The organism is Streptomyces hilarionis (assembly GCF_024539675.1).
In the GTDB taxonomy this organism is placed as follows: Bacteria; Actinomycetota; Actinomycetes; order Streptomycetales; family Streptomycetaceae; genus Streptomyces; species Streptomyces hilarionis.
In genome coordinates, this window is the sequence record NZ_JAHHIT010000079.1 from 1 (window position 1) to 47741 (window position 47741).

29 protein-coding genes and 2 pseudogenes are annotated in these 47741 nt (G+C 73.1%); 23 read left to right on the forward strand and 8 right to left on the reverse strand.

The window, feature by feature from the left end; translation table 11 throughout:
* From KMS84_RS20370 to KMS84_RS20385, 4 genes and pseudogenes are all read left to right on the forward strand, one after another.
* Positions 1–1293 (forward strand): annotated as a pseudogene (locus tag KMS84_RS20370) (AfsR family transcriptional regulator); the annotation flags it as partial.
* A gap of 93 nt (positions 1294–1386) precedes the next feature.
* The gene (locus tag KMS84_RS20375) at positions 1387–2325 is read left to right on the forward strand and encodes a helix-turn-helix domain-containing protein (RefSeq protein WP_256917780.1); all 939 of its coding nucleotides are present in this window, start codon (positions 1387–1389) and stop codon (positions 2323–2325) included.
* A gap of 226 nt (positions 2326–2551) precedes the next feature.
* Positions 2552–3520 carry an alpha/beta hydrolase gene (locus KMS84_RS20380; RefSeq protein WP_256917781.1) on the forward strand — a complete coding sequence of 323 codons (969 nt, stop codon included), beginning with the start codon at positions 2552–2554 and terminating at the stop codon, positions 3518–3520.
* Between the two features lie 46 nt (positions 3521–3566).
* Positions 3567–4099: pseudogene (locus KMS84_RS20385) on the forward strand (alpha/beta fold hydrolase).
* Positions 4100–4277: 178 nt separating this feature from the next.
* Here the strand turns inward: KMS84_RS20385 and KMS84_RS20390 are convergent.
* Positions 4278–5219: a TIGR01777 family oxidoreductase gene (locus KMS84_RS20390; protein ID WP_256917782.1), complete on the reverse strand. Its 942-nt coding sequence runs from the start codon at positions 5217–5219 to the stop codon at positions 4278–4280.
* Between the two features lie 383 nt (positions 5220–5602).
* Here KMS84_RS20390 and KMS84_RS20395 point away from each other — a divergent pair, with 383 nt between their 5' ends.
* Complete coding sequence (locus tag KMS84_RS20395; protein WP_256917783.1) at positions 5603–7663, forward strand: discoidin domain-containing protein; 2061 nt, start codon at positions 5603–5605, stop codon at positions 7661–7663.
* Between the two features lie 34 nt (positions 7664–7697).
* On the forward strand, positions 7698–8333 hold the full coding sequence (locus KMS84_RS20400; RefSeq protein WP_256917784.1) for a TetR/AcrR family transcriptional regulator: 636 nt from the start codon (positions 7698–7700) through the stop codon (positions 8331–8333).
* Between the two features lie 19 nt (positions 8334–8352).
* On the opposite strand, the gene KMS84_RS20405 is transcribed toward KMS84_RS20400, so the two are convergent.
* Entirely contained in the window at positions 8353–10425 is a 2073-nt protein-coding gene (locus tag KMS84_RS20405) for a SpoIIE family protein phosphatase (protein ID WP_256917785.1), read from the reverse strand.
* Positions 10426–10559: 134 nt separating this feature from the next.
* Between KMS84_RS20405 and KMS84_RS20410 the strand changes: the two genes are divergently transcribed.
* The 12 genes from KMS84_RS20410 (at position 10560) to KMS84_RS20465 (ending at position 32316) form a co-directional block, all read left to right on the forward strand.
* The gene (locus KMS84_RS20410) at positions 10560–13022 is read left to right on the forward strand and encodes a SpoIIE family protein phosphatase (protein ID WP_256917786.1); all 2463 of its coding nucleotides are present in this window, start codon (positions 10560–10562) and stop codon (positions 13020–13022) included.
* Positions 13023–13151: 129 nt separating this feature from the next.
* On the forward strand, positions 13152–13955 hold the full coding sequence (locus KMS84_RS20415; RefSeq protein ID WP_256917787.1) for an AfsR/SARP family transcriptional regulator: 804 nt from the start codon (positions 13152–13154) through the stop codon (positions 13953–13955).
* Positions 13952–14872, forward strand: coding sequence for an amidohydrolase family protein (locus KMS84_RS20420; RefSeq protein ID WP_256917788.1), 921 nt, complete (start codon positions 13952–13954; stop codon positions 14870–14872). The genes KMS84_RS20415 and KMS84_RS20420 overlap by 4 nt, the downstream gene beginning before the upstream one ends.
* A gap of 109 nt (positions 14873–14981) precedes the next feature.
* Complete coding sequence (locus tag KMS84_RS20425; protein WP_256917789.1) at positions 14982–16286, forward strand: type III PLP-dependent enzyme domain-containing protein; 1305 nt, start codon at positions 14982–14984, stop codon at positions 16284–16286.
* A 777-nt stretch (positions 16287–17063) separates the two neighbouring features.
* Positions 17064–18758 carry a DUF8823 domain-containing protein gene (locus tag KMS84_RS20430; RefSeq protein WP_256917790.1) on the forward strand — a complete coding sequence of 565 codons (1695 nt, stop codon included), beginning with the start codon at positions 17064–17066 and terminating at the stop codon, positions 18756–18758.
* 913 nt (positions 18759–19671) lie between these two features.
* Positions 19672–20850: a ricin-type beta-trefoil lectin domain protein gene (locus KMS84_RS20435; protein WP_256917791.1), complete on the forward strand. Its 1179-nt coding sequence runs from the start codon at positions 19672–19674 to the stop codon at positions 20848–20850.
* A gap of 384 nt (positions 20851–21234) precedes the next feature.
* Positions 21235–22662 (forward strand): arabinofuranosidase catalytic domain-containing protein, encoded by a 1428-nt coding sequence (locus KMS84_RS20440; RefSeq protein ID WP_256917805.1) that lies wholly within the window; start codon positions 21235–21237, stop codon positions 22660–22662.
* Positions 22663–22732: 70 nt separating this feature from the next.
* The gene (locus KMS84_RS20445) at positions 22733–24439 is read left to right on the forward strand and encodes a glycoside hydrolase family 27 protein (protein ID WP_438818963.1); all 1707 of its coding nucleotides are present in this window, start codon (positions 22733–22735) and stop codon (positions 24437–24439) included.
* Between the two features lie 74 nt (positions 24440–24513).
* Positions 24514–26328 (forward strand): RICIN domain-containing protein, encoded by a 1815-nt coding sequence (locus tag KMS84_RS20450; protein ID WP_256917792.1) that lies wholly within the window; start codon positions 24514–24516, stop codon positions 26326–26328.
* A gap of 105 nt (positions 26329–26433) precedes the next feature.
* A complete protein-coding gene (locus KMS84_RS20455) occupies positions 26434–28836 on the forward strand; it encodes a ricin-type beta-trefoil lectin domain protein (protein ID WP_256917793.1) in 2403 nt (800 codons plus the stop codon).
* Positions 28837–28903: 67 nt separating this feature from the next.
* The gene (locus KMS84_RS20460; protein ID WP_256917794.1) at positions 28904–30886 is read left to right on the forward strand and encodes an alpha-L-fucosidase; all 1983 of its coding nucleotides are present in this window, start codon (positions 28904–28906) and stop codon (positions 30884–30886) included.
* Between the two features lie 83 nt (positions 30887–30969).
* Positions 30970–32316 (forward strand): ricin-type beta-trefoil lectin domain protein, encoded by a 1347-nt coding sequence (locus KMS84_RS20465; RefSeq protein WP_256917807.1) that lies wholly within the window; start codon positions 30970–30972, stop codon positions 32314–32316.
* Positions 32317–32427: 111 nt separating this feature from the next.
* Here KMS84_RS20465 and KMS84_RS20470 read toward each other — a convergent pair whose 3' ends face one another.
* Together KMS84_RS20470 and KMS84_RS20475 are read right to left on the reverse strand one after the other, a co-directional pair.
* Positions 32428–34113 (reverse strand): ribonuclease J, encoded by a 1686-nt coding sequence (locus KMS84_RS20470; protein WP_256917795.1) that lies wholly within the window; start codon positions 34111–34113, stop codon positions 32428–32430.
* A gap of 65 nt (positions 34114–34178) precedes the next feature.
* On the reverse strand, positions 34179–34694 hold the full coding sequence (locus KMS84_RS20475) for a winged helix-turn-helix transcriptional regulator (protein WP_256917796.1): 516 nt from the start codon (positions 34692–34694) through the stop codon (positions 34179–34181).
* A 726-nt stretch (positions 34695–35420) separates the two neighbouring features.
* Between KMS84_RS20475 and KMS84_RS20485 the strand changes: the two genes are divergently transcribed.
* Entirely contained in the window at positions 35421–37346 is a 1926-nt protein-coding gene (locus tag KMS84_RS20485) for an ABC transporter ATP-binding protein (protein WP_256917797.1), read from the forward strand.
* A gap of 408 nt (positions 37347–37754) precedes the next feature.
* On the forward strand, positions 37755–39050 hold the full coding sequence (locus KMS84_RS20490) for a hypothetical protein (RefSeq protein WP_256917798.1): 1296 nt from the start codon (positions 37755–37757) through the stop codon (positions 39048–39050).
* Between the two features lie 36 nt (positions 39051–39086).
* Here KMS84_RS20490 and KMS84_RS20495 read toward each other — a convergent pair whose 3' ends face one another.
* Positions 39087–40070: an SMI1/KNR4 family protein gene (locus KMS84_RS20495; RefSeq protein WP_256917799.1), complete on the reverse strand. Its 984-nt coding sequence runs from the start codon at positions 40068–40070 to the stop codon at positions 39087–39089.
* A 192-nt stretch (positions 40071–40262) separates the two neighbouring features.
* Positions 40263–41129, reverse strand: coding sequence for a LysR family transcriptional regulator (locus KMS84_RS20500; protein ID WP_256917808.1), 867 nt, complete (start codon positions 41127–41129; stop codon positions 40263–40265).
* A gap of 402 nt (positions 41130–41531) precedes the next feature.
* Between KMS84_RS20500 and KMS84_RS20505 the strand changes: the two genes are divergently transcribed.
* Together KMS84_RS20505 and KMS84_RS20510 are read left to right on the forward strand one after the other, a co-directional pair.
* Entirely contained in the window at positions 41532–42329 is a 798-nt protein-coding gene (locus tag KMS84_RS20505) for a serine/threonine protein kinase (protein ID WP_256917800.1), read from the forward strand.
* Positions 42326–43972, forward strand: a complete 1647-nt coding sequence (locus KMS84_RS20510) for a serine/threonine-protein kinase (protein ID WP_256917801.1) — start codon at positions 42326–42328, stop codon at positions 43970–43972. The genes KMS84_RS20505 and KMS84_RS20510 overlap by 4 nt, the downstream gene beginning before the upstream one ends.
* A gap of 36 nt (positions 43973–44008) precedes the next feature.
* Here the strand turns inward: KMS84_RS20510 and KMS84_RS20515 are convergent, their stop codons facing one another.
* Complete coding sequence (locus tag KMS84_RS20515) at positions 44009–44935, reverse strand: M23 family metallopeptidase (protein ID WP_256917802.1); 927 nt, start codon at positions 44933–44935, stop codon at positions 44009–44011.
* Between the two features lie 440 nt (positions 44936–45375).
* On the opposite strand from KMS84_RS20515, the gene KMS84_RS20520 reads away from it, so the two are divergent.
* The gene (locus KMS84_RS20520; protein WP_256917803.1) at positions 45376–45873 is read left to right on the forward strand and encodes a pyridoxamine 5'-phosphate oxidase family protein; all 498 of its coding nucleotides are present in this window, start codon (positions 45376–45378) and stop codon (positions 45871–45873) included.
* Positions 45874–45901: 28 nt separating this feature from the next.
* Here KMS84_RS20520 and KMS84_RS20525 read toward each other — a convergent pair whose 3' ends face one another.
* Complete coding sequence (locus tag KMS84_RS20525; RefSeq protein ID WP_256917804.1) at positions 45902–47107, reverse strand: metallophosphoesterase; 1206 nt, start codon at positions 47105–47107, stop codon at positions 45902–45904.
* Between the last annotated feature and the right edge of the window lie 634 nt (positions 47108–47741).

A 47741-nucleotide genomic window follows, 5' to 3' on the forward strand; every position in this document is an offset into this window, starting at 1 on the left:
CACCCGGTTCCCCCGCGCTCCCCGCGCCCCCGTCCGGCGACGGCGTCGACGTCCCGGGGCGGCGACGGTGACGGGCAGGGCGCCGCTGCTCCGGTCGCTCCCGCCCCTCCTGTCGCGCTGCCCGGCGACAGGCCCGTCGCTCGCCCCGTGGCGGCCGGGAGCGGTGCGGTCGGTGACGTCGCAGGCGGTGGCGGACGTCCCGTCGTGGGGGCCGCGGCCGGTGCGGTCCGGCCGGCCCAACTGCCCCCGGCCCTGCCGTCGTTCGTCGGTCGGAGCGCCGAGACGCGGTGGCTGGAGGGCGCCGTCGGCGCGGGCGCGGCGGTCGTGGTGGTCGGCGGCACGGCCGGCGTCGGCAAGAGCGCCCTCGTCGTGGAGTGGGCGCACCGGATCGCCGACCGCTTCCCGGACGGGCAGCTGTACGTCCCGTTGCGCGGCTTCGACCGGGCGCGGCCGCCGGTGGAGCCCGGTGAGGCATTGCGCGGGCTGCTCACCGCGCTCGGGGTCGTGCCGTCGCGCCTGCCGGCCGGCGTGGACGCCCTGGCCGGGCTGTACCGGACGCTGCTCACGGGCCGACGGGTCCTCGTGGTCCTGGACGACGCCGCCGACACCGGCCAGGTCCGTGCGCTGCTGCCGGCCGCACCGGGCTGTACGGCGTTGGTGACGAGCCGTCGGGCCCTGCCGGGGCTGGTCGTCGCGGGGGCCCGGGCGCTGTCCCTGGGGCCGCTGGACGCCGAGGACGCCCGGGCGGCGCTCGTCGCGCGGATCGGCGCGCAGCGGTCGGCCGCCGAGCCGGGAGCCGTCGACGAGATCGCCGCCCGGTGCGGCCGGTTCCCCCTGGCGCTGGCCGCCGTCGCCGCGCGCGCCGCCGGCCGACGGGACTTCCCGCTCGCCGCGCTCGCCGACGAACTGCGCGAGGCGCACGGCACCCTGGACGCCCTCCCGGCGCTCCGCGCGGCCCTGCTGGAGTCCTACCGGCGGCTGGCGCCGGACGCGGCGCGGCTGCTGCGTCTGCTGCCGCGACACGGCGAGGCGGATCCCGCCTCGGCAGTCGCGGCGGATCCCGCCCCGCCGACCGCCGCCGCTCTCCCTTCGTCGACGGCCACGGTCGTCACCCCGGCGGCGGTCGCGGATCTCGCCGGGCTGCCGGTGCGCCGGGCCCGGCTGCTGCTCGCCGCCCTGGCCGACGCCCATCTCCTCACCGAGCACGCGCCGGGCCGCTACATCCTCCCCGCTCTCGTGCGGGCCTTCGCCTCGGAACACCCCAGCGCGGGGGAAGCACCCGAGGACGTGTGAAGCGCTTTCACTTCGGTGTCACTCTTTTTGCACATCCGGCGGCCTACGGTCCACACGACATGAGCCACGGTTCCCCGGAGGCAACGGCGGAAGATGCCCACCACGAGTTCTCTCACCTGTGACAGTCCCGGCGCCTTCGACCGGCGCACGCACCACGCGCCCCTGGGCGTCGACATCGTGCGGCAGGAGAAGTCGCCCGCCCGGCTGCCCGGCGACGCGACGCCGGACGCCGCCCACCGGCTGCTCGCCCGGGAGGACGGCGAGTACCTCTTCGTCGGCCTGCGCGGGGCCGGATCCGGCGGCCGCCCCGCCGGACCTGCCGGGCCCGGGCCCGCCGGGCTGTGGCTGGCGCCCGGCGACGTCTGTTTCTACGACGTCCGGCGCGCCCCCGCCCTCGCGTTCGGCGGGCCGTTCCGGGCGACGGTGTTCGTCGTCCCGGTCGAGCTGCTGGACCTGACGGAGCACGACGTGCGCAGGATCGTCCGGACGCCAGTCGCCCGCGCCTCACGGCTCGGCGCCCTGCTGTCGCCGCTGCTGTCCGACCTCGCGCGGGCGGCCGCCGAGGCGCGCCCGCCGCTCGGCGAGTCGCTCGCCCGGAACGCGGTGAACGTGCTGTCGACGCTCGCCGCCGAGCAGTTGGGCAGGGCCGCGCCGGCGGCGCCCGGGCCCACGGGCGCGCGGCCCCCGGTGCTGGCGCGGATCCTGGAGTACGTCGAACTGCATCTGCCGGAGCCGGACCTGTGTCCCGAGGGCATCGCCCGCGCCCACCACATCTCCGTGCGCTACCTGCACAAACTGTTCCAGGACGAGGGCGCCACCGTCGGGCGGTGGATCCTGCGCCGCCGTCTGGAGGAGTGCCGGCGCGACCTGGCGCGGCACGGCCGGGGGAGCCGGACCATCGCCGCCGTCGCGGGACGGTGGGGATTCCTGAGCGCCACGCACTTCAGCCGGGTCTTCCGGACCGCCTACGGCATGTCCCCGCGCGAATGGCGGGACACCGCCGGACCGGTGCCGCGTTCCGCGCCGCACTGAGCCGCACTGAGCCGCACTGAGCCGCACCGGCGTCCGTCCGCCCGTCCGCCCGTCCGCTCGGGGGCCGGTCCGCGCCGTCCGTCCCGCGAGCGGCGCGTGCTCCCCCGGCGACCGGGTCCGTGCGCTGACGGAACACCGCCCGTGCACCGGTGGACAAAGCGTGGCAGCGTGGCAGATCTAGCGTGGCGGGGCACGACAGCGCACACCGAGAACAGCAGGAGATGCCATGTCCGACGTCGTCGAGCCGGTCACGCCGGTGCTCGAACCGGAGGCCGCGGCGTTCGCCGAGGCGACCGCCAACCCGCCCTACCTCTTCGACCTGCCTCCGGCCGAGGGACGCAAGGCCGTCGACGAGGTCCAGTCCGGCGAGGTCGACAAGCCCGAGGTCGACGAGGAGTGGATCACCGTCTCCGGCGGTCCCACGGGCAGCGTCCGCGCCCGCGTCGTCAGGCCGGCCGGCGCCCAGGGCGCTCTGCCGGTGATCCTGTACATCCACGGCGCGGGCTGGGTGTTCGGCAACGCCCACACCCACGACCGGCTGGTGCGCGAGCTCGCCGTCGGCGCCGGCGCCGCGGTCGTCTTCCCCGAGTACGACCTCTCGCCCGAGGCCCGCTACCCGGTCGCCATCGAGCAGAACTTCACCGTCGCCCGGTGGATCGTCGAGCAGGGCGCCTCCCAGGGCCTCGACGGCGGCCGGCTGGCCGTGGCCGGCGACTCCGTCGGCGGCAACATGACCGCCGCCCTCACCCTCATGGCCAAGGAGCGCGGCGGCGTCCCGCTGGTCCAGCAGGTGCTGTTCTACCCGGTGACCGACGCGAGCTTCGACACCGGCTCCTACCGCCAGTTCGCCGAGGGCTACTTCCTGCGCCGCGACGGCATGCAGTGGTTCTGGGACCAGTACACGACCGACGAGGCCGAGCGCGCCCAGATCACCGCCTCCCCGCTGCGCGCCACCGCCGAGCAGCTCGCGGGCCTGCCGCCGGCGCTGATCATCACCGGCGAGGCCGACGTGCTGCGCGACGAGGGCGAGGCGTACGCGAACAAGCTGCGCGCGGCCGGTGTGCCGGTCACCGCCGTGCGGTTCCAGGGGATCATCCACGACTTCGTGATGCTGAACGCCCTGCGCCCGACCCACGCCGCCGAGGCCGCCATCACCCTGGCCGTCGGCGCCCTGCGCGACGCCCTGCACGTCTGAGCCCTCGGGAGAGAGAGCACCCCTCACCGCCGTCCCCGCCGTCGTCCTGGCCCACGGCGCGTTCGCCGACGCGGGCAGCCGGTCCGGCGTCATCGCCGACCTGCGGGAGCGGGGCGCCAGGTGGTCCGGGTGGGCCACTCCTGCGGCACCGCCGTCATCACCGTGGCCGGCGCCGCGGAGGACGTCGTCGGTCTCGTCCACCTCGTCGCCCACGTGCTGGAGGAGGGCGAGAGCCTCGGCGAGTTGCAGGGCCGCTTCCCGCTCTCGCCGCCGGCCGGGAGCCTCCGCGGTGGACGTACCCGGTGCCGGGCGGAGACCGGGCGGTCGAGGTGACGAGCGCCGAGGACGCCTCCCCGTCGGTGTTCGCCGCCGACGTGCCCGCGACCGCGGCGGCCTGGCGGACCGAGCCGTCGTGGGCGCTGGTCGCCGGAGCGGACGAGGCGATCGACCCCGAGGCGGAGCGCTTCGGCGCCCGGGGCGACGGTCGTCGAGCTCGACGGCGCGTCGCACGCGGTGGCCCTGTCCCGGCCGAAGGCCGTCGCCGACCTGGTCGGCGACGCGGTGCGCGCGACGAGCTGACGAACCGGCAGCCGTGGGACGGCCGAGCCGTGGGACGGCCGCGCGGACGTGACCCCTGTGCACGTCCGCGCGGCCGCGCACGGCCGCCGGGTCCACGGCGGTCGTGCGGTCCGTGCCCCCGGCGGTCCCGGGCCCTCGGACGGCCCTGGGCGTCGCCCCGGGCCCGTGTCGTCCGCCGTCAGCGGGCGCGCACCCGCCGGACGAGGTCGGCCGCCGCGTCCGGCCACTCGGGGCGCTCGAAGGCGAAGCCGGCGTCGAGCAGCCGGCCGGGGACGACGCGCCGGCTCTTGAGGAGCAGCTCGGTGTCCGAGCGCAGGGCGAAGGCGCCGAGCTCGGCCATCCACCGGGTCGCGGGCAGGCCTGCCCGGACGCCCCACGCCTCGCGCAGCGCGCGCATGAAGGCGCGGTGCGGCAGGGGCGAGGGGGCGGCGAGGTTCACCGGCCCGTCCAGGTCGTCGCGGGCGACGAGGAACTCGACGGCGCGGACGAAGTCGTCGTCGTGGATCCACGAGACGTACTGCGCGCCGCCCGCGACCGGGCCGCCCAGTCCGAGCCGGGCCAGCCGCAGCAGGACGTCGAACACCCCGCCCCGGTCCGGGCTCATCACCATCGCGGACCGCAGCGCCACCTTGCGGGTGCCCGGGGTGTCGGCCCTCTCCTGCTCCCGCTCCCACGCCCGCGCGATGTCGACGCTGTAGCCCCAGTACGCCGGGACGCCGGGCTCGTCGCCGCCGATCACGCCGGTGGCCTCGTCGTTGGGGGCGTCGAACCGGTGGGCGTAGACGGTGGCGGTGCTCATCTGGAGCCAGACCTTCGGCGGCCGCGCGGCCGCGGCGATCGCCTCGCCCACGACCCGCGCCGAGTCCACCCGCGAGTCCATCATCGCCTTGAGGTTGACGGGCGTGTAGCGGCAGCTGACGCTGCGGCCGGCCAGGTTGACGACGGCGTCGCTGCCGTCGACCGCCTCGGTCCAGGGGCCGGGCGTCCTGCCGTCCCACAGGATCTCGCCGTGGCCCGCGGGCCGCCGGCTCAGCACCACGACCTCGTGTCCGGCCGCGGTCAGCGCACGGCGCAGAACGGTCCCCACCTGCCCGGTTCCCCCGGGCAGCACGATCTTCACGAGAAGGCCCCCTCTCTGTCGCACAGGACCCTACCCCTTATTTGAACGTGTTCAAAACATGCGGGTGGGCGACATCCCGGCGGCTCCGTGTTCCGGCCCTGAGGTGAGCGGGCGCCTCGCCGGCGCCGTGCGGATCGCGAGGGCGTCCGGGAGCCGGCCGACGCCCGCGCGGAGGGCGTTCGCCGGTCGGCGGCGTCAACCGGCGGGCGGAGCAGGGGGATTGGTCCCGGCCCGGGGTCATCAGGTCAAGCGTCCCGGACCCTTGACTCGAAGGGAGTCTGTCGCGATCCTCGTCCCACTATCTTGCGCCGGTCATGACAACTGGAGGGCGGGCGGAACGCCCCCGTCGACCGCGCCTGCACCCCGACCGAAGGACGTGGGCCGTGACCGTGACCGGACGCCCGTACCGCAGACGCCGAGACGCCACCGTCGTCTCGCTCCTCCTCCTCGTGCTCGCGGCGGTCCTCGGCCCCACGCCCAGCTCGGCGGCCGGCTCGGACTGGTGGACGCCGACGGCCAGGCCGAATCCCGACTCGCAGATCGGCGTCACCGGCGAACCGTTCACCGGGACCGACTCCGCAGGCGACGTGCGCGGGTTCGTCGACGCCCACAACCACCTGTTCTCCAACGAGGCCTTCGGCGGACGCCTGATCTGCGGGAAGGTCTTCTCCGAGGCCGGCATCGCCGACGCGCTCAAGGACTGTCCCGAGCACTACCCGGACGGCACCCTCGCGATCTTCGACTACATCACCCACGGCGGCGACGGCAAGCACGACCCGACCGGCTGGCCGACGTTCAAGGACTGGCCGGCCTACGACTCCATGACCCACCAGGCGAACTACTACGCCTGGGTCGAGCGGGCCTGGCGCGGCGGACAGCGGGTGCTCGTCAACGACCTCGTCACCAACGGCATGATCTGCTCCGTCTACCCCTTCAAGGACCGCAGCTGCGACGAGATGACCTCGATCCGGTTGCAGGCGAAGCTGGCCTACGACCTCCAGGCCTACGTCGACAAGCAGTACGGCGGCGCCGGAAAGGGCTGGTTCCGCATCGTCCTCGACAGCGCCCAGGCCCGCGACGTCATCAAGCAGGGCAAGCTCGCCGTCGTCCTGGGCGTCGAGACCTCCGAGCCGTTCGGCTGCAAGCAGATCCTCGACATCGCGCAGTGCAGCAGGTCCGACATCGACAAGGGACTGGACGAGCTGTACTCCCTGGGCGTGCGCAGCATGTTCCTGTGCCACAAGTTCGACAACGCGCTGTGCGGCGTCCGCTTCGACGAGGGCGGCCTCGGGACGGCCATCAACGTCGGCCAGTTCCTGTCGACGGGCACCTTCTGGAAGACCGAGAAGTGCACCGGTCCGCAGCACGACAACCCCATCGGCACCGCCGCCTCCAAGGCGGAGGCGGACCTGCCCGCGGGCACCCGCGTCCCGTCCTACGACGCCGACGCGCAGTGCAACACCCGCGGCCTCACCGCGCTCGGCGAGTACGCGGCGCGCGGCATGATGAAACGCAAGATGATGCTGGAGATCGACCACATGAGCGTCAAGGCCGTCGGCCGGGTGCTCGACATCCTCCAGGCCGCGTCCTACCCGGGCGTCATCTCCTCGCACAGCTGGATGGACCTGGACTGGACCGAGCGGGTCTACGGCCTCGGCGGCTTCGTCGCCCAGTACATGCACGGCTCGCAGGGGTTCGTCGCGGAGGCGCAGCGCACCAAGGCGCTGCGGGACAAGTACGGCGTCGGCTACGGCTACGGCACCGACTTCAACGGCATCGGCGACCACCCCGCCCCGCGCGGCGCCGACGCGGCGGACAAGGTGACCTACCCGTTCCGCAGCGCCGACGGCGGCTCCGTCGTCGACCGGCTGACGACCGGCTCGCGCACCTTCGACGTCAACACCGACGGCGCCGCCCACGTCGGCATGATCCCGGACTGGATCGAGGACATCCGCCGCGTCGGCGGCCAGGACGTGGTGAAGGACCTGCTGCGGGGCGCCGAGTCCTACCTCGACACCTGGGGCGCCTCCGAGCGGCACCAGGCGGGGACCAACCTCGCCAAGGGGGCCGCGGCGACGGCCAGTTCGTCGGAGTCCAACCCGTTCACCAGCTACCGGCCGGACCGGGCGGTGGACGGCGACACGGACACCCGCTGGGCCAGCGACTGGAGCGACGACCAGTGGCTGAGCATCGACCTGGGCGCCACCAACCTCGTCAAGCGCGTCACCCTCGACTGGGAGCGCGCGTACGGCAAGGCCTACCGCATCGAGCTCTCCACCGACGGGACGAACTGGCAGACCGCCTGGTCCACCGCGTCGGGCGACGGCGGCCTCGACACGGCCTCCTTCACCGGCACGCCGGCCCGCTACGTCCGGGTGCACGGTCTGAGCCGCGGCACCGACTGGGGATACTCCCTGCACGAGGTGGGCGTCTACAGCAGCTGACGGCCGCCGCACGACGAACGCGAAGGACACGCTCATGGCACGGATGCCGTCGGCCGAACGGCGCCGTCAGCTGACCGAAGCGGCGATCAGGGTCATGACCCGGGACGGCGTCGCCAAGACGACGACCCGGGCGATCGCCGCCGAGGCGGGCGTGTCCCTCAGCGTCTTCCACTACTGCTTCGACTCCAAGCAGGCCCTGGTGGAGTCCGTCATCACCACCATCACCGACCACTCCGTGACCCTGGTCGAGGAGGCCCTGCGCCCCAGGGCCACCCTCGAGGACACCGTCAGGGCCGGCTTCCGGGCCTACTGGGACCATGTGCGCGCGCACCCCGACGAGCACATGCTGACCTACGAACTCACCCAGTACGCCCTGCGCCAGCCCGGGTTCGAGCACCTGGCGCGCCGTCAGCACGAGATGTACGGCGAGGCCTACACCGACCTCATCGAACAGCTCCGCGCCGGCATGGACCTCGAACTGCGGGTGCCCGTCACCGTGCTCGCCCGCTACCTGGCCGCGATGACCGACGGCCTGACCCTCAACTACCTCGTGCTCGGCGAGGAGGCCGCCTGGACCGGCGTCCTGGACACGGTCACCGCGCACATCGCCTCCCTCGTGCTGGCCGACGGGCCGGCCGGGGCGTCGCCGCCGGAGGAGGCGCCTCGGTGAACGGCCGGCCACGGCTCCCTCAGGAAGCCGTGGCCCGGGCCACGAGCAGGGCGACGTCGTCGTGGTCCTCGGGGTGGCGCAGACCGTACAGCAGCAGGTCGCAGATCTCCTCCAGCGCACGTTCCGGCTCGTCCAGGAAGCTCAGCAGGACCTCCAGCCGGTCGTCGATGGAGTGGTGGCGGGTCTCGACGAGGCCGTCCGTGTAGAGGACCAGCAGGTCGCCGGGGGAGAGTTCGGTCGTCGTGGCCTCGAAGGGCACGCCGCCCACGCCCAGCGGGGCCCCGGCGGGCAGGTCGAGCAGCCGGGGGCGCCGGCCGGGACGGGCCAGCGCGGGCGGCATGTGCCCGGCGTTCGCCACGAGACACTGCCCGGACCGGGGATCGAACACGGCGTACAGACACGTGACGATGTAGTGCTCCAGATCGCAGGTGATCTTGTCCAGGTGCTGGAGCACGGCGGCGGGCTCCAGGTCGAGGTCCGCGTAGGCGCAGGTGGCGGTGCGCAGCCGGCCCATGGTGGCGGCCGCGTCGATCCCGTTGCCCATCACGTCGCCGACGACCAGCGCCGTCTTGTCGTCGTCCAGCGGGATGACGTCGTACCAGTCGCCGCCCACCTCGCTGGTGGCCTGGGCGGGCTGGTAGCGCGAGGCCAGCTCGAGACCGGTGTGGCAGGGCGCGTGGTCGGGCAGCAGACTGCGCTGGAGGGTGAGCGCGGTGTTGCGCACGCTCTGGAACCAGCGGGCGTTGTCGATGGCCACGGCGGCCCGGCCGGCCAGCTCCGCCGCGAGGATCACGTCGTCCTCGTCGAACGGCAGCGGGTTGCGGGTGCGTTTGAGGTCGAGCGCGCCGAGCACCTCGCCGTGCGCGATCAACGGCACCGCGAGGTAGGAGTGGACGCCGGCCCGGGCCAGCAGCGCGCCGGCCTCGGCGTCCCGGGCGATCCGGGGCAGGTCGCGCTCGCCCACGTGCCGCACCAGGACCGGGCGTCCGGTGTGCACGCACAGGGTGACCAGCCGGTCCCCGTCGTAGGCGGCGAGATCGCCGGGGGAGTCGGCGGCGCGCACCGCCACGGTGGGATGGCCCGCCTTGAGGGCGAGCGCCCGGAACAGCTCCGGGCCGTTGTCCGGGCGGCGCGAACGACGGCAGGCCAGGGCGGAGTCCAGGACGTCCACGGCGACGACGTCGGCGAGCTGGGGGACGGCGATCTCGGCCAGTTCATGGGCGGTCCGCTCCACCTCCAGCGTGGTGCCGACCCGCGTGGACGCCTCCGCGATGAGGGCCAGGCGGCGGCGGGCCCGGTCGGCCTCGGCGGCCGCACGGTGTCGCTCGGTCACGTCGACCACCGAGGCGGCCGCCCCCAGCACCCGCCCGCCGGGGTCCTCCAGCCGGTAGAACGACAGCGACCAGGCGTGCTCGTGGTCGGGGTCGGTCGGCGGACGGCCCACGTGGTACTGGTCGAGCAGCGGCGTGCCGGTGGTGAGCACCTGACGCAGCGCGGACTCGATGGTCTCCACGTCCGGCAGCAGCAGGGTCTCGCCCAGGAGACGGCCCACGTGGTCCTCGGCGGGGACGCCGTCGATCGTCGCGAGAGCGGGGTTCACCAGGAGATAACGCAGGTCGGGGTCGAGCAGGGCCAGCCCGATCGGGGACTGGTTGATCAGCCGCTCGCACAGGGCGAGGTCGGTCTCCACCCGCTGGAGCAGGGTGTGGTCGGCGGCGATGCCCAGGGCGTACACGTCACCGAGGTCGTCCTGGAGCCGCATGTTGCGGAACTCCATCAGACGGGTGCTGCCGTCCTTGTGCCGGATGGGGAAGGCGCCCGCCCAGCCGCGGCCGGTCTCCAGCACCTCCGCGAACAGCTTCGCCACGGCCTTGAGGTGCTCGGGGTGGATGAACAGCCGTGCCGCGTACTTGCCCAGCGCCTCCTCGGCGGTGTAGCCGATCAGCTCCTCGGCCTGCGGGGTCCAGAACACGATGCGCCCGTCGGCGTCGACGACCATCGCGGAGACGCTCAGCACGTCGAGCAGTCCGGTGGGCGGGGGCGTCTGCGGACGGTACACGTCGCCGTCGGAGCGAACGGGGTCGGATGTCATCGGATCCTCCTCCAGCCCTTCCATGCTGCCTCCCGCGCGGCGCGGGCGGAAGCCGGGCGGGCCGCGACCGCGACCGCCCGGCGCCGTGCGCAACGGGCGGACTAGCAGGACCATGGTCGTGTGGAGGACGGCCCATGGATTCTGCGCGAGAAGCTTCCGAGGTCCCGACGCCCGCAGGTCCAGGCGATCTCCTGGACGCGTCCACCGACGCGGCGGCGATCCTCTCCGGGGACGGCGTGGTGACCGGCTGGACGCGGCAGGCCGAGGAGCTCCTCGGCAGGGCGGCCCCGGACGTCGTCGGCCGGTCCGCCGCGGAGCTCGTGGCCATGCCCCGCGACCCGGCCCGGGTGGCCGCCGTCGCGGAGCGCTGCCGGGCCGGCATGGGGTGGAGCGGCGTCGTCTCCCTGCGCCACGGTGACGGCCGCGCCCTCGAAGCGGACCTGCGGGTGTCCGCGTCCTTCCGCATCGGCGCGACCGAGTGCTTCCTGGTCTCGGCCCGCGAGCGGAGCCGCCGGTGGGCGGTCGGCCAGTCCGTCCTCGACGGGTTCCTGACCCGCTCCCCGGTCGGCATGGCGGTCATGGACCTGGAGCTGCGCTACGTGTGGCTCAACGACACGCTGGAACGCTTCGGCGGCGTGCCCCGCGCACAGCGGCTGGGACGCCGGCTCAGCGAACTGCTGCCCGGTCTGCAGGCGGTCGCCCTCGAGAAGCTCATGCACAAGGTCCTGGAGACCGGCGAACCGGTCACCGACTACGAGTACCTCGGCTGGAGCTGGGCCGACCCCCACCGCCGGCACGCCTACTCCACCTCCTTCTTCCCGCTGGAGGGCGCGGACGGCTGTGTCACCGGGGTCTGCTACATGGTCCAGGACGTCACCGAACGATGGTCGGCCCGCCGGCTGCTGTCGCTGGTCAACGAGGCGGGGACCCGCGTCGGCACCACGCTCGACGTGATGCGCACGGCCCAGGAACTCGCCGACTTCTGCGTCCCGCGCTTCGCCGACTTCGTCATCGTCGACCTCCTGGAGCCCGTCCTCAGCACGGAGGGGCACGGCGCCTGGCTCACCGACGCCGGACCGCCGCGCGACCGGCCGGTGATGCGCCGGGCCGGCATGACCTCGGTGCGCGAGGGCTGCCCCGAGGCCGTCGCGCGCGTCGGGGACCGGGTGGACTTCGTCCCTCCGCCGCACGGCGCGAACCTGCTCATCGACGGCGAGCCGATCCTCATCCCCGTGCTGGACGGGTCCGACGCGCTGTGGACGGCCGAGCAGCCGGAGCGGGCGGCGAACATCGAGGCGTTCGGGCTCCACTCGCTCATCTCGGTGCCGATGCGGGCCCGCAACACCGCCCTGGGCCTCGCCACCTTCGTCCGGTCGCTCAACCCCGTCCCCTTCCAGCCCGACGACGTGCTGCTCGCCCGTGAGCTGGTGGCGCGGGCCGCGCTGTGCGTCGACAACGCCCGCCGGTACACCAGGGAGCACACCGCGGCCGTCACCCTGCAACGCAGCCTGCTCCCGCACGCCCTGGTCGGCGGCACGGCGCTGGAGGTGGCCTCCACCTACCTCCCGGCCGACCCCACGGACGGGGTCGGCGGCGACTGGTTCGACGTGATCCCGCTGTCGGGGGCACGCGTCGGCCTCGTGGTCGGCGACGTGGTGGGGCACGGCATCGCCGCCGCGGCCAGCATGGGACGGCTGCGCACGGCGGTGCAGACCCTCGCCGACATGGAGATGCCCCCGGACGAACTCCTCGCCCACCTCGACGACCTGGTCCTGCGGCTCGGCGCGGAGCGCACCGACGACGCCACGGCTCCGCAGGGCTCGACCGGCTTCCTCGGGGCGACCTGTCTGTACGCCGTCTACGACCCCGTCACCCGCCGGTGCACGATGGCCCGCGCCGGGCACCCGCCCCCGGTCGTCGTCACCCCCGACGGACGCGTGTCCTACCCCGAGCCGCCCGCCGGGCCGCCCCTGGGACTCGGCGGCATGGCGTTCGAGGCCGCCGAGATCGAGCTCGCCGAGAACAGTCTGATCGGCCTCTACACCAACGGCCTCATCGGCGGCGCCGATCAGGACATGGAGCACGGCATGGCCCTGCTCGGCGAGGCCCTCGCCGGGTCCCACGCGGACCTCGACGCCCTGTGCACGTCCGCGGTGCGCCGGCTGGTTCCCCTGCCCCGGTCCGACGACATCGCGCTGCTGCTGGCCCGCACCCACGCCCTGGGTCCCGACCGCGTCGTCTCCTGGGACGTGCCCGCCGACCCGGCCGCCGTCGCCGACGTCCGGGCCCGCGCGACCCGGCAGGTGGAGGCCTGGGGGCTGGGCGACCTGGCCATGACCTCCGAACTCATCGTGAGCGAGCTCGTGACCAACGCGGTCCGCTACGCCACCCCGCCGATCCGGCTGCGGCTCCTCTGCGACGCCCGGCTGACCTGCGAGGTCGCCGACTCCAGCAGCACCGCGCCGCGGCTGCGCCACGCCCGTATCACCGACGAGGGGGGCCGCGGACTGTTCCTGGTGGCCCAGCTCGCCCACCGCTGGGGCGCCCGGTACACGGCCGACGGAAAGATCATCTGGGCCGAGCAGGAGATCCCCTGAGCCACGGCGGACCGGGGACCCCGGGCACGCGGTTGCCGCACCCGGGGGAGGGGCCGACACTGGTGACGGAGGCCTCCTCGACCCACGTCGCACGCCGCCCCCCGCCGGCGCAACACCACGGAGGATCAGTTGGCGTCTCCGCCCCGGTTGCGGTTGCTCGGCGAGTTCCGGCTGGAACTGGCCGACGGGACCGCCGAACCGTGCCGCAACGGCCAGCGTCTCCTGGCCTTCATGGCACTGCGCCGCAGGGCGACCCGTACCGTCCTCGCCGGCACCCTGTGGCCCGAGGTCACCGAGGAGCACGCCCGGGGCAGCCTGCGCACGGCCCTGTGGAAGCTGCCCCGCGAGGAGCCGCCCCTGGTCGACTGCCGGGGGGACTCCCTCCGGATCGCCCCCGGCCTGTGCGTGGACGTCCACCTCCTCGTCCGGACGGCGCTCGCCGTGGTGCGCGGCTGCGGCCCGCCGCCCGACGTCCTGTCCCCGCTGGACCCCCTGCTCGGCGAGGACCTGCTGCCGGGCTGGGACGAGGAGTGGGTCCTCGTCGAGCGCGAACGGCTGCGGCAACTGCGGCTGCACGCGCTCGACGCGGTCGCCGAGGCGCTGATCCGGCAGAACCGGCCCGCCCTGGCACTGGAGGCGGCCTGGGCGAGCGTGCGCGCCGAGCCGCTGCGCGAGAGCGCCCACCGGGCCGTCGTCTCGGCGCATCTCGCCGAGGGCAACCTCAGCGAGGCGCTACGCCACTACCGCGCGTTCCGCCGACTGCTGCGCGAGGAGCTCGGCGTCGAACCCTCGCCCCGGTTCACCCGCATGCTTCCCGAACGGCTGCCCACCGGCACCACGGCGACCGCTTCGGCCAGTGACGCATCCCTCACCGGCCCCTGGCGCCGGGGAGTGGACCCGCCGCCCGGGCCGGGCCGATCGTGGACGCCATGAACGATCACCCCACGACCACCGCCGCCCCCGACCACCGTGCCGGCGCGGAGGCGTCCGAGGTCCGGCGGTTCTGGGGCCGGCTCGGCCTGCCCGGACTCGTCGACGTCCACACGCACTTCATGCCCGAACGCGTCCTGAGCAAGGTGTGGGAGTACTTCGACGGGCTCGGACCGCTGACCGGCGGTCTCGCCTGGCCGATCACCTACCGCGAGGCGGAGGCGGAACGGGCCGCGCTGCTGCGGGAGTTCGGGGTGCGCGCGTTCACCTCGATGCTCTACCCGCACAAGCCGGGCATGGCCCGCTGGCTCAACGGCTGGGCCGTCGACTTCGCCCGCCGCACCCCCGACTGCCTGCACACCGCCACCCTCTACCCCGAGCCGGGAGTCGAGACCTACGTCCGCGAGGCCGTCGAGGCGGGCGCCCGCGTCCTCAAGGCCCACGTGCAGGTGGGCGCGTACGACCCCGCCGACGAACTCCTCGACCCGGCTTGGGGGTTGCTGGCCGATGCGGGGGTCCCCGTGGTGATCCACTGCGGCTCCGGGCCCGCGCCCGGCAAACACACCGGCCCGGAGCCGATCGCCCGGGTGCTGGCACGCCACCCCCGACTGCGCCTGATCGTCGCGCACATGGGGATGCCCGAGTACGAGGAGTTCCTCGACCTCGCCGAGCGGTACCCGGAGGTGCGCCTGGACACGACCATGACCTTCACCGACTTCGCCGAGCGGCTCGCGCCGTTTCCCACCCGCGCCCTGCCCCGGCTGACCGCGCTCGGCGACCGCATCCTGCTCGGCTCCGACTTCCCCAACCTCCCCTACCCCTACCTCCGCCAGCTCGAGGCCCTGGAGCGGCTGGACCTCGGACAGGAGTGGCTGCGGGCGGTGTGCCACGACAACGGAGCCCGGCTCTTCGGCCTGTGAGAGCGCGGCGGCGCGACGGCCGGGAACCGCTTCCGCCGAGGGCAGCCGGACCGGTCGGCCCCCGCTCGAGCGCACGAGCCCCCGAGCCCGCGACGAGAAGGCGCAGCCCATGACGCACGCGAACACCTCCGCCGCCCGACGACGCGAGAGCATCCTGCGCGCAGCCGTCCGGCAGGGGCTCCTCGGCCCCGACCACGCCGTCCTGGCCGCGTTCGTCGACCTCGACGGCGTCGCCGCGAGCGTGCGGGCGCTGCACACGGCGTTCCCCGACTCCGTGAGCGTCCTGCACACCTTCGCGGCGAAGGCGAACTGCCTGGTCCCCGTGCTGAGGGAACTGCGCGCCCTCGGCATGGGCTGCGAGGCCGCCGGCGCGGGCGAACTCGCCCAGGCCCTGGCCGCCGGGTTCGCCCCGGACCACATCGTCCTCGACTCCCCGGCCAAGACGCGCGCGGAGCTGGCGCGCGCACTGGAGCTGGGAGTGGCGGTGAACGCCGACAGCTTCCAGGAACTCGACCGCATCGAGGGGATCCTCACGCGCCGCCCCTCCTCCTCCCGGATCGGCGTGCGCCTCAACCCCCAGGTCGGAGGCGGGGACATCGCGGCGATGAGCACGGCGACCGCGACGTCCAAGTTCGGCGTCGCGCTGGACGACGACGGAAACCGCCGTCGCCTCCTCGACGCCTACCGCGCCCGTCCCTGGCTGACGTGGGTCCACGCGCACGTCGGCTCGCAGGGCTGCTCCCTGGACCTGATGGCCGAGGGCGTCGCCAGGGCCGTGGACTTCGCCGACGAGGTCGGGCGCACGCTCGGCCGCCCGGTGACCGGCATCGACATCGGCGGCGGGCTCCCCGTCGACTTCGAGGGCGACGACCCCCCTCCCGGCTTCGACGCCTACGTGCGGCGCCTCCAGGACCGCGTGCCGCGCCTGTTCGGCGGCGCGTACCGGATCGTCACCGAGTTCGGCCGGTCCCTCCTCGCCAAGAACGGGTTCACGGCCGCCCTGGTGGAGTACACCAAGACCTCCGGCGGACGCCGCGTCGCGATCACCCACGCCGGCGCCCAGGTGGCCGCCCGCACGGTGTTCATGCCGTCCGCCTGGCCCCTGCGGATCACCGCCCACGGACCCGACGGCGGCCCCAGGACGGGCGAGCCGGTGCCCCAGGACATCGCCGGCCCCTGCTGCTTCGCCGGCGACCTGCTCGCCTCGGCGCGCCCCCTGCCGCCGCTCGCGCCCGGCGACATCGTCGCCCTCCTCGACACGGGCGCGTACTACTCCTCCACCCCCTTCCACTACAACAGCCTCCCCGACCCCGCCGTCCACGGGGTGCGCGTCGGCCCCGGGGGCGAGGTCGTCTTCGAGCCGCTGCGACGCGCGGAGACCCTCGACGACGTCCTCGCCCGCACGGGAGGCTGACCCGGTCGCGGGTCGCCGAAAGGTGGTGCCGCCCGCGGCAGCTTCACGGACGTGGGCAGCACCACCGGTCCCGTGCGGTCCTGCGCGCCGCGCACCCCGGCCGACGCGCACTCCCGCATGCCCCGCGCGCAACGGCCGAGGGCCCGGCGGACCCCCGCGGGGCCCGCTGCCGGTGCACGCCTGCGCCCACGGTAGGCGGCCGGACCGCCGTCGCGGGGGCGGGAGCCACCGCGTCACGACTTCGTAAGACTCCCGGCGACCTGCGCCGGACCGGGGGGCCCGATGCGTCGGCGACCGGCTCACCAGCGGGTTCTTGTCTGCCGACGGTATCGCCTTGCATGAGGCTGACCTGTGGAAATAGCCTCTGCTGAAGCCGGTGGAGGGTTGCCGGCCCGGGAAGGTCCGGAACACCGGCTCAGGCGCGCTCCGGCCGGTGTCCGTAGACCGCTTGGGTACGAGGCCCCAGTCCGGATCCTCCATCGATTGCGGAGCGGTTCAGTGCATGATGTCGGCCTCCTGGTGCTGGCGCTGTCAGCGGGTTGCGCGGTACGCGCGGCGTGGTCCAACGCTCACGCCGCCGCAGCGGGCGGGAGACGCACCGACACCGGCCGGCCGCGTGAAGAACCCGGCCTGAGGCGCCCGTGGGGCGCACGGGCACGACGGACGGAGGAAGCCGGGCTGTGACGCCCGCGCGGGTCCGCGAGTTCCCGGAGGCCTCAGGGCCACGGATTCCTCGGCGGACCCGTCAAGCGTCCGTACCGCACCGGGAAAGTCGATATGTCCGTACAGTCCTCCACTCTGGCGGTCCCCGCCGCACGGCAACGCCCGCCCTTCGCACCGGCGCTGCGCCGGCCGCGCAGACCGCGCTGGTCGTTCGCGTCGGCGAGACACCGCGTCCCGCTCCTCGCCGTCGCCGCCGTCCTCCCGCTGTACTGGGGGTGGGACGCGTTCCTCGCCACGGGCGGCGGTGACCTCGCCGCGCAGTACGCGTGGGCGGGATTCGTGGGCAGGCACCCGGACACGCCGTACGGGCTCTTCTGGTTCGGCGGCACCCACACCGTCAACTACAGCGTCATATCGCCCCATTTGATGGCACTCATCGGCGTTCGCGCCGTCTCCGTGCTGTCCGGGATCAGCGCCACGTGGATGCTCGCCGTGCTGCTGGAGCGCACCGTCGCGCGGGTGTCGCTGGCTCCCGCGCTGGTGGGCGCGCTGGCCCTCTGGTACAACGTCGTGCTCGGCCGCACCACCTTCGCCCTCGGCCTGGCCTTCGCGCTCGCGGGCCTGCTCGCCGTCGCGGACCGCGCCCCGCGGCCCGCCCGGCTCGCCGCCGCCGCGCTCGGGGCGCTGTTCGCGACCATGGGCAGCCCGGTGGCCGGGCTCTTCCTGCTGGTGGCGGGCGCCGGATACCTGTTCGACCGGCAGTTCGGCAAGGCTCTCGCCCTGGTCGTCCCCCCGGTCGTCGTCGTGGGCCTGACCACGCTGCTGTTCCCCTTCCAGGGCGAACAGCCCATGGCGGCGGGCCGCATGATCCTGCCCGTGCTGCTGTCCGCCGCCGTGCTGTGGGCCTGCCCGCGGGAATGGCGGGTGGTGCGGGCGAGCGGGGCCCTGTACGCCGCCGGAGTCGTCCTCACCTGGGTCATCCCCTCGCCGATCGGCAACAACGTGGAGCGGCTCGCCCTGCTCTTCGCCCCGGCGGTGCTGCTCGCCGCCGCACTGCACCGCCGCTCCCGCCGCCTGCGCAACGGCGTCCGCCGCTCCCGCATGCGCGCGATGGCCGTGGTGACCGCCCTGTCCGTCTCCTATCTCTGCGTCACGTCGCTGATGCATCTGCGCGGCCCGGACCCCGTTCCCGGCTGGGTGACGCACACCGAGGGAGTGCTCGCTGCCCTCGACCGGCTCGGCGCGAACCGCGGCCGGGTCGAGTTGCCGACGGACGTCGACCACCGCGGGGCCACCCTCCTCGGCCCGCACGTCGAGCTGATGCGGGGCTGGAACCAGCAGCTGGACGTGGAACGGGGACGGCTGTTCTACGAGGGGAACCTCGACGGCCCGCGCTACCACGCCTGGCTGCGCTACTGGGCGGTGGGCTTCGTCGTCCTGCACGACGGCACACCCGACCGGTCCGCGGTACAGGAGACCGCTCTGATCAAGCAGGGCCAGGACTGGCTGGAACCCGTCTGGCAGGACCGCTACTGGAAGATCTACCGGGTCCGCGACACCCTGCCGCTGGTCTCCGCCCCGGCCGAGTTGCAGCACGCGGGAGAGGCGGAGCTCAAGCTGAGGATGCCGCGCGCCGGGACGACCACGGTGCGGATCGAGTACTCGCCGTGGCTGCGGGCCGAGGGAGCGTGCGTCAGCGCGGAGGGCCAGTGGACCCGGCTCACCGTGCCCCGGGCGGGCGTGTACCGGCTGACGTCCGACTACGCCGGCGGCCCCGTGGACGAGCGCGGCTGCTGGCTGGGCGACTGAGGGGCGCCCGCGAGGCGCCCGGCCCCCGCGCCCGCCTCCTGCCGGCCCGGGGGCCTTCCGCCTTCCGCGCCCCACGCGGCGCAGGAGTGCCGTGCGGCGGCCGTCCGGGCGGCGAGGCGATGGTCCACTGGCGGCAGCGGGGCGACGTGCCTTACATCCCGGCACCCCGACGTCCTGCCGCGCCTGCGCGATGCCGCGCCGCCGGAACGCCGGGATGCCGAACGCCGCGACCCTGCGATGCCGAACGCCGCGATGCCGGAGCGGCGGCCCGTCCGGCGGCCGTCGGGGCGCGAGTCCGGTGGTCCGGGCGGGGCGCCGGCCGGCACGCGAACCGGGAACGGCGGCGCTGCCCGGCGGTCCCCTTCGCGTGAGTCCGGTGGCCCGGGACCCGGCTCGCGGGCGAACCGCTTCCGCGCAAGCGCTTCGACGGGATGTCACGGCCGACGGCGTGCGCGGTCGTCGCCGCGCCGCTCGGCAGCGGCGACGCCGAGGCGGGGGAGCGGCCGCGGCCGCTCGGGGCCGGCGTCTCCCGGACCGAGGCCGCGCCGGCCGGGGTCGCCGGTCGCTCCGCACGTCAGCGGCCTGACGGCTGCTCACCCCGCACGCGCGGGCACGCACTCCCGTGGGCGGCACGACCGGTCGTGCCCGGCGCCGGGGGACGGGGCACCGCCGTCCGCCCGTCTCCGCGGAGGAGTCGTCCGAGCGGTCGAACCGGACACCGACCGCTGGAATCAGCCGTCGAACCGATTCCGCGACAACGTTCACCGCCAAGGCGTCAGCGCCCTTGACAGCCTGTCAGGCCGGGAGCACCGTCTCCCCCGCGAACCTCCTGAACGACTCCGGCCCGTGGCCGGCCCACCCGGCTCACGGGTCGTCCGGCGTGCCCACTGTCCCCCACCGGTGAGGAACCCCCATGCAGCTGAGGAAGACGCGTCCGGCACTCCTGGTCGCCGCGTTGACGACCGTTCTCGGTGTCGGCGGGGCACTGCCCGCGGCCGCCGGCGCCGGCGGCTCGCCGCCGCCCTCCGGCGTGCGCACCGCGGCCACGGCGCCCGCCGCCCCCTCGACCGCCGCCGCGCCGGCCGCGCTGCGGCTGATGCCGTTGGGCGACTCGATCACCTGGGGCGTCGGAAGCCCGTCCGGCAACAGCTACCGGGGCTTCCTCGGGAGCCTGCTGTCGGCCGACGGGCACGCCCTCGACTTCGTCGGCTCGGGCCGCAACGGCACCATGTCCGACCCGGACAACGAGGGCCACTCCGGATGGCGCATCGACCAGATCGCCGGCATCGCGGACTCCGTGCTGGCCCGCCACCGCCCGAACGTGGTCACCCTCGAGATCGGCACCAACGACCTCAACGGCAACTACCAGGTCGCGACCGCCCCCGACCGGCTGCGTTCGCTCATCGACCAGATCACCCGCGACATCCCCGACGTGACCGTCCTCGTGGGCACCGTCATCGTCTCCACGAGCGGCACCGAGGAGACCCACCGGCCCGGGTTCAACGCGAAGCTGCCCGGGATCGTCCAGGCCGAGCAGGCCGCCGGCAAGCACGTGCGACTGGTGGACATGAGCGCGCTGACCGCCGCCGACCTGTCCGACGCCCTGCACCCCAACGACAACGGATTCCGCAAGATGGCGGACGCCTTCCGCGCCGGCGTCCAAGCCGCGGACGCGGCGGGCTGGATCAAGCCGCCGGCCTCCGCGGGCGGACAGGTGCGCTCCGGGATCGCGGGGAAGTGCCTCGACGTCAACGGCGGCAACAGCGCGAGCGGGACCGCCGTGGTCATCTCGACCTGCAACGGCTCCGCGGGGCAGCAGTGGTCCGCGCGGTCCGACGGCACCCTGCGGGCCCTCGGCAAGTGCCTCGACGCCGCCGGTCTGGGCACCGCCAACGGCACGAGGATCCAGATCTGGGACTGCGGAGCGGGCGCCAACCAGCGCTGGCAGTCCGTCAACGGCGGCTACCGCAACCCGGTCTCCGGCCGTTGCCTCGACGACCCCGGGGCGTCCACCGCGGACGGCACGCAACTCGTCCTGTGGGACTGCAACGGCGCCGCCAACCAGCAGTGGACCGCTCTTCCGGTCACCTGATCCCGGCGGGGCCGACTTCCCGCGCCCGCGACGGCAGCCGTCGCGGGCGCGGGAAGTCGGCATGCCATTCGCCACGAACCGACCTGGTGAAACATAGGATGGATCCGTTCTGGCGCGGTGTGACGGGTGTATTGACAGGGCGTCGGGTGCGTGGGATCACTTAGGACATGGGATGTCTGAGCGCTCCGCGTGAGCGTTCTCGGACCCGCCGGCGGATCCGGCCGCCGGCGGACGAAGCGGCCTCCCGCGCGCTTCCCGCACCGACAGGCACAGCACTCTCTGTCCCCTTCCCCGATTGTTCGAGGAACAGAAATGCAGCCTTCAACCGCTCCCTTCCGGATCAGGGCCCGTGGACCACGCCCGACGGCGGCCGCCGTGTGCGTGCTGGCACTGCTGCTCGTGCTGCTGGAGACGGCCCCGACGTGGTCGGCGCCGGCCGCCGCGGCCCCCCTGACGAGCTCGGCGTCAGGACGGTGCCTGGACGTCAGGGGCAACGTCGACACACAGGGCACGACGCTGGACGTCTGGGACTGCAACGGCCAGGCCAACCAGGCGTTCGCCCTCACCTCGGCGGGTGAGCTGCGGACGATGAGCGGCACCCGCTGCGTGGACGCCTACGACGACCGGACGGCTCCCGGCGCCCCGGCGGTCATCCGGTCCTGCGACGGGCGGGCGACCCAGGTGTGGCGGATGAACGGCGACGGGACCGTCACCGCGGTGCGCTCCGGATTCTGCCTGGACGTCAGCGGAGCGGCCACCGCCAACGGCACGGCGGTCGTCCTGTGGACCTGCACCGGCCGCGCCAACCAGAAGTGGACCACACCGACGACTCCGCCCCCGCCCGGCGCGGCGCGCCCGTGCGACCTCTATGCCGCCGGCGGTACGCCCTGCGTGGCCGCACACAGCACGGTCCGGGCGCTGTTCGGCTCGTACCGGGGCCCGCTGTACCAGGTCAGGCGCTCCTCGGACAACATGACCCGGGACATCGGCGTGCTGTCCCCCGGGGGGATCGCCGACGCGGCGGCGCAGGACGCGTTCTGCGCGGGCGCCTCGTGCGTGATCACGGCCGTCCGCGACCAGTCCGGACACGGCAACGACCTGTGGTACCAGGGATCGTCCCAGGTCCCGGGATCGGACCGGAGCAGCCCCGCGAAGGCCACATCCGAGTCGCTGACCGCCGGGGGCGCCAAGGCTTACTCGCTGTACATCAACCCCGGCAACAGCTACTGGCGCGACGGACACCTGACGGGCGTGCCGACCGGCGCCGCGCCCGAGGGCGCGTACATGGTGACCAGCGGCGCCCACGTCAACGGCGGCTGCTGCTTCGACTACGGCAACAGCGAGACGAGCCGGAAGGCCGACGCCGCCGGGGCGATGGACGCGATCAACTTCGGCACCGAGTGCTGGTTCGGCGGCTGCGCGGGCAGCGGCCCCTGGGTGCAGGCCGATCTCGAATGGGGCCTGTACTCCGGCGGCAGCCAGTCCTGGAACACCAGGCAGCGGGCCTTCCCGGGCAAGTTCGTCACCGCCATGCTGAAGAACAACGGGACGTCGAGATTCGCCCTCAAGGGCGGCGACGCCCAGTCCGGCGGCCTGACCACCCTCTGGGACGGCGCGCTCCCCGGCGGCTACAGCCCCATGAAGAAGCAGGGAGCCATCGTCCTCGGGAGCGGCGGCGACTGCTGCAAGCCCGGCGGCGGCGCCAACCTGAGCGCCGGCACCTTCTACGAGGGCGCGATCGTCGCCGGCTACCCCTCCGACGCGACCGACGACGCGGTGCAGGCGAACGTCACCGCGGCCGGCTACCGCTGAGCTTCCTTCCCCCCCAACCCGGCTCAGGAGTCGATGACCCATGCCCATGCCCATGCCCATGCCCATGCCCATGACCCGTGCGCGAGCCGAGCGTCCCCGGACGCTCCCGCCGTCGCCGCCCTCCCTGCGCAGGGCCCTGGCGGTCGCCGTCTCGGTCGCGCTGCCCGCCGTGGCCGCCCCCCTCCTCGCCCTCGGCGCCGCGCAGCCCGCCGCCGCGCAGCCCGTCACAGCGCAGTCCGCCGCCGCGCGACCCGCTCCCGCGCAGTCCGCCGCCGCACCGGGCAACGGGCTCGCGCAGACCCCGCAGATGGGCTTCAACGACTGGAACGCGTACGGCTGCAACGTCTCCGAATCCCTGATCAAGTCCACCGCGCAGGCGATGCACACCAACGGCATGCAGGCGGCGGGATACCAGTACGTCAACATCGACGACTGCTGGATGACCCACAACCGCGATTCCGGCGGCCGTCTCGTCGCGGACCCGGCCAAGTTCCCCGACGGCATCAAGGGCACCGCGGACTACGTGCACTCTCTGGGCCTGAAACTGGGGATCTACGAGGACGCGGGCACCGCGACCTGTGCCGGATACCCGGGCAGCCTGGGCCACGAGACCACGGACGCGCAGTCCTTCGCCTCGTGGGGCGTGGACTACCTGAAGTACGACAACTGCAACAACACGGGGGCGCCCGCGCGGACCCGGTACACCGCGATGCGCGACGCCCTCGCGGCCACCGGCCGACCGATCCTGTACAGCCTGTGCAACTGGGGCCAGGACAACGTGTGGACCTGGGGCGCGGACGTCGGCAACAGCTGGCGCACCACCGGCGACATCAGCCCCACCTTCTCCAGCATGCTGTCGATCTTCCACAGCAACGTGGGGCTGGCCTCCTACGCCGGACCCGGCCACTGGAACGACCCGGACATGCTGGAGGTCGGCAACGGCTCGATGACGGCCACCGAGAGCCGCAGCGAGTTCAGTCTGTGGGCGGAGATGGCCGCGCCGCTCATCGCCGGCACCAACATCCCCTCGGCGAGCCCGAACACCCTGTCCACGCTGACCAACTCCCGGGTGATCGCCGTCGACCAGGATCCGCTGGGCAGGCAGGGCGCCATGGTCTCCTCCTCGGGCGGTCTGGACGTGCTGGCCAAGCCGCTGGCGGGCGGGGACGTCTCGGTGGCGCTGTTCAACGAGACGGGCTCGACGGCGACCATCACCACCAGCGCGGCCGCGATCGGGAAGACCGGGGCCTCCGCCTACACCCTCACGGACCTGTGGTCGGGCGCGTCCTCGACCACCTCCGGCACGATCAGCGCCTCCGTCCCGGCCCACGGCACGGTGATGTACCGGGTCGCCGGCGGCACCGGCGGAGGGGGCTCCGACGTGACCGGCGCGCTGCACGCGGTCGGCGCGGGCAAGTGCCTGGACGTCCCGAACTCCAGCAGGACCGCCGGCACGCAGACGGTGATCTGGAGCTGCCACGGCGGGGCCAACCAGACCTGGACGCACTCCACGTCCGGCCGGTTCACCGTCTACTCCGGAGGCGATCAGATGTGCCTGGACGCCTACGGCAACGGGACCAGCCCCGGCACGAAGGTGGCGATCTGGCCGTGCAACGGCCAGACCAACCAGCAGTGGACGCTCCACACCGACGGCACGGTCACCGGCGTCCAGTCCGGCCTGTGCCTGAACGTGGCCGGAGCCTCCACCGCCGACGGAGCCCTCGCCGAGCTGGCGACCTGCGACGGCGCCCGCAGCCAGCAGTGGACGCTGGGATGAGCCGCCCCCGCACCCCGACCGCGCCGCCCGCGCGAACCGTCTCCGTCGGGCGCGGGGCCGGGCGTCCTGCCCTGATGGCGGTCGTCGTCCTGGCCCTGCTGCTGCCGCTGCTGTCGACGGCCACGAGCCAGGCCGCTCCGGGCAGGCACCAGGCCGCTCCGGGCAGGTCGCTCAGCGTGAACCTCGCGTCGACCCGCGGGCCGTCGACCGGCGTGGGGGAGGGGTTCCTCTACGGCATCAACGAGGACGGCAGCCTGCCCGCGGACCAGTTCATCCAGCCGCTGGGGATCAACGCGTTCCGCGGCGGCGGATGGTTCTCCGGCGGCTGGATCAAGGACGGCTACCAGTACGGCTCGGCCACCCGGGCCGACGTCGGCTCGATCATCTCCCAGGCGAAGCGGCTCACCCGGCCGCCCTACCACGCGCAGTACCAGGTGCTGGTCAGCGACATCTACGGCGCGAACGGCGGCCAGCCGTCGAACACGAGGTACCCCTGCGACAACGGCGACTGCGCGAACTGGACCGCCTTCATCGACTCCACCGTGGGAGCCTTGCAGGCGTCGGGGCTCACGTTCGCCTACGACATCTGGAACGAGCCGGACATCTCCGCGTTCTGGACCCGGGGTGTGAACAGCGCCCAGTACTTCCAGATGTGGGACACCGCCTACCGGGAGATCCGGCGCATCGCCCCCGGCGCGCAGATCGTCGGGCCGTCGCTCGCGTTCACCCCGCAGGGCAACCCGGGTGAGTGGCGGACCTGGCTCGCGCACGTGAAGACGGCCGGGACCGTGCCGGACATGATCGCCAACCACAACGAGGGCGACGTCGACGACCCGGTCACCGTCGCGCAGAGCCTGAACAGCGCCCTGACCGCGGCGGGCATCGGTCCGCTGCCCCTGTCCTCGAACGAGTACCAGCCCGCCGACCGGCAGTCCGCCGGGGTGACGGCCTGGTATCTGGCACGGTTCGCGCAGTCCGGGTACACCAACGCGATGCGCGGCAACTGGGTGTGCTGTGTCGTCCCGAACCTGACCGGAGCCCTGACCCGGAGCGGGGGGAGCTGGCAGCCGACCGGCACCTGGTGGGCGCTTCGGGACTACGCCGACATGACCGGCACCCTCGTGGACACCTCCGGCCAGGTGGGTTCGACGGCGATCTCGGCCTCCGAGGACGCCGCGAACAAGCGCGCGGTGGCGATCGTCGGCGACGCGAACGGATACACCGGCGACGCGTCCGTGACCTTCGGCGGGCTGGCGTCCGTTCCCTGGCTGGCAAGCTCCGGCGGTGTGCACGTCACCGTGCACCGCATCCCGGACCAGGCCCCGCTCGGCGCCCCGCAGACGGTGTACGACCAGAACGTGAGCGTCTCGGGCGGCTCGATCACCGTGCCGATCACGTTCCGGAGCGCGCACGACGCGTTCGCCGTCCATCTGGCGCCTGCCGCGTCCGGCGGCGGCTTCCCGGACGGTTACCACCAACTCGTGGCCGCCCACGACGGTCTGTGCGTGGACGTCGCCGGCGGCTCCGGCAACGCGGGCGCGGTGATCGACCAGTGGACCTGCAACGGTCGCAGCAACCAGCAGTTCCGGTTCGTGCCCGCCTCGGGCGGCTACGGCGAACTGCGGGCCCAGAACTCCGGCCTGGACGTGGCGGTGGCCGGTGGGTCCACGACGGCGGGCACCCCGGACATCGTCCAGCAGGCCCCGGGTGCGTCGGCCGACAGACTCTGGCTGCCGGTGCGGCAGTCCGACGGCTCCTACGCGTTCCACAACCAGAACAGCGGCCTGTGCCTGGACGTCTACGGCGCGGGCGCCGACCCGGGACAGCAACTGGACCAGTGGCCGTGCAAGAACACGCCCGGCACGAACCAGGACTTCATCCTGCGCTGAACCGTGGCCCCACGGCCGCCACCACGAGCAGCACAGCCATCGCGTCTCCCGGCCGGACCACCCCGTCGGCCACGGGACGTCCACGACCTGTGAAAGGAACCCACCGTGTCAGCATTCAACCGGTCGTTGCGGCGCCTGCGCGCCTGGGCGGTCGTGCTCGCGGGTCTCCTCCTGATCGCCGGCGGCATCGTGGCCACGGCCGCGGCGCCGGCCCAGGCCGCCACCTCCGTCACGATCAACGGCGCGTCCGGCGGCCGGACCTTCGACGGGGTCGGCGCGATCAGCGGCGGGGGAGGCAACAGCAGACTCCTGATCGACTACCCCGAGCCCCAGCGCGGCCAGGTCCTCGACTACCTGTTCCGGCCGGGCTACGGCGCGTCCCTGCAGATCCTCAAGGCGGAGATCGGCGGTGACACCAACTCCACCTCGGGCGCCGAACCGAGTCACCAGCACACCCGGTCCGACCTCAACTGCAACCGGGGCTACGAATGGTGGCTGATGGGGCAGGCCAAGGCGCGCAACCCGGACATCAAGCTGTACGGGCTGGCCTGGGGCGCGCCCGGCTGGATCGGCGGCGGCACCTTCTGGTCCAACGACATGACCAACTACCTGCTCTCATGGCTGGGCTGCGCCAAACAGCACGGGTTGGCCATCGACTATCTCGGCGGATGGAACGAGCGGGGCTACAACGTCTCCTGGTACGTGCAGCTGCGCGGCGCGCTCAACGCCAACGGCTACGGCAACGTCAAGATCGTCGCGGCCGACTCCGACTGGACCGTGGCGAACGACGTCAACTCCAACCAGGCGTTCGCCGCCGCCGTGAGCGCCATCGGCACGCACTACCCCTGCGGCTACCGGTCCTCCCAGTCCTCCTGCTCGGTGCCGTCGGCCGCCACCTCGTCCGGCAAGCCGCTGTGGGCGAGCGAGAACGGCTCGGACGACTACAACGGGGGAGCGCAGGCCATGGCCCGCGGCATCAACCGCGGGTACATCGACGGTCGGATGACCGCCTACCTCAACTGGCCGGTGGTCGCCGCGCTCACCCCGAACCTGCCGTATCCCACCATGGGGCTCGCGCTGGCCGCACAGCCGTGGTCGCGCTCGTACTCCATCGGCAAGAACACCTGGGTGATGGCGCACACCAGCCAGTTCACCGCCCCGGGGTGGCACTACCTCGACGCCTCCAGCGGCTACCTCGGCGGCAACCGGAACAACGGCAGCTACGTCTCGCTGAAGTCCACCAACAACTCCGACTACTCCACGGTCATCGAGACGATGGACGCCGGCAGCGCCCAGACGCTGAACTTCAGCGTCACCGGCGGGCTGTCCACCAAGACCGTCCACGTCTGGTCGACCGACGTCACCTCCGGCAACCCCGCCGACCACTTCGTGCACGCCACGGACATCACCCCGTCCGGCGGCGGCTTCAGCCTGACCGTGCAGCCCGGACACCTGTACACCCTGACGACCACGACCGGCCAGGGCAAGGGCACCGCCACCGGCCCCGCCCGGGGCGCGCTGAAGCTGCCCTACAGCGACTCCTTCGACGGCTACGCCACCGGCGCCGAGGCCGAGTACCTCATGGACTGGCAGGGCGCCTTCGAGACGGTGGGCTGCGGAGCCGGACGCAGCGGGAAGTGCGTGCGCCAGATGAGCCCGCAGAAACCGATCACCTGGGACACGCTGACCGATCCGCACGCCCTCCTCGGTGACGTGGGCTGGAGCAACTACACCGTCTCCTCCGACGTGATGCTCGAACAGTCCGGGTACGCCGAGCTGATCGGCCGCGCGGGCGGCCACGACTACGATCGCACCGGCGGGCTGAACGCCTACCACCTGCGGGTGAGCGACACGGGGGCCTGGTCGATCCTCGACACCAACACCAACGGCACCGTCTCCACCCTGGCCCGTGGGACGACCGCGGCGCTGGGCACCAACCGGTGGCACGCCCTTGCCCTGACCTTCTCCGGCTCCACGATCACCGCGGTCATCGACGGCGCCACCGTCGGTTCCGTCGACGACCGCACCTGGGCCGGCGGACAGGTCGGCTACGCGACCAGCCAGGGCGAGACGGCGCAGTTCGACAACCTGTCCCTCACCCCCGGCAGCGGCGGCAACGACGGCGGCACCACCGGCCCGATCGTCGGAGTCGGCTCCGCCCGGTGCGTGGACGTCCCGAACCAGTCGCAGACGGCCGGCACCCAGGTGGCGCTGTGGGACTGCAACGGCGGCGGCAACCAGCAGTGGACGGACGACGCGGCCGGTGAGCTGCGGATCTACGGCAGCGACTGCCTGGACGCCGCGGGCCAGGGCACCACGCCCGGCACCAAGGTGGACATCTGGGGCTGCGACGGCGGCGCCAACCAGAAGTGGACGATCCACGCGGACGGCACGATCACCGGCGTCCAGTCCGGCCTGTGCCTGGACGCCCCCGGCACGGCCAACGGTGCCCTGCTGCGGCTGTCGACCTGCAACGGCGGCAGCAACCAGAAGTGGAGGCGCGACTGATCCCGTGACGGGCTGACGATCGACGACTGCGGCAACCCCTCGTTCGACTCCTCCGAGAGGCACCCCCATGTCCCCCTCCTCCCTGCCGATCAGCCGGCGCCGCTTACTGGCGTCGGCCGGCGCGGCCACGGCCGCAGGCCTGTTGCGGTTCGCCCCCGAGGCCGCCGCGACCGACGGCCCCAGCAGCTACACCGCGAGCTGGTCCTCCGTGGACCAGCACCCTCCGGCCCCGGCCTGGTTCCAGGACGCCAAGTTCGGCATCTACTACCACTGGGGCGTCTTCAGCGTTCCCGCGTTCGGCAACGAGTGGTATCCGCGCAACATGTACATCGGCGGCTCGGCCGAGAACCGGCACCACATCGCCACCTACGGCGACCCCTCGGCATGGCCGTACAACAAGTTCGTCGACGGCGCCCGCGACAAGGCCGGCAACTTCGTGCAGTTCGCCCCGAAGCTCGCCTCCCAGGGCGGCAACTGGGACCCCGACGCCTGGGCGCGGCTGTTCAAGGCCGCGGGCGCGCGGTTCGCCGGCCCGGTCGCCGAGCACCACGACGGCTTCTCCCTGTGGAACAGCCGCTCCAACCCGTGGAACTCGGTCCAGCGCGGCCCCAAACTCGACCTCGTGGGGCTGCAGTCGCAGGCCATCCGAGGGCAGGGGCTGAAGTTCATGGCCTCCCTCCACCACGCCTACCACTTCAACGGCTTCTACGACCATGTGCCGAACCAGTCGGACCCGAACCTGCGCATCCTCTTCGGCCAGCAGGGCTCCGCCGCGGAGAACAAGCTCTGGTACGACAAGCTGACCGAGGTCGTCGACGGCTACCGACCCGATCTCGTCTGGCAGGACTTCGACCTCAACCTGGTGCAGGAGTCCTACCGGCTCCAGTTCCTCGCGCACTACTACAACCAGGCGGTCGCGTGGAACAAGGACGTGGTCGCGACCTACAAGGACGGTCTCAACAACAAGGGCGAGGTCTTCGACTTCGAACGCGGCGGCCCGGCAGGGCTGCTCACCCCGTACTGGCTGACCGACGACAGCATCTCCTCCTCCAGTTGGTGCTACACGGTGGGCATCGGCTACTACTCGACACAGGCGTTGCTCCACTCGCTGATCGACCGGGTCAGCAAGGGCGGCAGCATGCTGCTGAACATCGCCCCGATGGCCGACGGCGCCATCCCCTCCGGGCAGCAGTCCATCCTGCTCGCCATGGGCGACTGGCTCGGCCGCTTCGGAGAGGCGGTCTACTCCACCCGCTCCTGGGCCAGTTACGGCGAGGGCCCCACCAAGATGGGGGGAGGCTCGTTCAGCGGGCCGGTGGCCGGCAAACCGCAGGACGTCCGGTTCACCCGCAGTGCGGACAACAAGGTGCTCTACGCCACCGCCCTGGGCTGGCAGGGCGGCGCCATGACCATCACCACGCTGAACTCGAACCAGATCAACCTCAGCAGCCTGACGGGCGCCAAGCTGCTCAACAACACCGCCGGCACCTACATCGACCTGCCCGCACCCACCCAGGACGCGTCCGGCCTGCACCTGACCATGCCCTCGTCCAACCCGCCGTTCAGCGCCCTGGCGTACACGGTCAAGCTCACCTTCTCCGGTGAGATACCCGTCCTGGGCGCGCCGGGCGGCTCCACCACCTGGGTCAGGATCGCCAACGCGACCAGCGGGCTGGTGCTCGACAGCGGGGGCAACGTCGCCTCCGGCTCCAACCTCAAGCAGTGGAACTACGACGGAAGCACCAACCTGCAGTGGCAGTTGATCGCCCTCGGCAACGGCTACCACCGCATCGTGAACCGCACCAACGGCATGGTCGCCGACAGTTACGGCAACTCCGCCAACGGCGCTCCCGCCCGTCAGCAGGCGTGGAACGGCGGCGACAGCCAGCAGTGGTCGCTGAACAGCCTCGGCGGCAACAGCTACCAGATCGTCAATCGGGCCACCGGCACCGCCCTCGACGGCAGCGGAAGCACCACCGCCGGCTCCACCACGGTGCTGTGGACGCCGAACTCCAGCACCAACAACGCATGGACCGTCACCGCCGTCTGAGCCGGTCTCGACCGACGCTCCCCGCCCTTTCGCCCTTTCCTCGACCACGGAAGAAGGAGTGTATGAAACGCAAACCGTTCTTACTGTCCATCGTGGCTGCGGTACTTCTCGTCCTGTCAGCCGCGGGCACCTCGTTCGGCAGTGGCCTCGGCGCGCCCGCGGCGGCCGCGAAGACCGCCGCCGCGAAGACCGCCGCCGCGAAGACCGCCGCCGCGGCGAGCGCCGGCTGCGGCAAGGCCCCGGCGCTGACGAGCGGCGCCCACACGATTCAGAGCGGCGGCCAGAACCGCAGTTACATCCTGCGGGTCCCGGCCGGCTACGACAGCAACCACCCCTACCGGCTGGTCTTCGGCTTCCACTGGCGGGGTGGCACCGCCAACGACGTCGACTCGGGCGGGACGGACGGCTACAACTGGTCCTACTACGGCCTGCGGCGCCTGGCCGACGGCGCGAACAACGGCACGATCTTCGTCGCCCCGCAGGGCAACGGAAACGGCTGGGCCAACCCCGGCGGCCAGGACGTCGCCTTCGTCGACGCCCTCGTCAACCAGATCGAGTCGGGCCTGTGCGTCGACACCACCCAGCTGTTCGCCGCCGGCTTCAGCTACGGCGGCGCGATGTCGTACGCCCTCGCCTGCTCCCGGGCGACGGTCTTCCGCGCGGTCGCGGTCTACTCCGGCGCGAACCTCAGCGGGTGCAACGGCGGCGCCCAGCCCATCGCCTACATGGGGCTGCACGGCCTCAGGGACAACGTGCTGCCCATCTCCTCGGGACGGGAACTGCGCGACACCTTCGTCCGGGCCAACGGCTGCACCCGGCAGAACCCGCCGGAGCCGGCCAACGGAAGCCTGACGCACATCATCACCGCCTACTCCGGATGCCGGTCCGGATACCCCGTCGTCTGGGCCGCGTTCGACGGAGCGGGCCACGACCCCGGACCGATCGACGGCTCCACCGGTGACGGCTGGCGCACCTGGACGTCCGGCGCGGTGTGGCAGTTCTTCAGCCAGTTCGGCTCGACCTCGCAGCCGCCGCCCCCGACCGGCGGCCAGACGATCGTCGGCCAGGCGTCGGGACGCTGCCTCGACATCAACAACTCGACCACGGCCAACGGCACACAGGCACAGCTTTGGGACTGCAACGGCGGCGCCAACCAGCGCTGGACCTACACCGCCGCCAAGCAGCTCGTCGTCTACGGCAACAAGTGCCTGGGCGTCGGCCAGTCGGCGGGCGACGGCGCTCCGGCGGCGATCTGGGACTGCACCGGGCAGGCGGACCAGCAGTGGACCGTCGGGACCGACGGCACGATCACAGCCGTGCAGTCGGGACGCTGCCTGGACGCGAGCGGTCAGGGCACGGCCAACGGAACCAGGATCCAGGTGTGGAGCTGCTCGGGGGGTGCGAACCAGCGCTGGCGCCTGGCGAACTGACCCGCCGGGGGCCCGGGCCCGCGCATCCGGACCCGGCCCCCCGGTCCGGTGAGAGACGTCGCCCCCGGAACCGTGACCGGATCCGGGGGCCCGCCGACGCGCGGCCGGGTCTCAGGCGTCGATGATGACCGGGATGATGAGGGGCTTGCGGCGGTACGTGCGGAACGCCCAGTTCGCCACCGCGCGGGCGACGAGCTGTTCGAGCTGGCGCGCGTCCCCGACCCCCTCCTCGGCCGCGGTGGCCAGGGTCTTCTCGATGACGGGGACGACCGGCTCGAAGGTGGCGTCGTCGTGGACGAAGCCCCGGGCCAGGAAGTCGGGGGCCTCCGCCAGGGCGCCGGTGTCCGCGTCGACGATCGCCACGACCGTGACCACGCCCTCCGAGGCCAGCGTGAGACGGTCCTTCAGGGACGCCTCGGTGGCGCCGCCGACCTCCATGCCGTCCACGTAGACGTTGCCCGCGGGAACCTTGCCCGTGATGGACACCCGCCCGTCGACGAGGTCGACGACGACGCCGTCCTCGGCGATGACGACCCGCTCGGGGGCGACGCCGGTACGGATGGCGAGGTCTCCGTTGGCCCGCAGATGGCGCCACTCCCCGTGCACGGGCATGACGTTGCGGGGCTTGACGATGTTGTAGCAGTAGACGAGCTCGCCGGCGCTGGCGTGACCGGACACGTGCACCTTGGCGTTGCCCTTGTGGACCACGTGGGCGCCCCACCGGGTGAGCCCGTTGATCACCCGGTAGATGGCGTTCTCGTTGCCGGGGATGAGGGAGCTGGCGAGCAGCACGGTGTCGCCCTTGCCGATGCGGATGACGTGGTCGCGGTTGGCCATCCGCGACAGCGCGGCCATCGGCTCGCCCTGGGACCCGGTGCACACCAGGGTGATCTTGTGGTCGGGGAGCTTCTCCAGTTCCTTGGTGCTCACGACGAGACCGGACGGGACCTTCAGATAGCCCAGGTCACGGGCGATGCCCATGTTGCGGACCATCGACCGGCCGACGAAGGCGACCTTGCGGCCGTGCTGGTGGGCGGCGTCCAGGACCTGCTGGATGCGGTGCACGTGGCTGGCGAAGCTGGAGACGATGACGCGGCGCGGGGCGGTGCGCATCACCTGCTCGATCGCCGGGTTGAGCTCCCGCTCGGAGGTGGTGAAGCCGGGCACCTCGGCGTTGGTGGAGTCGGTGAGGAACAGGTCCACGCCCTCCTCGCCGAGGCGGGCGAAGGCGCGCAGATCGGTGATGCGGTCGTCGAGCGGGAACTGGTCCATCTTGAAGTCGCCGGTGTGCAGCACCATGCCCGCGCTCGTGCGGATCGCGACCGCGAGGCTGTCCGGGATGGAGTGGTTGACCGCCACGAACTCGCAGTCGAAGGGACCGAAGCGGCGCCGGTCGCCCTCGCGCACGCGCACGGCGCGCGGACGGATGCCGTGCTCCTTGAGCTTGGCCTCCAGGAACGCCAGCGTCAGCTTGGACCCGACGACGGGGATGTCGCGCCGCTCGCGCAGCAGGTACGGCACGCCGCCGATGTGGTCTTCGTGGCCATGGGTGAGGACGATGCCCACGATGTCGTCCAGCCGGTCCCGGATCGAGGTGAAGTCCGGCAGGATCACGTCCACGCCGGGCTGGGTCTCCTCGGGGAACAGCACACCGCAGTCGACGATGAGCAGTTTGCCGGCGTGCTCGAAGACGGTCATGTTGCGGCCGATCTCACCCAGGCCGCCCAGGGCGATGACTCGCAGCCCTCCTTCGGGAAGGGGAGGGGCGGCTTTCAGTTCGGGGTGCGGATGACTCATACCCTGACGTTACCCGGAGTGGGGGACGGAGTGATCCATTGCCCCGCCTTCTCCGTGCTCCGCGGTCAGCCGGACGCGGGTCGCGCCCCCGGGCCGGGGGCGGCCGCGATCTGCCCGGGAGCGGTGATCTCGTGCCCGCCGGCGCAGGTCACCACCGTGCGGACCGCGCTGCCGCAGTCGCGGTGGAGCAGGGATACCGTGGAGGCGCCGTCGGGGACGATCCAGCGCTCGGCCCAGTCGTTCAGGGCGACCAGGACGGGCACCAGACTGCGGCCCTTGTCGGTGAGACGGTATTCGTCGCGTCCGCGCGCACCGGGGGCGCGGTAGCGCGTCTTCTCCAGGATGCCGTCCGCGACGAGGTCCCGCAGCCGGGCGGACAGCACGCTGGGGCTGACGCCGCAGTGGCGCTCGAAGTCGTCGAACCGGCGGGTGCCGTAGAAGGCCTCCCTGATGATCATGCCCGTGGTCCGCGGGCTCAGGGACAGCAGGGCGAGATTGATCGAGTCGGGCTCGATGTCCCACGCGTCCCGCTGCCACCGCGGCGGGTGGCTCCCGGACGCCGCTTCGGCCGCGTCGCTCACGCGTTCCCCTCCCGCCGTGTCGCCCGAGTCTATCCGCCGCGCTCCGCCGGCCTCCGCCCCGGCTCGCAGGCCGACGCGCGGCCCCCGTCGCGGGCCCGCCACCCACGGGAACGGCGGGCGGACCCGGCCGCCGGACCGGGCCCATGTTCGGTCAGCTCCTCGCGGCCACGGGTGTGCTCGCCCTCCTGACGCACGGGTGTGCTCGGGGGCATCACGGCGGGAGTGCTCGTGTGGGACGTGCTCACCGTGATCGGGGCGGCCGTCCTGGCGGCGTCCGCCACGGCCCACACGGTGGTCAGGCTCGCCGGCGCCGCCTACCTCGGCTCCCTGGGCGTACAGGCCCTGCTGAACGGCCGACGCGGCCGCTCGGCGGCCTCCCGGGCGCCCGCCCCGCCCGCCGGTATGGCGCTGCTGGTCCTCGTCCACGCGGCCCTGACGCTCCCGGCGGCTACGTTCTGGTGCTGGGCAGGGCCCGGGCCTCCTTCGACCGGCCGGCCGTACGGCGCGCCACGGACCGCGTCACGGGCGTCGTCCTCATCGGGTTCGGCGCGGAGGTGGCCGCCTCCGGCAACTGAGACCGGAGCGCGCCCCCGCCCGCCCGTGGATACGTCCACTCCGTCCCCCTTGGGCGCGATGTTGTCCGATTATCGCCGGTCCGCCGTAAATGCGTGGACCGGGAGCCTTCCCGGACGGGACACTTCCCACTTCTCAACTTCCGGGAGTGTGATGGGGACGACGCGGACTTCAGGACCGACGCCGGGCAGGAGCGCGGTGCTTCTGGCGCTGCGCCACTACGGCCGAGAACTGTTACGACTACGACGGCCGGCGCTGCCCGCGCTGCTGCTGCCGGCCCTGGGCAACATCGGCACCCGCTACGTCGCCCCTCTTCTCATCGCCAAACTGGCGGGACAGGCCGCCGGCACGGACGGCCTGTCCGTCGCCGACGCGCTGCCGTACGTCCTGGGGTTCGGCGTGACGCTGCTGCTCGCCGAGGCCGTGTGGCGGGTCGGACAGCACTGCCTGAACCGCGTGGACGCCCTCGGCATGGAACACCTCTATGTGAGCGGCATGGACGAACTCCTCGCGAAGGACGCGGCGTTCTTCCACGACAACTTCGCCGGTTCCCTGACCAAACGGGTCCTCAGCTTCGGCAAGCGCTTCGAGGACTTCGTCGACACGGTGACGTACCGGATCGTGGGCAGCCTCGTCCCCCTCGTGTTCGGGGCCGTGGTGCTGTGGAGTTACACCCCGATGCTCGTCGCCGGCCTGCTGACGATGATCACGCTGACCGTGGTGGCGGCGACGCCGCTGATCCGTCGTCGCCAGCGGCTCGTCAACGACCGCGAGGCCGCGTTCGCCCGGGTCTCCGGCCATGTCGCCGACAGCCTCACGAACATGGAGACCATCCGCGCGTTCGCCGCCGAGGACCGCGAGGCCCGCGAACACCGCGACCGCGTGGCGGACTCCCGGCGCCTGACGCTGACCTCCTGGGACTACGGCAACCTGCGCGTCGACACCCTGATCGCCCCCATGTCCGTGCTGACCAACGTGCTGGGGCTGCTGATCGCCATCGTCTTCGGCGGCCCGGACCTGGGGGTGGAGGAGGTCGTCGTCGCCTTCACCTACTACTCCAACGCGACCCAGATCATGTTCGAGTTCAACCAGATCTACCGGCGGCTCGAAAGCTCGATGACCGAGGCGGCCCAGTTCACCGAGCTGCTGCTGGACCCGCCCACGGTGCTGGACCCGAGCGAGCCCGAACCGCTCGCGCCGCAGGACACCGGCATCCGCTTCGCGGCAGTGACCTTCGCCCACGCGGGCGCGAAACCGATCTTCCGGGGACTCGACCTCGACGTGCCGGCGGGGGCGAGGATCGGCCTGGTCGGCCGATCGGGCGGCGGCAAGACCACGCTCACCAGGCTCCTGCTGCGGATGTCGGACATCGACGGCGGGCGCATCCTGATCGGCGGTCAGGACATCAGCCGACTGCGCCAGAGCGACCTGCGCTCGCTGATCGCCTACGTCCCGCAGGAACCCGCCATGTTCCACCGCAGTCTGCGCGACAACATCGCGTTCGCCCGGCCCGGCGCCACCGACGAGGAGATCCACGCCGCGGCGGCCGCCGCGCACGTCACGGAGTTCGCCGACCAACTCCCCGACGGTTTCGGCACCCTGGTGGGGGAGCGCGGGGTGAAGCTCTCCGGCGGCCAGCGGCAGCGCGTCGCCCTCGCCAGGGCCATCCTGCGGGACGCCCCGATCCTGCTCCTCGACGAGGCGACCAGCGCGCTGGACTCGGAGAGCGAGCTCCTCGTCCAGGACGCCCTGTGGCGGCTCATGGAGGGCCGTACGGCCCTGGTCGTCGCCCACCGCCTGAGCACCGTCGCCGGGATGGACCGTCTCGTCGTCCTCGACCACGGGCGCGTCGTCGAACAGGGCACGCACGACGAGCTGCTCGTCGCGGACGGCGCCTACGCCAAGCTGTGGCAGCACCAGTCGGGCGGTTTCCTCGGCGAGAGCGCCCCGCGGCCTGCCGGGCTCCCGGATCCGGGAGCGGGCTCGGGCGGACTCCCCGGCCCGGCGGCTCCGACGCCGCACGGGGACCGCGACCGACGGACGACGTCCGCCGTTCACACCGGCGGCGGATCGCCGTGACCGGGCCACGGCGCCGGTGACGTCGTGTGAGGCGTCGCGCAGCAGCCGATCACCGTCGTTCCCCGGTTGCTGATGCGCCGATGAGTCGAGTCCCTCGCCGGGCGCGGGCCAGGACCGTTCGGGCCCGCGCCCGGGGGGCATCCCGACGTCGGGCCCGCGCACCGGAGCCCCGGCCCGGCGTCGGCCCGCTCCCTTCTTCGAGGCGCGGAGCCCCCGTCCCACCCCTTGGTAGGGTCCCTGACACTCCAGTCCACCAGCCGTGGGGGACCCATGCGACCCGTGCCCGAACCGCTCCGCGCACTCGAGCGTGCCCTCCGGCATCACAGCCGCGCCGCACCGCTCGCCGGACGGCCGGGAGCGGGTCGCCCCCGCTCAACTGTCCCCGGCCGTCGCGGGGATGCCGGCCGCGTGGCTTGCCCGAAGGGTCGCACCGGCCGGACCCCGGCGGGGCCGCGGGCGGCGGCCGCGCTGCTGGCCCTGGCTCTCGCCCTGCCGGTGGCGGGCTGCGACCGGGGCGGCTCGGGCTCGTCGGACGGGCCGGACAAGCCGAAGGGGAACGCGGGCGCCTGGCACATCGACTACCGCAGCCCCGAGCCGGATGCCGAACTCAACGGCCTGACAGCCGTCTCGGCCGACGAAGCGTGGGCCGTCGGCAGCATCGGCAAGCCCGACCACCGCAACCGCAGCCTGCTGCTGCACCGCGTCGGCGGCCGGTGGAGCCCCGTGCAGCCGCCTGCCGAGCTCCGCCGAGACCCCCAACTCCAGGCCGCGGCGTCGGGTCCGCACGACGTGTGGATCCACCACCAGGACCCCGCCCCGTTACCGCCGACCGAAGCGACGGCGGACCGGCGGTACCGGCCGCTCCCGGACGGCGCCGACGGGCCGGACGGCCCTTCGCCCCTGCCGGTGATGCGGTGGGACGGCGAGCGCTGGCGGCGGATACCGGTCCCCTTCCCGATCACCACGCTGCGCGTGGTGTCCCCGCGCCGCGCCTGGGCCGTCGACGACCACGGCGCCCTGTGGGGCTGGGACGGCCGCACCTGGAAGCGGACCGGCCTGCCCCTCTGGGTCGGCGCGCTCGACGCCTCGTCCCCGGACGACGTCTGGGCCGTGGGCACGCGTCTGACGACGGATCCCCCGAACCAGGTCGCCGCCCTGCACTACGACGGTCGCCGCTGGCGGCAGACGCGGCTGCCCGAGTACCGCTTCGCCCGCGACCGCGTGCTGCCCGGGGAGACCAGCACGCTCGGCTACGTGCGCGCCCTGGCCGCGGACGACGTCTGGGCGCTCGGATCGCACACCTGGGAGCCGGAGGACGAGACGGCGACCGACCCGCCGTTCGAGCACTTCTTCCTGCACTGGGACGGCCGCCGGTGGCAGAGAGCCCCCCATCCGCCCGCGGCCGCGCACTCCGCCGCGGTGCAGCCGCTGGCGTCCGACGGCGCCGGAGGGCTGGTCCTGGGCGCCTGGTTGCGCCGCACGTCTGCCGGCCGCTACCTGGGCATCGACGCCCCGCCAGGGGTCGAGGGCTGGACGGAGACGAAGGTGAAGCCCTCCGAGCGGCAATGGCTCTCCCTGTCGGGCCTGGCTCTGGCGCCCGGCACCCACACCCTGTTCGGGGCGGGCGCCCTGCTCTCCCACGAGGGGAGCACGGACCGCGACAGCCGGGCGGTCGTCGTCAGCTACCGGCCGACCGCCCCGTGAGCGGGCGCCCCGACGGGGAGCGGGTCGTGCGCGGCGTCAGCCGGTGAGAGGCCGCCACCGGTCCTCCTGGGCGGGGTCGACGCCGCTGAGCCACACCAGCGTCCCGTCGATCAGGCCGGGCCTGTCCCGGGTGGCCAGGGCGGGCGCTTCGAGCATGTCGGCGGTCTCCTCCAAGTACGTGACCAGCGTGTCGAGTTCCTCCTCGTGCTCGTCGCCGAAGCGGGACCAGCGGCCCAGGTGGCCCGTCGCGGCGTCCAGGTAGAGGCCCGACGTGGTGTCGAACGGACCCAGGGCGACCACGGGGATCCGGGACGCCTTCCACACCGTGATCCGCTCGTCCTCCGGCCGCCCGGCGTCGCGGGCGTCCTCGCGGGCCTGGAAGTCCCTCTCCCGCCGGTAGGTGGCCGCCACGGCGTCCAGGGACATGAGCACGCGGTTGCCGGGCAGGCATCCCGGGCCGCCGCCCCCGTCGTCGCCGCAGGTCAGCAGCCACAGCGCGCGCAGTTCGACGGGGAGGGGGACATCGAGGTCCGCCTCCAGCGCGGCGAGGGCGGCGGGGGAGGCCCCGGCCCGGAGGGCGGCGTAGGAGGCGGGAGCGTGGTGCCGGAGCCGGTCGGTGATGCGGTGCCAGGCGTCGGCGACCTGGCGCACCGTGAGCGCGGCCGTGGCGGGATCGGCGGACGGCACCGAGGCGCGGCCGGGCTCACGTCCCTCGCCGGAGGTGTCCGGGCCGGTCTCGGTGTCGACGCCGGCGGCGGTGGGGGAACCGGGGGAGCGGACCGGCCGCAGGAAGCGGATCCGGAGCCGGTCGGGCTCGCGGACGTAGCCGACGGACAGATCGGGGCAGTCCTCGAACATGTCGCCGTCGACCGTCACGGAGAGGATGCCGGGCAGTCCGGAGGGACGCCCCATGTCGGGCTCGTCGGCCAGCCGGCCCGCCAGGGCCTTCAGCGCGTAGGGAACGCCGCCCCCCAGGCGGGCGGCGGCGTCACGGACGGTCGGTTCGATCTCGACGTGCACAGCCTGGTGCTCCTCGCTGGATGAGAGCCGTTCGGTGACGTTCGCACGGTGGGACCGCGCCGCAGGACCGCACGGTAGGACGGGCGGCACGGAGGAAGGCGAGGCGGGGTGGGGCAAGCCAGGCGTCCGCCGAGTCCCCGCCGGGGGTATCCGACTGCTCGGGCCTTCGCGAACACGGTACTTGACGTTCCGTCAGGTCACGGCCCGTGCCGCCTCCCGCACGGCGGCGACGGTGGGGTCACCGCGTCGCTCGGCCAGCCACGCCAGCGCCGCGCTGCAAGGGGTGAGGTCGGTGACGTCCACGTAGCTGATGCCGGGGCGGGGGAACAGGTCGCGGGCGGCCGCAGGGAGGAAGCACATGGCCTCTCCGTCCGCCACGGCGTGCAGCAGCGACTCCATGTCGGTGGCGACCGGTCCGTACCGTACGGCGCTGCCGTCCGGGCGCGGGTCCACCGCCCAGAAGTCCCACCACACCCGCGGCACCTCGTCCGGCACCGAGACGACGGGGCGGCCCGCGAACTGCGCCAGGCTGACGCTCGGCAGGGCGGCCAGCGGATCGCCGGCCGGAAGGCAGGCGACGCGGGGCTCGGTGGCCAGGTGGTGCACCTCGATGCCGTCCGGGACGGGAGGCCGCAGGAACATCACGTCGACCTCCTGCCGGACGAGAGCGGCCAGGTGGTCGGCGAAGTTGAGGCTGACCACCTGCACAGCCACCCTGGGGTGCCGCTCCAGCAGCGTCCGCAGGACGGCGCGGGTGTGCGGCATGGCGGCCTCGGCCCCGATGGTTCCCACCACGAGCTGGCCCGAGAGCCGGCGTGCCTGGGCCGCGGCGATCCGCCGCACGCGGGTCACGGCGTCGACGGCCGCCCGGGCCTCGGGGAGCAGGGCCCGCCCGGCCGCGGTGAGCACGACCGCACGGCTCGTCCGCTCGAACAGCGCGACCCCCAGGCGGCGTTCGACATCCCGGATCTGCTGGCTCAGCGCGGACTGCGTGATGAACAGGCGGGCCGCGGCGCGTCGGAAATGGAGCTCCTCGCTCAACACGACGAACAGGCGCAGCTGGTGGACACTCGGCTCGGCCGGCCTCTCGGTTCCCTTGCCCGCTATGGCAGTTGCCCCTCATCCCTATGCATGAGGATCACCTTATCGACCGGATGGGATTCCGCATGTCCGGAGCCGGAACCGGCACGCACGCTACTCGCCTCTCAAGGGGCGGTGCGGGTGAGGGCCCCAGCGGTCGCTGACGTTGGATCACCGACCACCGACCACGCACCACTGAGCACCCACCACCGAGCACCCACCACCGAGCGCTCACCACCGAGCACTGACCACGCACTTGAGTTCCTCACGGCCGGTCCCGTCCGTGGCGCCCGGAGTGCTTCGCCGGGACACCGCCGGGTCTGGGGACGGGTCCGTGGACGGGGACGGGGGCGCAAGGATGTCGAGGAGGAGAAGGAGACCATGAGCGGCGTACTGGTTCACCTGCCGTCCGACGGGGGGACGGAGGTGACGTCCGCCTCGGGGCCGGTGAGCCTTCGGCTCGGTCCGGGGGAGGTCGCCCGTTTCGGGCGCGGCTCCGCGTCCGTCCCCGTCGACCTACGGCTGGCGAACCCGGCGGTGTCCCGGCTGGCCGGCGAGATCCGGGTGACGGAGGACCACTGGCAGTTGAGCAACTTCAGTACGTCCCAGACCTACCTGGTGGAGAACCCGGAAGGCGCGGGGGAGTACTTCAGGGTCCCGCCCCGCAGGGCCGGAGCCCCCGTGCCCTTCGAGTTCGCCCGCGTCATCCTGCCGGCCAGGGGAGCCGCTGTGAGCTTCCAGGTGTTCGCCCCCGACCACGTCTACCTCGGTACGAGCGGCATGGCGGGCTCGGCGGGCACCGGAACGCTCGACGGCTTCTCGCTGGACGAGACCTCCACGTATTTCCTCGTCCTCGTCGCGCTGTGCGAACCGCGCCTGCGTGACGAGTCCACGGTGGCGGTCGCGACCACTCCGCAGATCGTCGAACGGCTGCGGAGCCGGCCGGGCTGCGAGCGGCTGACCGCCCGGGCGGTCAGCTCCCACATCGACTATCTCGCGGACGAGAAGCTGCGGATCGCCGCCCCCTCGACCGGATCGGGGCAGGGCGTGCGACGCAACGGCAAGCGGGAGGCCGTGGCGGGACTCGCCCTGCGCTTCGGCCTGGTGCGCGAGGAGCACCTGGGTCTGCTCCCGTCGAGGCGAGCCGCCCTCCAGCGGACGGGGGTGGCGGGCGAGTGAGCAGCGGATCCGTGGAGGTGGTCCCGCCCGGTTACCGGGTGGGCGAGTGGGAGGTCACCGGTCTGATCGGGGCCGGTGGATGGGGGACGGTGTACGCGGCCAGACGCGCCGATCCCGCCGACGGTGAGGACGACGGCGACAGCGACCGCGTCGGCGACGGGGGCGCGGACGGCGAGAGTGAGGACGACGGCAGCCAGGACCAGGACCAGAGCCCGGGCCGGGACCAGAGCCAGAGCCGGGGCGAGGGCGACGGGAGCCGGGGCGGAGGCCAGGGCCCGGATGCGCTCGGGGAGGCGGTGCCGGCCGAGGTCGCCCTCAAGTTCCTGCCCACGGCCGGACTCGCGCCGCGCCAGGCGCGCGGTCTGGTGGAGACCGCACGGCGCGAGACCGAACTCAGCCGACGCACCAGACACCCCCGTCTGATCAGGCTGTTCGACTCCCTCACGCTGGGCGAGTCCGCCGGTTCGACCTTCGACGGCGCCGTCGTGCTCGTGATGGAGCGGGCCGAGCGAAGTCTGCGCGAACGGCTGGAGGCCTCGTCCGCCGCCGGCCGCGCCGTCGCTCCGCCGTCGGACGAGGGGTCCCCCGCCGCGGCCGAACCGGAGCCGCTCACGGCGCCCGAGGGCGCCCGGCTGCTCACCGAGGTCTGCGAGGGGCTCGCGCACCTGCACGGGCTGGGCTGGGTGCACGGGGACCTCAAGCCCGACAACGTCCTGATCATGGCGGACGGTTCGGCGCGGCTGGCGGACTTCGGCCTCTCCGTGGAGCTGACCGGCACCCACGCCTACATCCCGCCCCTGGGCACGCCCGACTACCTGCCGCCGGAACGCTGGCAGGCCTCGCTGGGCGAACGGGGCGTGCAGGTGCGGCAGAGCACCGACGTCTGGGCCCTGGGCGTCATGATCCATCAGGTCTTCGCCGGGGGCGCCTCGCCGTTCCCCGGGGCCACTCCGGCCGCCCGCGCGGCCGCCGCCCTGGAATACGCCGACGGACGCGCACCGCTGCGCATGGACCTGCGGGTGCCGCCCTTCTGGCGCGATCTGGCGGCCGACTGCCTCACCGCGGACCACGCCGACCGTGCCGCGCACACCGTCGAGAGCCTGCTGGCCCGCATCAGGGCGGAGCGGGAGCGGTCCGCGACGCCCCAGGGAAACCGCCGGACCCGCACGGTGCTGGCAGCCGCGGCTCTGGTGGTGGCGGCGGGCGGCGCGGGCTTCGTCGGGTGGCTCCAGTTCGACGACGACGACCGTTCACCGGGCAGCGGCGCCGGATCAGGGAGGGGCGGGGCGACGGCCGGCGTCGTGGCGCAGGCGCGCGTCACGGTGTACAACGCCGAGCGCTCGTGTCACCGGCCCGGCGAGCGGGACAACCTGTGCAGCCTCGGACTCGCGATCGACCCGTCGCTGCCGTACGACATCGACAACGTCGCGCGGACCAGGGTGTGGGACGGCGACGTCCTGACCGCCGACTGCCAGTTCCCGCAGGGCATGCCGGTCGCCGACGAGGCGGGCACCCGCTCGGTGCGGTGGTACAGGGTGCGTCTCACGGCGGAGAAGGGCCGCAGCACGGCCTGGCTGCCGGCCGTGCGGACGAAGGACCGTCCCGCCCTCGCGGAGTGCCCGGCCCGGCCTTCCCCGAGCTGACCTCGGTCGGCTCGGGCAAGGCCGGGCCGGCCCCGGTCAGCACACCCGGATGTCGCGCCCGTCGTTGTCCTTCGCCTCGTCGTTCCCCCACCGCTGGAGGTAGTACGCGGAGATGTACGCGCGGCCCGAACCGCCCGGCGCCACCTCGTCGAGGTCGGTGAGCAGCCACCAGTGGTTGAAGGAGTTCCCCACACGCACCTCGGAGCCCGGCTTCTTGCACAGGACGTAGTTGGTGCCCTTGAGCAGCTTCCCCTGCACCGCGCAGCGGGGGCCGGTGTCGCCGACGCAGTCGACGGCGGCGTAGCCCGGGGCGTCGGCGAAGGTGTCGACCCAGAACCGCTCCGGGGTGCCGCCGCCGCAGGCGTTGGTGCTGGTGACCTGGGGGAACGGCCCGCTCGGGGAAAGCCGGTACTCGGTGCCCTGGATCACCGGGTGCACCATCTCGTCCGTCTCGCCGTCGTTGTCCCCGTTGGTGTCGTAGAGCTGCTCGTAGTGCAGGTGCGCCGAGGTGGTGCCGACGAGCCCGAGCCTGCCGAGCGGTGCGCCCGAGGCGACCTGCTGGCCCACCCGCACGTCGCGGCGGTCCATGTGCAGGTACACGGAGAACCAGCCGCCCCCGTGGTTGATCTCCAGGCCGCCCGGCTCGAAGAGCTGGTTGACCGTGCCGGCGGCCGAGGCGACGACCGACGCGCCGAGCGTCTGACCGCCGACGCGGTACATGTCGAGCTTCTTGTCGTCGGGTGCGTGGCCCTCGTAGGTCTGCAACTGCCAGGTCTCGCCACAGGCGAAGGGCAGCCGGAAGTCGGGCCGGGCGCCCGCGGTCGCCTGCGTCGGCGTGGCGGCCGCGGGGGACGCCCCGGCGGACGTCCACAGCCCGAACGACGCGAGGACGGCCGCTACGGCGAGGACGAACGGTCTGCGCAGCGGCGCCCCGAAGGCGCGACTGCTGCGGGATGTGCGCATGGAATCCCTCCTTGCCCGCCCGGCGCGGTGCCGGACGGTCGTTTCCTGCGGTGCCGGCCCGGCGGCGGTCGTGGGCGAGGACGCGCGGGAGTGGTTCCTCCCCCGAGGGCCGACCGCGTTCGCGCGCCGTGAGATCGCCGTCGCCGATCCGTTCCTCCGCCGTCGTGACGGGACCGGCGCCTCTGGAAGGTATGCGTGGGAGTGCGAGGCGCGGCATCCGGAAGATTCCGGAGTGACACCCGGCCGGGAGAATTTCTGGATTTCGTGCGCCGGGGATGTCGAGAACGTCGGGCAGGCTCCGTCCCAGGGGCACGAGCGGCCACCGCCGGTCGCACGACACGCACGACGCCGATGACAGTGCTGACTCCGACGGCCCAGAGGGACCCGACGGACCCGACGACCCCGACGACCCGGACGACCCCGACGAAGGAACGATCACCATGCAGCCGAACGAGATCGCCGACATCCTGAACCGACCGATCAGCCGCGAGCTGCTGGCGCGCGACCTGACCCGGCTGGCCTACGTCGCCAAGGACGGCACCCCGCGCAGCATCCCGATCGCGTTCACCTGGAACGGCTCGGAGATCATCCTGTGCACCACGAAGAACGCCCCGAAACTGCACGCGCTGCGCGCGAACCCGACGGTGGCCCTGACCATCGACACCGAGTCCCACCCGCCGAAGATCCTGCTGATCCGCGGACGGGTCGAGCTGGACGTCGTCGACGGCATCCCGGAGGAGTACCTCCAGATGAACGGCAGCTACGAGATGACGTCCGAGCAGCGCGTCGCGTGGGAGGCCGAGATCCGCTCGCTGTACGACGGCATGGTCCGGATCGTCGTCACCCCGACCTGGGCGAAGCTCATCGACTTCGAGACCACCCTGCCCTCCGCGGTCGAGGAACTGGTCCGGCGGCGGGCCGAACGCGAGCACTCCTGAACCGCGTCCCCGGACAGCTGGGCGGAGTTCATCGCGGGGAGCGGAGCACGAGCAGGGTGATCTCGCTCGGGGCGAAGACGCGGAACGGCGGGCCCCAGAAGCCGGTGCCCCGGCTCGTGTAGAGGAGGGTGCGGGCGCCGTGACGGCTCAGGCCCGCCACCACGGGCTGGTCGATGCGGACCAGGTGGTGGAAGGGCCAGATCTGGCCGCCGTGGGTGTGGCCGGAGAGCTGGAGGTCGATCCCGGCGGCTGCCGCGCGGTCGACGAACTTGGGCTGGTGTGCCAGGAGCAGGACGGGCAGGTCCGGGTCCGCGCCCTTCAGGGCTCCGGCGAGGTGGGCGCGGTGGCCGGCCAGACCGGAGGACTCGGCGGTGACGTCGTCGACGCCGGCGACCACGAGGGTGTCCCCGCCGCGTTCGAGCAGCAGATGGCTGTTACGCAACGGTTCCCAGCCCAGCTCGTCCATCAGGTCGACCCAGCCCTGGGCCTCGCTGTAGTACTCGTGGTTGCCGGTGACGTAGACCCGGGCTCGGGTGGCCCGCACGGTGCCGAGCGGGGCGGCCTGGGCGCGGCGACGGTCCGCGGTGCCGTCCGCGATGTCGCCGGCGTGGCAGACCAGGTCGGCCTCCAGGGCGTTCACCGTCTCGCAGACCCGCGCCGACCAGCGGGCGCGATCGAGCGGGCCGTAGTGGGTGTCGGTGACGAGGACGACGCGCGTGCCGTCCAGTCCCGGTCCCAGCCGCGGAAGCGGCACGTCGAGACGGCGCACGCGCGGTACCCGGCGGGCCTCGGCGTACCCCCAGGCCAGGAGCACGGCGGTCACGCCGAGGACGGCCCACGTGACCGTGCGGGCCCGGTCCTGGCCGTCACCGACGCCGGCCACGGTCAGGGCCGGGCGCAGCAGGACGCCGAGCAGAACGGACCAGGTGAACAGGATCCAGCTCCCGCCCAGGAGGCTGTCGCCGAGGATCGCGGCCCGGTCCTGCTGACGCCGGCCGTGGCCACGCGCCATGGCGAGCGGCATGCCGACGAGGCCCAGGGCGAACAGGGCGGTGCCGATCAGCGTGACGGGCAGGGGCCAGTGCTGCCCGGTGTGCAGGAGCACCCAGCAGGGCACGGCCCACAGCAGGACGGGCGCGATCAGGGGGAGGTAGGGCATCAGGCGGCGCAGCGCGTTCGGCCGCGGTGCTCGCACCGCGCTGTCGGCGGGCCGGGTGTCGCTGGTGTCGGTCACGCTTCCCCTCCCGGCCGGGCTGCCGTCTCGCGCACTCTATCCGTACGGCGGGCAGAAACCCCTTTCGAATCTTTCGGAAATGTCTCCGAACCATTGCGCGACAAGGTAGGAATGGCGGGCCCTCCGGTCAAGACCTGCCGCCGATCTGTCCGCATCCAGTTCCTCTCCGGAGTCGCCGACGCCCGAGACCCGGGGCTGGTGATCCCGCTGGGCAGGCGAGGGGAGGGCATGGAGGCAGTGGTCTTGATGACGGATCGGAATCTCGAAAGATTCGAAATCTGATCGGAAACTTTCTCTGTGGCGACTATTGACGCTCGCCTCAGATCCCTCAATCATCCCTCTCTGAGTGGCCGACGGCGGTTCGAGATCCCGACCGCATCGGCCCGCAGTGGTTGAGCCGCACGGCAGACGCACGCCCGGACCCGCCGGAGCCGCCGGAGACGCACGCCCGGCCGTACCGCGGATCCGCGCACCGAAAGACCCGCGCCACCCCGTTCCCCCGTTGTGTTCCGGTGAGGTCCGCACGAGCGCATCCCGGCTGTCCGCGCAGCCGGAACGGTGCGCGGCGCCGTGTGACGGTCCCCCCGGCCGAGTCGCGATGGAGCACGCCATGCCCGTGTCGAGACACCCCGCC

What these genes read in the sequence shown, in the direction of transcription:
- KMS84_RS20470 (WP_256917795.1), bottom strand. Translation starts at nt 34,113, where the DNA reads ATGAGTCATCCGCACCCCGAACTGAAAGCCGCCCCTCCCCTTCCCGAA.
- KMS84_RS20430 (WP_256917790.1), top strand. Translation starts at nt 17,064, where the DNA reads ATGTCCGTACAGTCCTCCACTCTGGCGGTCCCCGCCGCACGGCAACGC.
- KMS84_RS20435 (WP_256917791.1), top strand. Translation starts at nt 19,672, where the DNA reads ATGCAGCTGAGGAAGACGCGTCCGGCACTCCTGGTCGCCGCGTTGACG.
- KMS84_RS20380 (WP_256917781.1), top strand. Translation starts at nt 2,552, where the DNA reads ATGTCCGACGTCGTCGAGCCGGTCACGCCGGTGCTCGAACCGGAGGCC.
- KMS84_RS20515 (WP_256917802.1), bottom strand. Translation starts at nt 44,935, where the DNA reads ATGCGCACATCCCGCAGCAGTCGCGCCTTCGGGGCGCCGCTGCGCAGA.
- KMS84_RS20420 (WP_256917788.1), top strand. Translation starts at nt 13,952, where the DNA reads ATGAACGATCACCCCACGACCACCGCCGCCCCCGACCACCGTGCCGGC.
- KMS84_RS20375 (WP_256917780.1), top strand. Translation starts at nt 1,387, where the DNA reads ATGCCCACCACGAGTTCTCTCACCTGTGACAGTCCCGGCGCCTTCGAC.
- KMS84_RS20485 (WP_256917797.1), top strand. Translation starts at nt 35,421, where the DNA reads ATGGGGACGACGCGGACTTCAGGACCGACGCCGGGCAGGAGCGCGGTG.
- KMS84_RS20445 (WP_438818963.1), top strand. Translation starts at nt 22,733, where the DNA reads ATGACCCGTGCGCGAGCCGAGCGTCCCCGGACGCTCCCGCCGTCGCCG.
- KMS84_RS20405 (WP_256917785.1), bottom strand. Translation starts at nt 10,425, where the DNA reads ATGACATCCGACCCCGTTCGCTCCGACGGCGACGTGTACCGTCCGCAG.
- KMS84_RS20450 (WP_256917792.1), top strand. Translation starts at nt 24,514, where the DNA reads ATGGCGGTCGTCGTCCTGGCCCTGCTGCTGCCGCTGCTGTCGACGGCC.
- KMS84_RS20400 (WP_256917784.1), top strand. Translation starts at nt 7,698, where the DNA reads ATGGCACGGATGCCGTCGGCCGAACGGCGCCGTCAGCTGACCGAAGCG.
- KMS84_RS20460 (WP_256917794.1), top strand. Translation starts at nt 28,904, where the DNA reads ATGTCCCCCTCCTCCCTGCCGATCAGCCGGCGCCGCTTACTGGCGTCG.
- KMS84_RS20505 (WP_256917800.1), top strand. Translation starts at nt 41,532, where the DNA reads ATGAGCGGCGTACTGGTTCACCTGCCGTCCGACGGGGGGACGGAGGTG.
- KMS84_RS20520 (WP_256917803.1), top strand. Translation starts at nt 45,376, where the DNA reads ATGCAGCCGAACGAGATCGCCGACATCCTGAACCGACCGATCAGCCGC.
- KMS84_RS20410 (WP_256917786.1), top strand. Translation starts at nt 10,560, where the DNA reads ATGGATTCTGCGCGAGAAGCTTCCGAGGTCCCGACGCCCGCAGGTCCA.
- KMS84_RS20425 (WP_256917789.1), top strand. Translation starts at nt 14,982, where the DNA reads ATGACGCACGCGAACACCTCCGCCGCCCGACGACGCGAGAGCATCCTG.